General features: G+C 66.5%; 61 protein-coding genes (1 of these 61 cut by a window edge). 30 read left to right on the forward strand and 31 right to left on the reverse strand.

Annotated elements, in window-relative coordinates; all coding sequences use genetic code 11:
• Positions 1-92: 92 nt before the first annotated feature.
• On the forward strand, positions 93-1835 hold the full coding sequence (locus ACPVPU_RS04015; RefSeq protein ID WP_448659663.1) for a gamma-glutamyltransferase family protein: 1743 nt from the start codon (positions 93-95) through the stop codon (positions 1833-1835).
• On the opposite strand, the gene ACPVPU_RS04020 is transcribed toward ACPVPU_RS04015, so the two are convergent.
• Both ACPVPU_RS04020 and ACPVPU_RS04025 read right to left on the reverse strand, forming a co-directional pair.
• Complete coding sequence (locus tag ACPVPU_RS04020) at positions 1823-2059, reverse strand: DUF2061 domain-containing protein (protein ID WP_448659664.1); 237 nt, start codon at positions 2057-2059, stop codon at positions 1823-1825. The two genes, ACPVPU_RS04015 and ACPVPU_RS04020, sit on opposite strands and share 13 nt — an antisense overlap.
• Before the next feature lie 117 nt (positions 2060-2176).
• Positions 2177-3169 (reverse strand): quinone-dependent dihydroorotate dehydrogenase, encoded by a 993-nt coding sequence (locus tag ACPVPU_RS04025; RefSeq protein ID WP_448659665.1) that lies wholly within the window; start codon positions 3167-3169, stop codon positions 2177-2179.
• Between the two features lie 318 nt (positions 3170-3487).
• Between ACPVPU_RS04025 and ACPVPU_RS04030 the strand changes: the two genes are divergently transcribed.
• From ACPVPU_RS04030 to ACPVPU_RS04075, 10 genes are all read left to right on the forward strand, one after another.
• Entirely contained in the window at positions 3488-4333 is an 846-nt protein-coding gene (locus ACPVPU_RS04030) for a helix-turn-helix domain-containing protein (protein ID WP_448659666.1), read from the forward strand.
• Positions 4334-4400: 67 nt separating this feature from the next.
• Positions 4401-4832, forward strand: coding sequence for an RrF2 family transcriptional regulator (locus ACPVPU_RS04035; protein ID WP_448659668.1), 432 nt, complete (start codon positions 4401-4403; stop codon positions 4830-4832).
• Positions 4833-4834: 2 nt separating this feature from the next.
• On the forward strand, positions 4835-6307 hold the full coding sequence (gene sufB, locus ACPVPU_RS04040) for a Fe-S cluster assembly protein SufB (protein WP_448659669.1): 1473 nt from the start codon (positions 4835-4837) through the stop codon (positions 6305-6307).
• Positions 6304-6846: a hypothetical protein gene (locus tag ACPVPU_RS04045; protein ID WP_448659671.1), complete on the forward strand. Its 543-nt coding sequence runs from the start codon at positions 6304-6306 to the stop codon at positions 6844-6846. The genes sufB and ACPVPU_RS04045 overlap by 4 nt, the downstream gene beginning before the upstream one ends.
• Positions 6830-7573 (forward strand): Fe-S cluster assembly ATPase SufC, encoded by a 744-nt coding sequence (gene sufC / locus ACPVPU_RS04050; RefSeq protein ID WP_448659672.1) that lies wholly within the window; start codon positions 6830-6832, stop codon positions 7571-7573. The genes ACPVPU_RS04045 and sufC overlap by 17 nt, the downstream gene beginning before the upstream one ends.
• Positions 7570-8124 carry a DUF7010 family protein gene (locus ACPVPU_RS04055; protein ID WP_448659673.1) on the forward strand — a complete coding sequence of 185 codons (555 nt, stop codon included), beginning with the start codon at positions 7570-7572 and terminating at the stop codon, positions 8122-8124. Before sufC ends, ACPVPU_RS04055 begins: the two co-directional genes overlap by 4 nt.
• Positions 8121-8867 carry a SufB/SufD family protein gene (locus tag ACPVPU_RS04060; protein ID WP_448659675.1) on the forward strand — a complete coding sequence of 249 codons (747 nt, stop codon included), beginning with the start codon at positions 8121-8123 and terminating at the stop codon, positions 8865-8867. The genes ACPVPU_RS04055 and ACPVPU_RS04060 overlap by 4 nt, the downstream gene beginning before the upstream one ends.
• Entirely contained in the window at positions 8864-10075 is a 1212-nt protein-coding gene (locus ACPVPU_RS04065) for a cysteine desulfurase (RefSeq protein WP_448659676.1), read from the forward strand. Before ACPVPU_RS04060 ends, ACPVPU_RS04065 begins: the two co-directional genes overlap by 4 nt.
• 10 nt (positions 10076-10085) lie before the next feature.
• Positions 10086-10565 (forward strand): SUF system Fe-S cluster assembly protein, encoded by a 480-nt coding sequence (locus tag ACPVPU_RS04070; protein WP_448659677.1) that lies wholly within the window; start codon positions 10086-10088, stop codon positions 10563-10565.
• On the forward strand, positions 10565-10921 hold the full coding sequence (locus ACPVPU_RS04075; protein WP_448659678.1) for a HesB/IscA family protein: 357 nt from the start codon (positions 10565-10567) through the stop codon (positions 10919-10921). Before ACPVPU_RS04070 ends, ACPVPU_RS04075 begins: the two co-directional genes overlap by 1 nt.
• On the opposite strand, the gene ACPVPU_RS04080 is transcribed toward ACPVPU_RS04075, so the two are convergent.
• Positions 10911-11345 (reverse strand): SRPBCC family protein, encoded by a 435-nt coding sequence (locus tag ACPVPU_RS04080; RefSeq protein ID WP_448659680.1) that lies wholly within the window; start codon positions 11343-11345, stop codon positions 10911-10913. The two genes, ACPVPU_RS04075 and ACPVPU_RS04080, sit on opposite strands and share 11 nt — an antisense overlap.
• 536 nt (positions 11346-11881) lie before the next feature.
• Positions 11882-12445 carry a hypothetical protein gene (locus ACPVPU_RS04085; protein ID WP_448659682.1) on the reverse strand — a complete coding sequence of 188 codons (564 nt, stop codon included), beginning with the start codon at positions 12443-12445 and terminating at the stop codon, positions 11882-11884.
• A 182-nt stretch (positions 12446-12627) separates the two neighbouring features.
• Between ACPVPU_RS04085 and ACPVPU_RS04090 the strand changes: the two genes are divergently transcribed.
• Positions 12628-13380 (forward strand): NUDIX hydrolase, encoded by a 753-nt coding sequence (locus tag ACPVPU_RS04090; protein ID WP_448659683.1) that lies wholly within the window; start codon positions 12628-12630, stop codon positions 13378-13380.
• A complete protein-coding gene (locus tag ACPVPU_RS04095) occupies positions 13377-14111 on the forward strand; it encodes an extensin-like domain-containing protein (protein WP_448659684.1) in 735 nt (244 codons plus the stop codon). The genes ACPVPU_RS04090 and ACPVPU_RS04095 overlap by 4 nt, the downstream gene beginning before the upstream one ends.
• Before the next feature lie 44 nt (positions 14112-14155).
• On the opposite strand, the gene ACPVPU_RS04100 is transcribed toward ACPVPU_RS04095, so the two are convergent.
• Positions 14156-14707 (reverse strand): hypothetical protein, encoded by a 552-nt coding sequence (locus ACPVPU_RS04100; RefSeq protein WP_448659685.1) that lies wholly within the window; start codon positions 14705-14707, stop codon positions 14156-14158.
• Positions 14708-14981: 274 nt separating this feature from the next.
• On the opposite strand from ACPVPU_RS04100, the gene ACPVPU_RS04105 reads away from it, so the two are divergent.
• Positions 14982-16904 carry a M1 family metallopeptidase gene (locus ACPVPU_RS04105; protein ID WP_448659686.1) on the forward strand — a complete coding sequence of 641 codons (1923 nt, stop codon included), beginning with the start codon at positions 14982-14984 and terminating at the stop codon, positions 16902-16904.
• A gap of 141 nt (positions 16905-17045) precedes the next feature.
• Positions 17046-17579 carry a CHAP domain-containing protein gene (locus ACPVPU_RS04110; RefSeq protein ID WP_448659688.1) on the forward strand — a complete coding sequence of 178 codons (534 nt, stop codon included), beginning with the start codon at positions 17046-17048 and terminating at the stop codon, positions 17577-17579.
• 127 nt (positions 17580-17706) lie between these two features.
• Here ACPVPU_RS04110 and msrB read toward each other — a convergent pair whose 3' ends face one another.
• From msrB to ACPVPU_RS04130, 4 genes are all read right to left on the reverse strand, one after another.
• Positions 17707-18201 (reverse strand): peptide-methionine (R)-S-oxide reductase MsrB, encoded by a 495-nt coding sequence (gene msrB, locus ACPVPU_RS04115; protein WP_448659689.1) that lies wholly within the window; start codon positions 18199-18201, stop codon positions 17707-17709.
• A 74-nt stretch (positions 18202-18275) separates the two neighbouring features.
• Positions 18276-19508 carry a cytochrome P450 gene (locus ACPVPU_RS04120; protein ID WP_448659690.1) on the reverse strand — a complete coding sequence of 411 codons (1233 nt, stop codon included), beginning with the start codon at positions 19506-19508 and terminating at the stop codon, positions 18276-18278.
• Between the two features lie 191 nt (positions 19509-19699).
• Positions 19700-20947, reverse strand: coding sequence for an ABC transporter permease (locus ACPVPU_RS04125; protein WP_448659692.1), 1248 nt, complete (start codon positions 20945-20947; stop codon positions 19700-19702).
• A complete protein-coding gene (locus ACPVPU_RS04130; protein WP_448659693.1) occupies positions 20944-21906 on the reverse strand; it encodes an ABC transporter ATP-binding protein in 963 nt (320 codons plus the stop codon). The genes ACPVPU_RS04125 and ACPVPU_RS04130 overlap by 4 nt, the downstream gene beginning before the upstream one ends.
• A gap of 141 nt (positions 21907-22047) precedes the next feature.
• On the opposite strand from ACPVPU_RS04130, the gene queG reads away from it, so the two are divergent.
• Positions 22048-23118: a tRNA epoxyqueuosine(34) reductase QueG gene (queG, locus tag ACPVPU_RS04135; protein ID WP_448659695.1), complete on the forward strand. Its 1071-nt coding sequence runs from the start codon at positions 22048-22050 to the stop codon at positions 23116-23118.
• On the opposite strand, the gene ACPVPU_RS04140 is transcribed toward queG, so the two are convergent.
• Together ACPVPU_RS04140 and ACPVPU_RS04145 are read right to left on the reverse strand one after the other, a co-directional pair.
• Positions 23093-23479, reverse strand: a complete 387-nt coding sequence (locus tag ACPVPU_RS04140; protein ID WP_448659697.1) for a hypothetical protein — start codon at positions 23477-23479, stop codon at positions 23093-23095. The two genes, queG and ACPVPU_RS04140, sit on opposite strands and share 26 nt — an antisense overlap.
• Positions 23476-24243: an EI24 domain-containing protein gene (locus ACPVPU_RS04145; protein WP_448659698.1), complete on the reverse strand. Its 768-nt coding sequence runs from the start codon at positions 24241-24243 to the stop codon at positions 23476-23478. The genes ACPVPU_RS04140 and ACPVPU_RS04145 overlap by 4 nt, the downstream gene beginning before the upstream one ends.
• Before the next feature lie 6 nt (positions 24244-24249).
• Between ACPVPU_RS04145 and ACPVPU_RS04150 the strand changes: the two genes are divergently transcribed.
• The gene (locus tag ACPVPU_RS04150) at positions 24250-25263 is read left to right on the forward strand and encodes an adenosine kinase (RefSeq protein ID WP_448659699.1); all 1014 of its coding nucleotides are present in this window, start codon (positions 24250-24252) and stop codon (positions 25261-25263) included.
• A gap of 78 nt (positions 25264-25341) precedes the next feature.
• Here ACPVPU_RS04150 and ACPVPU_RS04155 read toward each other — a convergent pair whose 3' ends face one another.
• The 10 genes from ACPVPU_RS04155 to hisB all read right to left on the reverse strand — a co-directional run bounded on the left by ACPVPU_RS04155 (position 25342) and on the right by hisB (position 31497).
• On the reverse strand, positions 25342-26901 hold the full coding sequence (locus tag ACPVPU_RS04155; RefSeq protein WP_448659701.1) for an amino acid permease: 1560 nt from the start codon (positions 26899-26901) through the stop codon (positions 25342-25344).
• 91 nt (positions 26902-26992) lie between these two features.
• On the reverse strand, positions 26993-27370 hold the full coding sequence (locus ACPVPU_RS04160) for a histidine triad nucleotide-binding protein (protein ID WP_448659703.1): 378 nt from the start codon (positions 27368-27370) through the stop codon (positions 26993-26995).
• A gap of 4 nt (positions 27371-27374) precedes the next feature.
• Positions 27375-27695, reverse strand: a complete 321-nt coding sequence (locus tag ACPVPU_RS04165; RefSeq protein WP_448659704.1) for a phosphoribosyl-ATP diphosphatase — start codon at positions 27693-27695, stop codon at positions 27375-27377.
• Between the two features lie 32 nt (positions 27696-27727).
• On the reverse strand, positions 27728-27925 hold the full coding sequence (locus ACPVPU_RS04170) for a hypothetical protein (protein WP_448659705.1): 198 nt from the start codon (positions 27923-27925) through the stop codon (positions 27728-27730).
• A gap of 31 nt (positions 27926-27956) precedes the next feature.
• Entirely contained in the window at positions 27957-28202 is a 246-nt protein-coding gene (locus ACPVPU_RS04175; RefSeq protein ID WP_448659706.1) for a PEP-CTERM sorting domain-containing protein, read from the reverse strand.
• Between the two features lie 150 nt (positions 28203-28352).
• Positions 28353-29120, reverse strand: coding sequence for an imidazole glycerol phosphate synthase subunit HisF (hisF, locus tag ACPVPU_RS04180; RefSeq protein ID WP_448659707.1), 768 nt, complete (start codon positions 29118-29120; stop codon positions 28353-28355).
• Positions 29121-29304: 184 nt separating this feature from the next.
• A complete protein-coding gene (hisA, locus tag ACPVPU_RS04185) occupies positions 29305-30039 on the reverse strand; it encodes a 1-(5-phosphoribosyl)-5-[(5-phosphoribosylamino)methylideneamino]imidazole-4-carboxamide isomerase (protein ID WP_448659709.1) in 735 nt (244 codons plus the stop codon).
• Entirely contained in the window at positions 30027-30629 is a 603-nt protein-coding gene (hisH, locus tag ACPVPU_RS04190) for an imidazole glycerol phosphate synthase subunit HisH (RefSeq protein WP_448659711.1), read from the reverse strand. Before hisH ends, hisA begins: the two co-directional genes overlap by 13 nt.
• Entirely contained in the window at positions 30626-30910 is a 285-nt protein-coding gene (locus tag ACPVPU_RS04195) for a YciI family protein (RefSeq protein WP_448659713.1), read from the reverse strand. The genes hisH and ACPVPU_RS04195 overlap by 4 nt, the downstream gene beginning before the upstream one ends.
• Complete coding sequence (hisB, locus tag ACPVPU_RS04200) at positions 30910-31497, reverse strand: imidazoleglycerol-phosphate dehydratase HisB (RefSeq protein ID WP_448659714.1); 588 nt, start codon at positions 31495-31497, stop codon at positions 30910-30912. Before hisB ends, ACPVPU_RS04195 begins: the two co-directional genes overlap by 1 nt.
• A 74-nt stretch (positions 31498-31571) precedes the next feature.
• Here hisB and ACPVPU_RS04205 point away from each other — a divergent pair, with 74 nt between their 5' ends.
• The 6 genes from ACPVPU_RS04205 (at position 31572) to gmk (ending at position 35320) form a co-directional block, all read left to right on the forward strand.
• Positions 31572-32054 (forward strand): SspB family protein, encoded by a 483-nt coding sequence (locus tag ACPVPU_RS04205; protein WP_448659715.1) that lies wholly within the window; start codon positions 31572-31574, stop codon positions 32052-32054.
• Positions 32055-32196: 142 nt separating this feature from the next.
• Entirely contained in the window at positions 32197-32643 is a 447-nt protein-coding gene (locus tag ACPVPU_RS04210) for a MarR family winged helix-turn-helix transcriptional regulator (RefSeq protein ID WP_448659716.1), read from the forward strand.
• Between the two features lie 58 nt (positions 32644-32701).
• The gene (gene fumC, locus ACPVPU_RS04215) at positions 32702-34087 is read left to right on the forward strand and encodes a class II fumarate hydratase (RefSeq protein ID WP_448659717.1); all 1386 of its coding nucleotides are present in this window, start codon (positions 32702-32704) and stop codon (positions 34085-34087) included.
• A 66-nt stretch (positions 34088-34153) separates the two neighbouring features.
• Complete coding sequence (locus ACPVPU_RS04220) at positions 34154-34390, forward strand: hypothetical protein (protein ID WP_448659718.1); 237 nt, start codon at positions 34154-34156, stop codon at positions 34388-34390.
• Positions 34387-34596, forward strand: coding sequence for a hypothetical protein (locus ACPVPU_RS04225; protein WP_448659719.1), 210 nt, complete (start codon positions 34387-34389; stop codon positions 34594-34596). The genes ACPVPU_RS04220 and ACPVPU_RS04225 overlap by 4 nt, the downstream gene beginning before the upstream one ends.
• 67 nt (positions 34597-34663) lie before the next feature.
• A complete protein-coding gene (gene gmk / locus ACPVPU_RS04230; protein WP_448659721.1) occupies positions 34664-35320 on the forward strand; it encodes a guanylate kinase in 657 nt (218 codons plus the stop codon).
• 6 nt (positions 35321-35326) lie between these two features.
• On the opposite strand, the gene ACPVPU_RS04235 is transcribed toward gmk, so the two are convergent.
• The 5 genes from ACPVPU_RS04235 to crcB are packed head-to-tail and all read right to left on the reverse strand — an operon-like array spanning position 35327 to position 38376.
• Entirely contained in the window at positions 35327-36022 is a 696-nt protein-coding gene (locus tag ACPVPU_RS04235) for an ATP12 family chaperone protein (RefSeq protein ID WP_448659723.1), read from the reverse strand.
• Positions 36019-36246 carry a hypothetical protein gene (locus ACPVPU_RS04240; RefSeq protein ID WP_448659725.1) on the reverse strand — a complete coding sequence of 76 codons (228 nt, stop codon included), beginning with the start codon at positions 36244-36246 and terminating at the stop codon, positions 36019-36021. Before ACPVPU_RS04240 ends, ACPVPU_RS04235 begins: the two co-directional genes overlap by 4 nt.
• Positions 36243-36905 carry an HAD-IA family hydrolase gene (locus tag ACPVPU_RS04245; RefSeq protein WP_448659727.1) on the reverse strand — a complete coding sequence of 221 codons (663 nt, stop codon included), beginning with the start codon at positions 36903-36905 and terminating at the stop codon, positions 36243-36245. The genes ACPVPU_RS04240 and ACPVPU_RS04245 overlap by 4 nt, the downstream gene beginning before the upstream one ends.
• On the reverse strand, positions 36902-38005 hold the full coding sequence (locus ACPVPU_RS04250; protein ID WP_448659729.1) for an RluA family pseudouridine synthase: 1104 nt from the start codon (positions 38003-38005) through the stop codon (positions 36902-36904). Before ACPVPU_RS04250 ends, ACPVPU_RS04245 begins: the two co-directional genes overlap by 4 nt.
• Entirely contained in the window at positions 38002-38376 is a 375-nt protein-coding gene (crcB, locus tag ACPVPU_RS04255; protein WP_448659731.1) for a fluoride efflux transporter CrcB, read from the reverse strand. The genes ACPVPU_RS04250 and crcB overlap by 4 nt, the downstream gene beginning before the upstream one ends.
• A gap of 69 nt (positions 38377-38445) precedes the next feature.
• Here crcB and ACPVPU_RS04260 point away from each other — a divergent pair, with 69 nt between their 5' ends.
• Together ACPVPU_RS04260 and thiL are read left to right on the forward strand one after the other, a co-directional pair.
• Positions 38446-39030, forward strand: a complete 585-nt coding sequence (locus ACPVPU_RS04260; RefSeq protein ID WP_448659733.1) for an NADPH-dependent FMN reductase — start codon at positions 38446-38448, stop codon at positions 39028-39030.
• Between the two features lie 14 nt (positions 39031-39044).
• Entirely contained in the window at positions 39045-39950 is a 906-nt protein-coding gene (thiL, locus tag ACPVPU_RS04265) for a thiamine-phosphate kinase (RefSeq protein ID WP_448659735.1), read from the forward strand.
• On the opposite strand, the gene ACPVPU_RS04270 is transcribed toward thiL, so the two are convergent.
• From ACPVPU_RS04270 to ACPVPU_RS04285, 4 genes are all read right to left on the reverse strand, one after another.
• A complete protein-coding gene (locus ACPVPU_RS04270) occupies positions 39951-40718 on the reverse strand; it encodes a class I SAM-dependent methyltransferase (RefSeq protein ID WP_448659737.1) in 768 nt (255 codons plus the stop codon).
• Positions 40719-40720: 2 nt separating this feature from the next.
• Complete coding sequence (gene prfB, locus ACPVPU_RS04275; protein ID WP_448659739.1) at positions 40721-41848, reverse strand: peptide chain release factor 2; 1128 nt, start codon at positions 41846-41848, stop codon at positions 40721-40723.
• A 61-nt stretch (positions 41849-41909) separates the two neighbouring features.
• Complete coding sequence (locus ACPVPU_RS04280) at positions 41910-44435, reverse strand: penicillin-binding protein 1A (RefSeq protein ID WP_448659741.1); 2526 nt, start codon at positions 44433-44435, stop codon at positions 41910-41912.
• Positions 44436-44512: 77 nt separating this feature from the next.
• On the reverse strand, positions 44513-45706 hold the full coding sequence (locus ACPVPU_RS04285; RefSeq protein ID WP_448659743.1) for an N-acetylmuramoyl-L-alanine amidase: 1194 nt from the start codon (positions 45704-45706) through the stop codon (positions 44513-44515).
• 508 nt (positions 45707-46214) lie between these two features.
• On the opposite strand from ACPVPU_RS04285, the gene ACPVPU_RS04290 reads away from it, so the two are divergent.
• From ACPVPU_RS04290 to ACPVPU_RS04310, 5 genes are all read left to right on the forward strand, one after another.
• Complete coding sequence (locus tag ACPVPU_RS04290) at positions 46215-49046, forward strand: Rne/Rng family ribonuclease (protein ID WP_448659745.1); 2832 nt, start codon at positions 46215-46217, stop codon at positions 49044-49046.
• 111 nt (positions 49047-49157) lie between these two features.
• The gene (locus tag ACPVPU_RS04295; protein WP_448659746.1) at positions 49158-50516 is read left to right on the forward strand and encodes a M48 family metalloprotease; all 1359 of its coding nucleotides are present in this window, start codon (positions 49158-49160) and stop codon (positions 50514-50516) included.
• Positions 50517-50525: 9 nt separating this feature from the next.
• On the forward strand, positions 50526-51263 hold the full coding sequence (locus ACPVPU_RS04300; RefSeq protein ID WP_448659748.1) for a DsbA family protein: 738 nt from the start codon (positions 50526-50528) through the stop codon (positions 51261-51263).
• A gap of 72 nt (positions 51264-51335) precedes the next feature.
• A complete protein-coding gene (locus ACPVPU_RS04305; protein ID WP_448659750.1) occupies positions 51336-52265 on the forward strand; it encodes an ABC transporter ATP-binding protein in 930 nt (309 codons plus the stop codon).
• 1 nt (position 52266) lies between these two features.
• Positions 52267-53037, forward strand: coding sequence for an ABC transporter permease (locus ACPVPU_RS04310; protein WP_448659752.1), 771 nt, complete (start codon positions 52267-52269; stop codon positions 53035-53037).
• A gap of 101 nt (positions 53038-53138) precedes the next feature.
• Here ACPVPU_RS04310 and glpX read toward each other — a convergent pair whose 3' ends face one another.
• Positions 53139-53750 carry the 3' portion of a class II fructose-bisphosphatase gene (gene glpX / locus ACPVPU_RS04315; protein ID WP_448659754.1) on the reverse strand. It continues 357 nt past the right edge of the window, so the window shows 612 of its 969 coding nt (coding positions 358-969); the start codon falls outside the window, past its right edge; it ends in the stop codon at positions 53139-53141.

Here is a 53750-nt window from a genome sequence, read left to right on the forward strand (position 1 = left end):
CTCAATAACCGGGCGGTTGTAGGCAGGCATTGGGCGGGCGGCAACGGGCGATGCTGGTTGCGCTGCAGCATCGGGCGGCTAAGGTGGGACACATGACGCCGATCCGCACGGTCCTTGCCCGGACGTTCGCCGCCCTTGCCATTGCCGGCTGGGCAAGTTCCTGCGCTCCCGTCGCCGAACGGCCCGCCGCCACCGCCGACAAGCCAGCGGCAACGCAGGACGCCTTCGTCATCGCCGCCAATCCGATCGCAGCGGAGGCGGGCATGGCGGTGCTGAAGCGCGGGGGCAGCGCGGTCGATGCCGCCATCGCGGTGCAGGCGATGCTGAGCTTGGTCGAGCCGCAAAGCTCCGGCGTGGGCGGCGGGGCGTTCATGACCTATTTCAACGCGGGTACCGGCGGGGTCGAGATTTTCGACGGGCGCGAAGTCGCGCCCGCGGGCGCCGATCCGGCGATGTTCATGGGGACCGACGGCAAGCCGCTGGGATACCGGGATGCGGTGGTCAGCGGGCGGGCGACGGGCGTGCCGGGCGCGGTGGCGATGCTGGCGATGGCGCATGGCGAGCATGGGCGGCTGCCCTGGGGCACGCTGTTCGGCGATGCCGAGCGGGTGGCGACCGATGGGTTCACGGTGACGCCGCGGCTTGGCCGGTTCCTGGGCGCGAGCTTTCCGCAGCTTCAGGGGCCGGATGCGCAGGCTTATTTCGGGGAAAGCGATGGGACGCTGGTCGATGTCGGCGACAGGCTGAAGAACCCGGCCTATGCAGCGTTTCTGAAGCGCCTGGCGGCGGAGGGACCGAGCGCGCTTTATGCCGGGCCGACGGCGGAGCGGATCGTGGCGCGCACCACTGCCGCGCCGCTGGCGGGCACGATGACGCTGGCCGACCTGGCCGCATACCGCCCGGTCAAGCGCGGGGCGCTGTGCCGCCCCTACCGCGTCTGGAAAATCTGCGTCCCGCCGCCGCCGTCGAGCGGGGTGGGACTGCTTCAGCTGTTCGCCATGCTGGAGCGGACGGATATCGCCGCGCGCGGGCCCGCCGATGCGCAGGCCTGGTTCCTGTTCGCCGAGGCGAGCCGCCTGATGTATGCCGACCGCGACCGCTATGTCGGCGATGTCCCCGACGTGCCCGTCGCCGGGCTGCTCGATCCGGCCTATGTCGCGTCGCGCGCCGCTTTGATCGAGGAACGGGCCGGGCCAGCCCCGGAGGCGGGGACGCCGCCGGGCGCGCCGAAACTGGCGATGGACAGGACGCTGGAACCGGCGGGCACGTCGCATTTCATCGTCGGCGATGCCGCTGGCAATGTCGTGTCGATGACCACGACGGTCGAGAGCATTTTCGGCACCGGGCGGATGGTCGACGGATTTTTCCTGAACAACCAGCTTACGGATTTCAGCTTTTCGCCGGTCGATGGCGACGGTCGGCGGGTCGCCAATGCGGTGGCGCCGGGCAAGCGGCCCCGGTCGTCGATGACGCCGCTGGTGATGATCGATGCCGAGGGCAAGTTTGCGGGCGCGCTGGGATCGGCGGGGGGCAATGCCATCCTGGCCTATGTCGGCAAGTCGTTGATCGGGGCAGCCGATTGGCGGTTGCCGATGCAGGATGCGCTGGCGCTGCCCAACCTGGTCGCGCGCGGCGGCAGCTTCAACGGCGAGGTGACCAAGTTCTCACCCGAATTGCTGGCGGCGTTGCGGGCGAAGGGTGTCGAGGTGAAGCCAGGGCAGGGGGAGGATTCGGGCCTGCACGGCGTGATGATCCGCGATGGTCGTGTGGATGGCGGCTTCGACCCCCGACGCGAAGGCGTAGTGCTGGTGCTGCCAGCAGATCAGGCGCGATAGGTGTCGTCGTGCTGATGGGCGAACGCCTTCAGCATCGAAAAATTGCTCCAGTCCTTTGCCCAGGCCTTTTCATGGAAGAAATAGGCGATGGCGTTGCAGCAAGGTTCGATCAGCGCGATGCCGCCCGCAATGGCGAGCGAGCCGGTAAAGGCATAGGCAACCGAAAAGCCGATCGCGAGGTGGATGACCAGATAGGTCAGCGTTTTCATCAGATCGCGCGACATCACCATTCCCTTTTTCATCCCGGACCAACGGTCCAGCGACCGCTTCGATCCGCAATTAGGGTGCGCGAATTGATCGTTCAAAACGATTGATGTGGCGATAGTAATCGTGCGCGGCGATCAGTCGAGGCCGCGAACGATGCGGGCGGCAAGGCCGGGTCCGTGGAACAGCAGTGCCGAATAGAGCTGGACCAGCGATGCCCCCGCATCCAGCCGCCGCTGCGCCTCGTCCGCCGAATCGATGCCGCCAACGGCGATCAGCGGGAGCGCGCCGCCCGTCGCCTGATGCACTTCGGCCAGTTTCTGCCGCGCCAGATCGCGCAGCGGGGCACCGGAAAGGCCGCCCGCCTGGTCGGCACCGGCCGATGTCAGGCCGTCGGGCCGGCTGACAGTCGTATTGCCGACGATCAGCGCGTCGATGCCGCCGTCGATCGCGGCACGGGCGATGCCGTCGATCTGCGTGCGCGAGCAATCCGGTGCGATCTTCAGGAACAGGGGGCGCCGGATGCCGCCCGGCAGCTGGCGGGCGACATCGCAGCGCGCGATCAGCTCGCCCAGCATCGGTTGTTCCTGAAGGTCGCGCAGCCCCGGGGTGTTCGGCGAACTGATGTTGATCGTCACATAATCGGCCTGGGGCGCGGCGCGGGCGACACCCCAGCCATAATCGGCGATGCGATCGTCCGAATCCTTGTTCGCGCCGACATTGATGCCGACGATCCCCCTGCGTCGGGCAGCCGACAGGCGCAGCAGCGCCGCGTCGAGGCCGTGATTGTTGAAGCCCATGCGATTGATGACGCCGCGATCCTCGACCAGCCGGAACAGGCGGGGCCGGGGATTGCCGGCCTGAAGCCGGGGGGTCAGCGTCCCGACCTCGACATGGCCGAAGCCGAGCGCGAGCAGGCCGTCGACGGCCTCTGCGTCCTTGTCCACCCCTGCGGCCAGGCCGAGCGCGTTTGGAAAGGTCAGCCCGGCGAGCTGCACCGGGCGACCGGCGATCCTGGGGGCCAGCGGCGCACCGAGCCCGCCCCACAGAGCCAGGCCGGCAATGGTCAGCCGGTGGGCCCGTTCGGGGTCGAGGCGGAACAGGGCGCGTTGCACGGCAGGGTAGATCATGGCCTGGCGATGGCATTGCCGATCGGCATCGTCAAACCGGGATGGTCAAATCGTCGCGAAATGGCCGCAGCGGCTGCACCCTGTCGCTTTTGTCCAATACGTATTGTTGCTTAGGCGCTAAGGGGCAATTGCGACCCGAGGCGGCCCTTTCAACAGGGCGGCCTGAACTTGAATGGCCCGGCCCCTTTTTGGTGTGCCGGGCCTTTTTTTCATCCGTTTCGGATCGTTCCGCGAAACATTCTGACAAAAACCGTCAGATGCTGGCAAAGACCAATCGAACCGACTAGGTTAATGTCCAAAAGTGGGGAACTCGGGTCGATGCAACTGGAGTTTGCGCTGCCTTCGGCAGAAGTGGCGCCGTATGTATCTGTCTTTTACCTGTTCAGGGACAATTCCCCGGTATTCGAGGGCATCGAGCGCGCGGATGTGGGTCAGATCCGGTTCATGCTCAGCGGACAGGGTGCGCTTTCCTTTCCCGGCGGATATGTCGAACAATCTACGCCGATCATGGTCAACGGGCCGGGCACGGGGGCCGCATCCTACCGGGTCGACGGACCCTTTCACTGTTTTGGGGCATCGTTGCGGGCGATCGGATGGGGCGCAGTGATCGGCCTGTCGGCGGCCGACCGCGCCGACCATGTGACCGATGGCAGCCTGTTGTTCGGCGAAGAGGGGCTGGCACTGCTGGAGCGGTGCCGAACCCTGGACACGCTGGCCGAGATGGTGGCGCTGGCCGAGCCGTTCATCCTGCGCCGGGCCAAGCTGCACCCGGTGCCCGACGACCACCGGCATGTGTGCGAGGTGGTGCGCCAGTGGCTGACCCAGCCGGGCCAGATCCGCGTCGCCGACCTGTTCGCGGCATTGCCGATGTCGGAGCGACAGGTGACGCGGCTGGTGAACCGATATTATGGCGGCCCGCCCAAGTTCCTGGAGCGCAAGTTCCGCACCCTGCGCGCGGCGACCGAAATCGCGACCGGGCGTCCCCCGTCGGAGGTTGCCGTCCATTTCTACGACCAGCCGCACATGATCAACGAGATCCGCCATTTCACCGGACACACGCCGGGCACGCTTGGCGCACAGATGGATCCCGTGCTGGCGATGACCCTGCGCGAGGAGCGATTCGGCGAACTGGCCCCGCTGGTGTTCCCCAACGGCACGGGTTGACGGACAGGGGGCAAAGGGCCATCTGCCTAATCGGAACAAATTGATCCGATTTGAGAATAGCTCGCAAATGCGCCTGTCTGCCCAAGCCGATTATGCCGTCGTCATGCTGAGTGCCGCCGCCCGGCATTGCGGCGTGTCGGGCCGCTTGAATGCCACCATCCTGAGCGACGAAACCGGACTGCCCCTGCCGACGGTGCAGAAACTGGTCAGCCGGTTGTCGGCGGCCGGGCTGATCGAGAGCAGTAGGGGCACCGGCGGCGGTTTCCGCCTGTCGCGCCCGCCGGCCGCCATCACGCTGGCCGACATCATCGAGGCGATCGAGGGGCCGATCGCCATGACTGCGTGCGTCGAACATGGCCGCAGCGATTGCGCGGTCGAGGCGGAATGCCGGGTGAAACCGCACTGGCCCCGGGTCAACGGCGCGGTGCGCGGTGCGCTTGCGGGCATCAGCCTTGCCGCCCTGTCCTCCACTCCTGCGCTTGAAGCGAACGGAATCTGATCATGGCTACCAAGAACGCAGAGGCGATCGCCGCCGCCAACAAGAAGTACGAGTGGGGCTTTTCGTCCGACATCGAACAGGAATTCGCGCCCAAGGGATTGAGCGAGGATACGGTCCGCTTCATTTCGGCCAAGAAGAACGAGCCCGAGTGGATGCTGGAATGGCGGTTAAAGGCCTATCGCCACTGGCTGACCATGACGCCGCCCGACTGGGCCAAGCTGAACGTCCCGCCGATCGATTACCAGGACGCCTATTATTACGCGGAGCCTAAGGCGAAGCCCAAGCTGGGTTCGCTGGACGAGGTCGATCCCGAGATCCTGCGCGTCTATGAAAAGCTGGGCATTCCGATCGAGGAGCAGAAGCTGCTGGCCGGGGTCGAGGGCGGCACGCCGCCGCGCCGGGTCGCGGTGGATGCGGTGTTCGACAGCGTGTCCGTCGCCACCACCTTTCGCAAGGAGCTGGAGGCGGCGGGGGTCATCTTCCGGTCGATCAGCGAGGCGATCCGGGAATATCCAGACCTGGTCCGCAAATGGCTGGGCAAGATCGTGCCGATGCACGACAATTACTTCGCGGCGCTGAATTGCGCGGTCTTTTCCGACGGAACGTTCGTGTACATTCCCGAGGGCGTGCGCTGCCCGATGGAGCTTTCGACCTATTTCCGGATCAATGCCGAGAATACCGGCCAGTTCGAACGCACGCTGATCGTCGCCGACAAGGGTGCGTACGTCTCCTATCTGGAGGGCTGCACCGCGCCGATGCGCGACGAGAATCAGCTGCATGCCGCCGTGGTCGAACTGGTCGCGCTGGACGATGCCGAGATCAAATATTCGACGGTGCAGAACTGGTATCCCGGTGACGAGAACGGCGTCGGCGGGATCTATAACTTCGTCACCAAGCGGGCGCTGTGCCAGGGGCGCAACAGCAAGGTCAGCTGGACGCAGGTGGAAACCGGCAGCGCGATCACCTGGAAATATCCCAGCTGCGTGCTGAACGGCGAGAACAGCGTCGGCGAATTCTATTCGGTCGCGGTGACCAATGGCCGGCAACAGGCCGATACCGGCACCAAGATGATCCACAACGGCAAGGGGACGCGGTCGACGATCGTGTCCAAGGGGATCAGCGCGGGGCGGAGCGACAACACCTATCGCGGGCTGGTGCGCGTGGCACCGGGCGCGGAGGGCGTGCGCAACTTCACCCAGTGCGATTCGCTGCTGCTGGGCGACCAGTGCGGCGCGCATACCGTGCCCTATATCGAGGTGCGGAACCCCAGCGCGCAGATTGAGCATGAGGCGACGACCAGCAAGATCAGCGAGGATCAGCTGTTCTATGCCATGCAGCGGGGACTGGATCAGGAGGCGGCGGTTGCCCTGATCGTCAACGGCTTTGCGCGCGAGGTGTTGCAGCAATTGCCGATGGAATTCGCGGTCGAGGCGCAGAAGCTCTTGGGCATCAGCCTTGAGGGGAGCGTGGGGTGATTTCGCCCTTGCTGGCCTTGACCTTGTTTACGGTTCAGGACGCTGCGCCGCCCGTTGATACGGGCGAAGACATCGTCGTGAGTGCGACGGTGGGCAAGATCGCGCTGGTGTTCGACAAGGGCAGCGACGGGCGGCTGCATAATTGTCGCGTGCTGCTGTCGTCGGGCGTGCGGCGGCTGGATGACCGGGCGTGCAACAATCTGCCCGATTGCGTGACCGTCGAGGGCGGCGAGACGTTTTGCGGCGACCGGATCGATGGCCGGGTGGCGGCATTGCCCAAGCCTGTCACTTTGCCCCCGCCCGGCGTTGCCATCGGCGCGATCCTGAAGCCCGAGCCAAAGGCGGTGCCCGCCACCGGCCCCGCCCTGCGCGAGGGCGAGACGCAATCGGCGGACCGCCTGGGACGGCTGCCCCCGCCGCCGCGCGACACAAGCGGGGGGCCGGGCATCCAGATCGGGCCGGTCACCACCAATCAACGGCCGGACGACCGGCTCAATCCCCTTGGACGAAGCGAGATTCCCAGTGCTGACGATCGATAACCTCTCCGCCGAAATTGACGGCAAGACCATCCTTAAGGGCCTGTCCCTGACCGTGAATGCGGGCGAGGTTCATGCGATCATGGGCCCGAACGGCGCGGGCAAGTCCACGCTCGGATATGTGCTAGGCGGGCGGCCCGGATATGAGGTGACGGGCGGTTCCGTGACGTTCGGGGGTACCGACCTGCTGGAACTTGAGCCGCATGAGCGGGCCGCGGCGGGGCTGTTCCTGGGGTTCCAGTATCCGGTCGAGGTGCCGGGCGTATCCAACCTGCAATTCGTGCGCGAGGCGCTGAACGCTCAGCGCAAGGGACGGGACGAGGCGCCGTTGTCGGGCGCGGAGTTCATCAAGCTGGCCCGCGCACAGGCACAGGCGATCGGCATGGACCCGGAAATGCTGAAGCGGCCGGTGAATGTCGGCTTTTCCGGCGGCGAGAAGAAGCGGAACGAGATGGTGCAGATGGGCATCATCGACCCGCGCCTGGCCATTCTGGACGAGACGGACAGCGGGCTCGACATCGACGCGCTGAAGGCGGTGGGCGACGGGATCAACCGGATCATGCGCGCGCCCGACAAGGCGGTCATCCTGATCACCCATTATCAGCGGCTGCTGGATTATGTGCGGCCGGATTTCGTGCATGTGCTGGCCGATGGCCGCATCGTACGCACCGGCGGGCCGGAACTGGCGCTGGAACTGGAGCGCGAAGGCTATGCCGGGGTGGCGGCATGAGGCTGGACGCGACCCATCGCCTGGCTGATTTGCAAGCCAATTTCCGGGCGAACAGCTCGACGTCGATGCCGATTGCGGGGACGGTCTACTGGCTGATCGTCGGTGCAGCTTCGCTGGTGCTCGACTCGAATACGGTGGCGTTCATCGTGCTGATCGGCAGCGGGATGATCCTGCCCGCTGGCCTGATCTTCGACAGGGCGCGCGGGCTGGCAAAGCATCGGCCGGATGCGACGGGCAATCCGCTGACCCCGATGTTCCTTAAGGGTACGGCGGTGGTGGTGCTGATGTGGCCGCTGGTCATCCTGGCGGCCCAGGCGGCGCAGGAGCCGAACCTGATCGTGCTGGGCGGCGCGGTGCTGATGGCGCTGGTGTGGATTCCCTATGGTTCGGCGGCGGACGATCCGGTCGGGATGCACCATGCGGTCGGGCGGCCGGTCGCGGCCTATGCCGCCTATCTGCTTGCGCCCGAACCCTATGTCGCCACCGCGATCAGCGCGGTCGTTGTACTGAGCTATGCCTATACCTTCCTGTTCATGAAACGGCCGTCATGACCCTGACCCTTCCCACAAAGCGTGATGAAGCGTGGCGCTATGCCAATCTGGATGCGCTTGCGCGGGTGTGGCCGAAACTGGATGCGCCGGAGCATATCGTGGTCCCGGCGGGCGAGGCGCGAACGGTGCTGATCCCGGCGCTGGAGCCGGTGGACGGGGTGGCGGTGCGCGCGATCCAGGCGGAACTGGGCGAAGGCGCATCGTTGAACGTCCAGGCGCTGGTGGCTGGGTGCGATTACGCCCGCTTGTCGGTCAACGTCCGCCTCTCGCGTGGCAGCCATTTCGAGCTGGGCGGCGCGATCCTGGGGTCGGGCGAGCAGACGCTGGAGATCGTGACCGACGTCCATCATGTCGAGCCGGAAGCGACAAGCAACCAGGTGGTGCGCTCCGTCCTGTCGGGTCGTGCGACCGGCAGCTATATCGGCGCGGTTCGGGTGGCGCGCCATGCGCAGAAGACCGATGGCAACCAGTCGGTCAAATCGATGCTGCTCGACCGGACGGCGACTGCCAATGCCGTGCCGCAGCTCGAGATCTTCGCCGATGACGTGAAGTGCGCGCATGGTGCGACCGTGGGCGAATTGGACAAGTCCGGCCTGTTCTACATGGCGGCGCGCGGTATCCCGCCGGAGATCGCCAAGCGGCTGATGCTGCAGGCGTTCCTGGCCGAGGCGTTCGCGGCGGCGGGCGAGGCGGGCGAGGCGCTGGAACAGGCGGCGCAGGCGCGGCTTGAGGCGATGCTGTGAGCACGCTGATCGCGCCGGAAACGCTGGCTTTGCGGGGGGATTTCCCGGGTGTCGGTGACTGGCATTATCTGGATACCGCCGCGACGGCGCAGAAGCCGCAGGCGGTGATCGATGCCATCGCGCGCGCCTATGGTCCCGATTATGCGACGGTGCATCGCGGCGTGTACAAGCGCTCGGCGGATATGACGATCGCCTATGAGGCAGCGCGGACGCGGGTGGCGCGGTTCATCGGGGCGGCCTCCCCGGACGAATGCGTTTTCGTCCGCGGTGCGACCGAGGGGATCAACCTGGTCGCCCATGGCTGGGCCGCGAATGTGCTGAAGCCCGGCGACCGCATCCTGTTGTCCGCACTGGAGCATCACAGCAACATCGTGCCGTGGCAGATGGTGGCAGAGCGGACGGGCGCTGCGGTCGACGTGGTGCCGCTGACCCCCGATCATGCCATCGATCTGGATGCGATGGCGGCGATGATCCGGCCGGAGCACCGGATCGTTGCGCTGGCGCATGTGTCCAACGTGACCGGTGCCGTGCTGGACGGCGCCCGTGCGGCGGAGATCGCCCATGGCGTGGGCGCGAAGTTGTTGCTGGACGGGTGCCAGGCCGCGCCTCGGCTGGCGCTCGACATGCAGGCGCTGGATTGCGATTTCTACGTGCTGTCGGGCCACAAGCTCTATGGCCCGACCGGCATCGGCGTGCTGTGGGGCCGGGCCGAGCTGCTCGATGCGATGCAGCCGATGCAGGGCGGCGGCGCGATGATCGACCGGGTGACCTTCGAGGGGACGACCTATGCCCCGCCGCCGGGCCGGTTCGAGGCGGGGACGCCGCATATCGTCGGGGTCGCCGGGCTGCACGCGGCGATCGATTATGTCGATGCCATCGGGCTGGACCGCATCCATGCGCATGAGGCCGCACTGGTGACGGCGACGCGGAGCGCGCTTGGCCAGCTCAATTCTGTCCGGCTGATCGGGCCGGACGATGCCGCCGGGATCGTCAGTTTCGAGGTGAAGGACGTGCATCCGCACGATGTCGGCACCATATTGGACGAGGAAGGCGTGGCGATCCGTGCCGGGCACCACTGCGCCCAGCCTCTGATGGACCTGCTGAAGGTGCCGGCGACGGCCCGGGCGAGCTTTGGCATTTACAATGACATGGACGATGTGGCGGCCCTGATCCGCGGCATCGAGCGAGTGACGAGGATTTTTTCGTGAGGATTGGCGGATGAACGAGCAGCGACCGATCGCCATCGAGGAAGTGGATGCGGTGGCATCGCCGCCCAAGGCGCGCGTGGACGATATGCCCATGGGAAGCCCGCGCGAGACGGTGGAGCGCAAGCGCGATTATCTGGACGGGTTCCTGAAGCAGGCGCCGGCTGGGGTCAGCGAAACCGAGCCGGGCGGGGCGCTGTACGAAGCGGTGATCGAGGCGCTGAAGGAAATCTATGACCCCGAAATTCCGGTCAATATCTATGACCTGGGCCTGATCTATAATGTCGAGGTTGCGGATGGCGGCCATGTCGTCGTGACGATGACGTTGACGACGCCGCACTGCCCGGTCGCCGAATCGATGCCGGGCGAGGTGGAACTGCGCGTCTGTGCCGTCCCGGGCGTGTCGATGGCGGATGTGAACCTGGTCTGGGACCCGGCATGGGATCCGGGCAAGATGAGCGACGATGCGCGGCTCGAACTGGGGATGTTGTGATGACGACGAGTACGACGCGCCAGCGGCCCAGCGCCGTGATCCTGACCGAGCGGGCGGAGGCGCGGATCGCCGACCTGATGTCGCGCGCACCGGAAGGATCGATCGGCGTCAAGCTGTCCACCCCGCGCCGGGGCTGTTCGGGCCTGGCCTATTCGGTGGATTATGTGACGGCCGCCAATCCGATGGACGAACGGATCGAGACGCCGGGCGGCACGTTCTTCGTCGATGGCGCGTCCGTCCTGTATTTGATCGGATCGACCATGGACTGGGTGGAGGATGATTTCACCGCCGGGTTCGTGTTCGCCAATCCGAACGCCAAGGGTGCGTGCGGATGCGGGGAGAGCTTTACGGTCTGAACTTCGGGTTTTCGACCAGCAGCCTGAGCCGTTCCAGCCCGGCCACCCATGCCCGTTCGCGGGCATCCCGGCCGGACGGATCGGCAAAGGGCCGTTCGGTCAGCGTCAGTTCCACTTCGTCCCCCTCCGCCCAGAATTGCAGCGTCAGCGTTCGCGGCGGAACCCCGTCCAGGTCGATGATCAACGCATCGCGCGCCACCACGTCGCGGAACCGGCCGCGATCGACCCGCTCGCCCTCGGCCTGACTGAACGTCACGATCAGGAAGGCGCCGCCGGGCCGCCCGACAATCTCGGTCATCAGGACCCGCTGTTCCGGCGTGGTCCACCACTGTGCCAGCATGACGGCATTGGTCCAGGCCGCCATGATCGTGTCGATATCGGTCTTGAAGCGCCGCAACAGCGTGATGCGGAGCGCCGGTGGCATCGTCAGGCCCAAAAGCCCAGGGGATCAAGGGGGAACGGAATACAGGGGCCAGCGACAAGCATCGCCCTTTATCCCTTCGCATTTGCACAAATGCAAGGGTGCGGCGCAGCATTTTTGGAGACAGGGCTGGGTTGCCGACCGACCGGCAAGGCTGCGGAGAATCGCCCAAAACTTTCCCGAATACAAGACTTGTTCTGCGACTCGCGGTGATTCACTGTCTGTCCTGCACCAGGCAGGTGCATCTAGGCTTCAACTAGCGAAAGGAGGTGATCCGATGTCTCATGGTTCAGCAATGGGGTCGGTTCAGTTCGTTCGGGAGACGCGCCGCTAAGCATCGGACACGGACGGAAGCCCTCCGTCCGTGGTGGCATCCGGGGGGTATCCTCCCCCAATCAACGGTTGCCGGTCCGATGAAGCGGTCCGCATGGTCTCCCGGGCTGGAGCTCTCCGGCCGCTGACCATGTCGGAGGTCGCCGGATGCCCTTGGTGGGGCTCCGGCGGCCTCTTTCATTTTGGGGCAGGTGCCGTACCCCCCGTCACAACAACATGCTGACCAGATAGCGCGCGACGAGCAGCAGCAGCACGATCCGGGACGCCCGTTCCCCCCGGACCGCCATCGCCGCGCCGATCAGCAGGATCAGCACGCCGGTCATCGCCAGCACCACCGGCCGCTGGAACGCGGCATCGAGCGGCGGCGTGATCCAGTAGAACAGGATCTGCGCGGCCAGCAGCATCAGCAAGCCGCCAAGCACGATCCGCCGCACCCGGAAATAATGCTCGTCCAGATCCGCCAGCTGCTCCGGTTCGCGGGGAAAGACCAGATGCGCCGCCAGATAATAGGCCCCGGCAAAGAAGGTGACGAACATCAGGCTGTCGCCGGACACGGTGATGACCGACCGGGCATACCAAGCCGCCGACCAGAAGGAGAGCAGATCGATCAGCACGAAGATGCCGAGCAGCGGGGTAAGCCAGCCGATCCGGATGGCATTGCCGGGGCGCAGCCGCACCTCGATCACCCGGGCAAGGCCGCCGAGCAGCTCGGCGAGCGACAGGCCGAGAAGCAGCCCGTAAAGGGAAAAGACAAACTCGAAATCGCTCATGCGGCAGCCCCGGTTTCTGTCCCTATTCCCCATCCGGTCGCCCGGTGCAAAGATCAATGGCCCAGCCGATATCGATCGACGGGGCGCGGGGGGTGTCGGCGGATCAAGCGAACAAAAGCATCGACGCCGCCGGAACCGGAACGGTCCTGTTCCGGTTGTGCTGGGCAAGCATAAAGGATCCCATGTCCCAGGCCGTCATTCCCGCCGCAACGTTGATCCTGTTCCGCGCCGTGGCGGGCGGGGCGCCCGAATTGCTGTTCGTCGAACGGTCTGCCGCAATGGCCTTTGCCGGCGGGGCGCTGGTCTTTCCAGGCGGGCGGGTGGACGGGGCCGACCGGACGCTGGCCGGCATTACGGGCGATGCGGATGACTGGGAGGAGGCGGCTCGGATTGCCGCCATCCGCGAGACGATCGAGGAAGCGGGCGTGGCGTCGGGCATCGACCGGACCGATCCGGCGACGGTCGCGGCGATCCGCGCGGCACTGGCGGACGGAGCGACGCTGGCGACGGCGCTGGCCGATTCGGGCGCGGCGCTGCGGCTGGAGGCGCTGACGCCCTATGCCCGCTGGCGGCCGGATTTCGAGCATTCGCGGGTGTTCGACACCCGGTTCTATATCGCGCGGTTGCCGGACGATGCGCCGGAACCGGTGGTGGATGGCACGGAGAATGTGCGCCTGTTCTGGGCCAGCGCGGCATCGGTACTGGGACAGGCCAAGCGGGGCGTGGTGCGGCTGATCTTTCCGACGCGATGCAAGCTGGAGCGACTGGCCACTCATGCGGATTTCGATGCCGCCGTGGCAGCGGCGCGGCGCTGGCCGATCCGGACCATCACGCCGTGGATGGAACAAGAGGCGGGTGGCGACTGGATCGCCATTCCCGATGACCTTGGCTATCCCGTCACCCGGATGCCCGCAGCCACGGCGTTGCGGGCATGAGGGCGGTGCGGCGGACCATCACGCTGATCGTCGTCTTGGCGCTGCTGGCGGCAGGCGGCCTGTTGCTGTTCGCAGCGGCAAGAGAGCGCCCGCAGGACATACCATGGACCGAATTGAGCCTGGCCCAGCCGGTGGGCATGTTTACCGGGCGCAAGCTGACCGCCCTGGGCGAGGATTTCCCGCAATGCCAGGTGCTGATGGACCGGGCCGGGGTGCGGATCGAGCCGTTGCCGCCGGTCAGCGACGGGCAGTGCGGCTATGACGACGCCGTTCAGCTGATCGAGGGCGGGGCGCGCACGACGGCGCTGCGCCCGGCGCGGGTGGGCATGGCCTGTCCCGTCGCCGCTGCGCTGGTGGTGTGGGAATGGCAGGTGCTGCAACCCGCAGCGCGCCGCCATTTCGGGGCCGATGTCCGGGTGGCGCGCATCGACCATCTGGGCAGTTACAGCTGCCGGCGCATGTATGGGCGGAGCGAAGGCGCGTTCAGCGAACATGCCACCGCCAATGCGCTGGACGTTGCCGGGTTCGGCCTGTCCGACGGCACGCGGGTCCGTCTGATCGCGGACTGGGACGATCCGGGGGCGAAAGGCGCCTTCCTGCGCGAGGTACGGGACGGGGCGTGCGACCTGTTCGCAACCGTCCTGTCGCCCGATTACAATGCCGCCCATGCCGATCATTTCCACCTGGATCAGGCAGCGCGCGGCGGCATGGGCTGGCGGGCGTGCAGGTGAATGATTGCCCCGGTTGCTGGGCGCCAGACCGGCGTTAGGATGGGTCAGTTCGGCAGGGCGTTGTGATCCACCTTTTCCACCCACGCGGGGAAAAATGCCGGCTGCCGGGTCGACCAGCCGCTGGCGGTCGCTGCCGCCTCGCTGATCGATTGCAGTAGCTTGCGCCGCAGATCCGGGTGAAGCTGGGGCAGGGCCGCCGCCGAGCAGAAGGCGGCGGGCAGCCATGGCCGGGATTCGGCACCGATCAACCGTTCATACAGGAAGCGATAGGCAGAAAAGCTCTGCAACCGTCCCTGACCCAGATCGAAGGCGGACATGGAAATCAGCGGTCCCATGAACGGTTCGACCGCATCGAGGCCGCTGTCGTCGGGCACTACGGCGCGCAGGTCGGGCAGCCGGTCGTAGATGCGGGCCTGGGCACGGATGCTGGCCGCCTCCACCACATCGCGAGACCAGCGGGACAGGGCATCGTCGCGGTCCAGCCCGATATCCAGCGATCGCCGGATATAACGCTGCGTCGCGGCGGTGAACCCCGCAAACTCTTTCATTTCCGCCAGCGTCATCGCACCTTGTGCCGGCTTCGACCTGCTTGCCATCTCCCAGCTCCTACCCGTCATGGGTTCATCGACCCGTGCATCCTGCGCCCGGATGGTTAACGGATTGCTTAACCCTCCGTTTGCCGATGTTCATTCAGTCGAACACAATCCTTGCCGCATTGCAACAAAGGTTGCGACGAACCGCGCAGCCCCGATTTTTAGCCCGTCGAACAGTCGGAAGCTGGCAGGGGGAGCCGTGATTGGAAAGCGCGGGGCTTTGCGTAGCAGCGTCAGCCGGGCTAGCCTGCCGCGCAACCCCATTCCCCCGGAGTAGATGATGGTGCGTTTTGTCCTGCCAGCGATGCTGGCCCTGCTGGCTGCCTGTTCGGCGGGCGATCCGTCCAGCCCGGCTGCGGCCGACCGGACGGTCGCCCCCGTGCTGCTGACGCCGGAGGCGCGCGACGTCCACAGCTATGCCCGCCCCGCCGAGGCGCGGGTGACGCATGTCGCGCTCGACCTGAACGTCGATTTCGATGCCCGGCGGCTGAACGGTACCGCGACCCTGGATATTCAGGCGGCGGACGATGCCAAGGTGGTGGTCCTGGATACCCGCGACCTGGCGATCGAGGCTGTGACCGACCCCGAGGGCAAGGCACTGAACTGGACCATGGGCGCGGCGGACAAGGTGCACGGCGCGCCCATGACCGTCGACATGGGCAAGGCGCGGCGCATCAGCATCCGCTATGCCACCACCCCGGGCGCCGCGGCGTTGCAATGGCTGACGCCTGCGCAGACGGCAGGCAAGCAGCATCCGTTCCTGTTCAGCCAGGGGCAGGCCATCCTGAATCGCAGCTGGATTCCGACCCAGGACAGCCCCGGCATCCGCCAGACATGGGAAGCGCGCATCACCGTGCCCGACCCGCTGGTCGCGGTGATGAGCGCCGACGGCAATGTCGCGGGCGACGCGATGGTGCAGGGCGAGGGTGCGGGTGAGGGCAAGCGCGCTTTCAGCTTCGTCATGGACAAGCCCGTCGCCCCCTATCTGATCGCGATTGCCGTGGGCGACATCGCGTTCCAATCCACGGGACCGCGCACCGGCGTGTTTGCCGAACCGGCGACGCTCAAGGCATCGGCGGCCGAGTTCGCCGATCTGGAAAAGTTCGTCGATGCGGCCGAGGGGTTGTACGGTCCCTATCGCTGGGGCCGGTACGACGTGATCGTCCTGCCGCCCAGCTTTCCCTTTGGCGGCATGGAAAACCCGTTGCTGACCTTTGCCACGCCGACGGTGATCGCGGGCGACAAGTCGCTGGTCAGCCTGATCGCGCACGAACTGGCGCACAGCTGGTCGGGCAACCTGGTCACCAACGCGACCTGGGACGATTTCTGGTTGAACGAAGGCTTCACCAGCTATTTCGAGAACCGGATCATGGAGGCGATGTACGGCAAGCGGCGCGCCGACATGGAGGCCGACCTGGCGTGGACGGCGATGCAGGAGGCGCTGGAGGCGGCGGGCGGCACGGGGCCGGACACGCAGCTGCACCTGAACCTGACCGCCGAACGCGATCCGGACGACGGCATGACCCAGGTCGCCTATGACAAGGGCGCGACGTTCCTGCGCACGCTGGAACAGGCAGTGGGCCGGGAACGCTGGGACAGCTATCTGCGCGGCTATTTCGACCGGCACGCGTTTCAGCCGCAGACGAGCAAGGGGTTTCTGGCGGACCTGCGCACCAACCTGATCAAGGACGATGCGGCGCTGGAACAGAAGCTTCAGCTCGACCGCTGGGTCTATCAGCCCGGCCTTCCCGACAATGCCGTGCATATCGTGTCGGACGCGTTTCCCGCGATCGACAAGGCAGCGCTCGCCTTTGCCAATGGCGTGCCCGTCGGCGACGAGCTGGGGCAGGTGACGACGTGGGAAAAGGTCCGGTTCCTGGACGCATTGCCCCGCACCCTGTCGCGCGAGCGGCTGGAGACGCTGGACCGGCAGTTCGATTTTTCGAACAGCGGCAACAGCGAGGTCCGCTTTGCCTGGCTGAAGCTTGCCATCGCCAACCGGTATGACCCGGCGCTGGCGTCGGCCGAGCAGTTCCTGATGAGCCAAGGGCGGCGCAAGTTCGTGCTGCCCCTGTTCACGGTGCTGATGGAACAGGGCGAATGGGGGAGGGGATTCGCCCGGCGGCTCTATGCACGCGCGCGGCCGGGCTATCATTCGGTGACCGCCAACAGCGTGGATGCGGTGGTCGGGCGGCCATAATCGGCGACATCGACACCAGTCGTCGCCACCGAAACACCGTTCGTCGGAAAAGGTTCCGACGAACGGTTCGGCCCCCTTTCCTTCGCAAGCGCGGGATGCTTGTTAGGCTTCACAAAGTCCGGGGTCGCACTGGGGGTTTTAATGAAGCTGGTCGCTGCAACAGCGCGTTTTGCGCTGCTGGTAAGCTGTTGCCTGATGATGGCGACGCCCGCACAGGCGCGGTTCTGGCAGTGCGTGACCTTTGCCCGCGAAGTTTCCGCCGTTCAGCTGTTCGGCAATGCCCATACCTGGTGGGCGCAGGCCGCCGGCACCTATGAGCGCGGCAACACCCCCGCGGTCGGCGCGGTCATGTCGTTCAAGTCGCATGGCAAGATGCGGCTGGGCCATGTCGCCATGGTGTCCCGGATCGTCAGCGACCGCGAAGTACTGCTGACCCATGCCAACTGGTCGCGGCGCGGCGGCGTCGAGCGCGATGTGCGCGCGGTGGACGTATCGGCAGCGGGCGACTGGAGCCAGGTGAAGGTGTGGTACGGCCCGATCGGCGGCTTGGGCACCAGCAGCTATCCCGTCAACGGCTTCATCTATCCCAAGGGCATGACCGAGGCCGATGCCATCGCGCCGGTGACCACCGCCGGCAATGGCGGGCGCGATACGATCGTCGCGGTCAACGACTGAACCCTGCCGACATTACACGAACTCCGGCACTCCGGCATTGAGTCGGGGTAAAGCTGCCTTGATCTCGAAAGAAGCCTAGCCCCGGCTCAAGGCCGGGGCGACGAAAGAGGGAAGCGGTTTGAACCCGCTACGCCGCCCTGCCGGGCACGAACGCCAGCGACAGGCCGTTGATGCAGTGCCGCTTGCCCGTCGGTTTCGGGCCGTCGTCGAAGATATGGCCCAGATGCCCGCCGCACCGCCTGCAATGCACCTCGGTACGGATCATGCCATAGCTCAGATCGCGTTCGGTGCCGACCGCATTGGGCAGCGCCTGCCAGAAACTGGGCCAGCCGGTGCCGCTGTCGAACTTGGTCCGCGACGAATAAAGCGGCAGCTTGCACCCCGCACAGGCAAAGGTGCCGCTGCGCTTTTCGGTATTCAGCGGGCTGGTGAACGCCCGTTCGGTCCCCTGTTCGCGCAGGATGCGATACCGGTCGGGGCCGAGTCGCTTCTTCCATTCGGCATCGCTCAGCGTTACCTCGAACGGGCCGCGCGCGGCGACGCTTTCGCTGGGCGAACAGCCGATGGTCAGCGCGACGCCGCCGATGGCGGCACTGGTCAGGAACTGGCGGCGACTGGTCATGCGGACAATCCTTGCTGCGATACCGTGCATATAGGTTCGTTCCGGCCACCCGAAAGGTTGCGTCCGCCGCGCGATCAATAGCGGCTGAGCTCGACCGGCAGGCTGCGATAGCCATGGACGAAACAGCCAGCGACGCGCTCGGCATCGCCGGTGACGTTCACCCGCAGCCGCCGTTTGGCCATTTCCTCCATCAGCACGCTGATCTGCAATTCCGCCAGCCGCGCGCCGACGCAGCGATGGATGCCCCAGCCGAACGCCAGGTGCCGCCGGGCGTTTTCCCGGTCGACGCGGATCGCATCGGCGTCCGGCCCGAAGACGGTTTCGTCGCGATTGGCGGAAATATACCACAGCGCCAGCTTGTCCCCGGCGCGGATTTGCTGACCCATCAGTTCGGCATCGGCGGTGGCGGTCCGGCGCATATGGGCGAGCGGCGTCTGCCAGCGGATGATTTCCTGAGTCGCGTTGGGGATCAGTGCCGGGTTCGCCTCCAGCTTTTCACGCTCAACCGGAAACTGGTCGAGGCCCCAGGCATAGGCGGACATGGAATTGCGGGTGGTATCGTTGCCGCCGACGATCAGCAGGATCAGGTTTCCCAGAAACTCGTACTGGTCCATGTGGCTCATCGCGTCGGAATGGATCATCATGCTGATCAGGTCGGGCGTCGGATCTTTGCCGACGCGGGACTGCCACAGCCGCTGGAAATAGGCGCCGCATTCGAACAGATGCGCCAGCCGCTGCTGTTTCAGCTCGGCGCTCTTGGTCAGTTCGATGTCGCCGGCCCAGTCGGACCAGAAGGTCAGCTTGCGCCGCTCCTCCCACGGAAAATCGAACAGGATCGCCAGCATCTGCGTCGACAATTCGATCGACACCCGGTCCACCCAGTCGAATCCCTGACCCACCGGCAGGCTGTCGAGCAGCTCGGCCGTCCGGCGGCGGACATCGACGCTCATCCGCTGCATTTCGGATGGCGTGAAGGCGGGGGCGACGGTCCGCCGCTGATCGGTGTGCCGTGGCCGGTCCATGGCGATGAACATCGGCAGGCGGATGTCGGTGCCCGGTTCCAGATCGGCGACCACGATCCCCTCTGCCGATGAATAGAGGTCGGGCAGCGATTCGACCTCGACAATGCCCTGATGCGTACTGACCGACCAATAGGCGCCGAAATCGGATCGTTCGCAGCGATGGACCGGTGCCTCGGCCCGCAGCCGGGCAAAGGGTACGTGCCAAGTGTCGTCGCGGTACAGTTCGGCGCGGGTGACATCGAGTGGATCGACGTCCGTCGTCGCCGCGTCGGCCAATGTCGCCATGCTGCCTCTCCCTTATCGGGGGAGGATGGCCAGTCATTGACACGAATGTCAATAAGGGTTGGCCTATCTCAGCCGCTCGCCCTGAGCTTGTCGAAGGGCTGTCCTTCTTCGTGCGGCAAAACCCGTTGCCCGAAGAAAAGACAGTGCTTCGACAAGCTCAACACGAACGGCTTGAATGAACGTCAGCGCATCTAGGCCGTCGCCCGCTTGCCAAAGAAGCGCAGTTTCGGCCCCGCCGATTGCAGCACGCCGCGCCGGAACAGCCGGGCGCCCAGCGCGATGAACAAGCTGACCCAGAGCAGTTGCCAGGCGATGGCAGCCAGATGCGGCCAGACGGCGGGATCGTTCGCCGCCCGCGCGATCATCGCAAAGGGCGAGCTGAACGGAAACACCTCCGCAAATGTCGCCACCATGCTGCCGGGGGCACCAGCCGCAGCGGCGGACAGACCGAACATCCCGACCTGAACGACGGTAATCGGCAGCGACATCATCTGCAGTTCGCGCTGCGTCGAAGCGAGCGCACCGATGCCCAGGAACACCGATCCGAGGATCAGATAGGCGAGCAGGAAATAGGCAAGGAACAGCGCGGCATAGAGCGGCACGCCGATAGCGGGGCGGATTTCGCCGAGCGCAGCTGCTGCTTCGGGGGGTAGCGCCTGCATCGGCACCAGCAGCCCCAGCCCGCCAAAAATGGTGGCCCAAAACCCGATGAACAGCACCGCCACGCCCAGCATCCCGACCAGCTTGCCCAGGAACACGCTTTCCAGCGGCACGGCGGCGGCCAGCACCTCGATCACCTTGTTCGACCGTTCCTCCGCCATTGTCCCGACGGCCTGCCCGGCCAGCATGAGCGAGAGGAGGAACAGACCGAAAACTCCGAGGAACGCGGAAGCATTGCGGCCGCTGTTCGACGCTGTCTGTGGGCGGATGCGCTGAAATTCCGGGCGGCTGACGGCGGTTTCGATGCCCGCCTGCCGGTCGCGCATCGTGCGTTCCGCCAGATAGGCCAGATAGCGCGACATGGATGAGGTGGCATTGCGGTGGATGATCCGGGGCGCCGCCAGCGAGCCATAAAGCACGGCGGGCACGTCGCGGTCTTCCTGCAACAGCAGCTCGCGGGCCTGGCGCGCCGGATCGCTGCCCGGGGCGACCGTGACGAGTGGCGGCGTATCGTCCCGGCGCGAAAACAACGTGCGCGCCTGTTTGTCGGCAGCGGCAAATGCACGGGCATCCTCCGGCGGCAGCACGGCATAGATGCGCTGCTTTTCCTCCGAACTCTTGCCGACCGTTGCCGCAGCGCCGCCGCCGATCGCCCCGAAACCGAGCATGAACAGTGGGGCAAGCAGAAACAGGATGAAGGTGGGCGTGGCGACGGTGGCGACGAAATCGCGGCGTGCAACGGTCATCGCATCGCGGATCAGGCGGGACAGGCCGTTCATGCGCCGGTCTCCTCGGTGACGGGTTCTTCGGGTGCGGTCTCGGCAATGCCCTCCATCGCCTGCGCACCGACGATGCGGACGAACGCTTCGTGCAGGGTCGGGCGTTCGATGGCCAGGCCGGAAATGCCGTGCCCTTCGGACAAAAGCCGGGTGAGAATCGGTTCGATGCCGTCATCCGGCAGGGTGAAGCGCCAGCCGCCATCGGCGCGCATCGCATCCGCAGGCAGCAGGGCGGCGATCCCGGCATGTTCGGTGCGCGGTTCGTAAAAGGCGCGATAGGGCAGGGTGGCACGGGCATCGGCCACCGTCCCCTCGAACTTGCGTTCGCCGCCCGCAATGATCGCCAGCCGGTCGCACAGTCGTTCGGCATGGGCCATGACATGGGTGGAGAACAGCACGGTCGCGCCGCGATCCCGCTCTGCCAGGATCAGCCGTTCCAGCCGTTCCTGATTGACCGGATCCAGGCCCGAAAACGGTTCGTCGAGCACGATGAAATCGGGCCGGTGGACGACGGAGCCGAGCAGCTGGACCAGCTGCGCCATGCCCTTTGACAGCTTGCGGATCTTCAGGCCGACGGCATGGCCAAGCCCCGCCCCCTCCATCATTTCCGCCGCCCGCGCCCGGCCCGTTTTCCAGTCCAGACCGCGAAGCGCGCCCATGAAGGCAATGGCCTCGCGCGCGGTCATGCCGGGGTAGAGGCCGCGCTCCTCCGGCAGATACCCGACCTGATCGCTGGCTTCGCGCGGGGCGGCATGGCCGAGCAGGCGGCGATGCCCCTCGTCCGGTTCGATGATGCCGAGCAGCATCCGGAGCGTCGTCGTCTTGCCGGCGCCGTTGGGGCCAAGCACACCGTAGATGCTGCCCGTCGGCACCGCGAGGTCGATGCCCTTTACCACGCGGCGCGCCCCGAAATATTTGACCAGGCCGTGCGCTTCGAGGGCGTATTGCGAACTCTGCAAGCGATCTACTCCTCATCCACCGTTCGCTCCGGACCATTCGATGCGCTGCATTTTCCGTGGAGGAAAAGGGGCAGGGCCTGGACAGGTGCGGCCCGAACGGTTCGGGTTATGGTTTCCTGCCTGCTGTGCTAGCGCGCGGTGATGCAGCCGCACAAGGCACTTGAAGACCGTATCCGGGAAAAGGCCGCCGAGCTGGGCTTTGCCGCGTGCGGCATCGCCCCCGCCGATGCCGCGCCGCGCGCGGGCGAGCGGCTGCACCAATGGCTGGCCGAGGGGCGGCACGGCACGATGATCTGGATGGAGGAACGCGCCGGGCAGCGTGCATCGCCCAAAGGATTGTGGCCGGAAGTCCGGTCGGTGATCGCGCTGGGCATGAGCTATGCGCCCGCGACCGATCCGCTGGCCTTGGCCGACCGCGCCGATGTGGGGCGGATCAGCGTCTATGCGCAGGGCAAGGATTATCACGATGTCGTGAAGCGCGCGTTGAAGGCGCTTGGCCGGTGGCTGGCGGCAGAGGCCGGGTGCGAGCTGAAGGTGTTCGTCGACACGGCCCCGGTGATGGAAAAGCCGCTGGCGGAGGCGGCGGGGCTTGGCTGGCAGGGCAAGCACAGCAACCTGGTCAGCCGGGCGCATGGCAGCTGGCTGTTCCTGGGGGCGATCTATACCACGCTGACGCTGGCCCCCGACGTGCCTGGACGGGACCGATGCGGAACGTGCGACGCGTGCCAGCGTGCCTGCCCCACCGATGCCTTTCCCGCCCCCTATGTCGTCGATGCGCGGCGCTGCGTCAGTTACCTGACCATCGAGCATAAGGGGCCGATCCCGGAGGAGCTGCGCGCAGGCATCGGCAACCGCATCTATGGCTGCGACGATTGCCTGGCAGTGTGCCCGTGGAACAAGTTCGCCGATGCCGCGCGTGCCAATATCGCCTTTGCCGCGAGGGAGGGGATGGCCGCCCCGTCGCTTGCCGAGCTGCTGGCGCTGGACGATGCGGCGTTCCGGGCGCGCTTTGCGGGAAGCCCGATCAAGCGGATCGGGCGGAACCGCATGGTGCGCAACGCCCTGATCGCGGCCGGCAATGGCGGGGACGAAGGGTTGCGCCCACAGATCGAGGCGCTGACCCGAGATCCCGATCCGGTGGTGGCAGAGGCGGCCGGATGGGCGCTGGGCCGGTTGCGGATTCCCGCTATTTCCCCCCGGTTCGGCGGGTAAGGGCGGCGACGCAGCTCGCTTGATCGATCGGCGCACCGTTCCGCTGGCGGGTATCGACATGGGTGACGACCGGGGCCGCGCCGTCGCGCGGCGCATAGAGATAGGCGTCGAGCACGCAGATGGGGCTGGCGAATTGCAGCTTGCGCCCGGTCCCCTCGGTCAGTTCCGCATCGGGCCGGCCGAGCACGGCGAGCAGGCCGCGTTCCTCCGCGCCGATCACCTGGGTCATGCCCGGTGCTACGACCCGAGGCGGCACGGGCCGGGTCGGTGCCGCCCCGGCACTAGTCGGACGGGGGATCGCCGGGCCGCCACAGGCGGAAAGGGCCGATGCGACGGGCAAGACGAGCAGGATGGCTTTCATCGGGAAGTCCTTGTGTGAAACAGGTGCGTTGCCATCGCGGCACCCAGGATCGGGCCGAGCAGTCCGGCGACGGGTACGATCAGGATCGCGGTACCGATGGCCCCCAGCGCCATGCGCGACGCCCATGTCTGCCGCCGCCAGGTCCGCATCGCGAAATCGTCCATATGCCTTGCGGCGACCATATCGCCCAGATCGCGGCCGAGCAGCCAGCTATTGGCGATGAAGAACAGCGCCGCCGAGCCGATGCCCGTGGCAAGTAGCAGCAGATAGGCCGGCAGCAGTGCTGCATTGACCAGGACCGAGCGCGCCACCGAACCGGATGCCATCCGCAGCGACCGGGCGACTCCCAGCGGCATGGCCCGGTCGCGGTTTTGCGGGAAATGACGCGCCTCCACCGCCTCTACCACGCCGTCGGCGAACAGGCCGATCACTGCGATCGCCAGGGTGCGGAACACCAGCCAGCCGCCCAGCACCGCCGCCACTCCGGCCAGCGCAGCGCCAAGTGTGCCCCAGCGTTCGTCGAGCGCCAGCCCTTCGATCAGTGCGCTCCGGGCGCCCCAGATGATCGCCGCAGCGACCAGCACCAGCAGCAAAAGCGTCACCGCCAGCGACCGGACGAGGATGCGCAGGATCGGCGGATCGCCCAGTTGGGCAACGGACAGGGCAAGCGCGCGCAGCATCGTATCCGTCGATAGCCGGAGCATGGCCCGCGTCAACGCAGTTGCGCCGGGCAGGCCGCAGCGATAGGCGCGCTGGAGCATCATCCCCCTATGACGGAGCCTGTCTTGAGCGATCCCCGTTTTCATATCGTTGCGATCGGCAACGCCATCGTCGACATCCTGGCCCAGGCGGATGACGCCTTCATCGTGGAACAGGGCATGACCAAGGGGTCGATGCAGCTGATCTTTTCCCCCGAAGACGCCGATGCCCTCTATGCCAAGATGGGGCCGGGGCGCGAGGTTTCGGGCGGATCGGCGGCCAACACCATCGCGGCGATGGCGGCACTGGGCGACAGCTGCGCATTTATCGGCCAAGTGGCCGACGACCAGCTGGGCGAGGTTTTCGCGCACGATATCCGTGCAGCGGGCATCCATTTCGATACGGCGGTGCGCGCGGGCGATCCGACGACGGCGCGCTGCCTGATCTTCGTCACGCCGGATGGGCAGCGGACGATGAACACATTCCTGGGCGCGTCGCAGTTCCTGCCGGAAGCGGCGCTGGACCGGGCGCTGATCGAGGATTCGGCGATCCTGTATCTGGAAGGGTATCTGTGGGATCCCGAAGAGCCGCGTGCGGCGATGCGCGCCGCCATCGACATTGCGCGGGGCGCGGGGCGCAAGGTCGCCTTCACCCTGTCCGACACCTTCTGCATCAGCCGGCATGGCGGCGATTTCCGCGCGCTGATCGCCGACGGGCTGGTCGACATCCTGTTCGCCAATGAAAACGAGCTGCTGGCGCTGGCCGAGACGCAGGATTTCGATGCGGCGGTGACCAGCGTGTCGGCGCAGGTGCCGACGCTGGTCGTGACGCGCAGCGAAAAGGGTGCGATTGCAGTGTCGGGCGGTGCGAAGGTGTCGGTGCCCGCCGAGCCGATCGAGCGCGTGGTGGACACCACGGGTGCGGGCGACCTGTTCGCCGCCGGGTTCCTGCACGGGCAGGCCCAGGGACTGGGGCTGGATGCGTCGCTGCGCATCGGCGCGCTTTGTGCCGCCGAGATCATCAGCCATTACGGCGCGCGGCCAGAGGCGGATCTGAAGGCGCTGGTCGCCGAAAAGCTGGGCTGAGGCTAACCCGCTGACGGTAAACGAAAGAGGCCGGAGGATCGCTCCTCCGGCCTCTTTGTTTTGGCTTCGCGACACCCGTCAGGGCTTGTCGACACCGACCATGTCGCTGTCCAGGTCGTCGACGACCTCGACGATCCCGCGCCCAAGATGGCTGCGCGAATAGCTGTAGCCGAAATAGATCAGCAGGCCGAGCACACCCCAAGCCGGTAGCACCAGCATCGCCTCGATCGGCAAGTTGATGAACAGAAAGATGCAGCCGGCGATGGTCAGCGGCCCTACCAGCCAGAGGGCGGGCGTTCGGAAATCGCGCTTCACATCGGGCGCAGTCCTTCGAAGGATCATTACCGCGATCGCTACCATCATGAATGCGTAGAGGGTCCCGGCATTGGCAATGTCAGCCAGCTGGCCAACCGGCAGAAATGCTGCGCCGACGGCGACGGCCGCACCCGTGATTGCCGTGATGACATAGGGAGTGCCCCATTTCGGGTGAACCTTGGACCAGCTTTCGGGAAGCAGCCCGTCGCGGCTCATCACAAAGCCGATGCGCGTCTGGCCGAACATCAGGATCAGAATGACCGACGGAAGGGCGACAAAGGCGGCAATGCCGAGCATGCTGCCGATGGCGCTGAAGCCGATTTCGCGCAGAACATGTGCCAGTGCTTCATTCGAACAGACAAGCTTGGCCGAATGCTCGGCCATGGCGCATTGCCGTGCCAATTCTTCTGAGCCAGCGGGGAACGGTATACCATTCGGGCCCATGATGGGCTGACCGCCAATGGTGCCGATAGCGCCGGCAGCCACGAGAATGTAGAACACCGTGCAGAAGAGCAGCGATCCGATCAGACCGATCGGCACGTTGCGCTGCGGATTCTTGGTCTCCTCTGCCGCCGTCGAGACAGCGTCGAATCCGACATAGGCGAAGAAGATGGTTGCGGCCGCGCCGACGGCGCCTACTCCGGTGCCCAATCCGCCGAAGACGCCTGCAGGCAGGAACGGGTTGAAGTTCTGAAGCTCGACGGCAGGGAGGGTCAGGAAGATGAATGCGGTCAGCGCCGTCACCTTGATTGCCACCAGAATGGCGTTCACCCGGGCGCTTTCGGTCGTGCCGATGATCAGCAGCCAGGTGACAAGCAGTGCGATGATCAATGCGGGCAGATTGATAAAGCCACCCGGCGCTCCGCCCAGTGCAAGCGGTCCGGCGCTGAGCCAGGCGGGCAATTCTATGCCCATAAACTGGTTCAGGATGGTTCCGGTGAAATAGCCGGACCACCCGACCGAAACCGCGCTGGCCGCCACGGCATATTCCAGCACCAACGCCCAGCCGACCGTCCATGCAAGGAATTCGCCCATGGTGGCGTAGGTATAGGTGTAGGCGGACCCGGCCACCGGCACCATCGCAGCGATTTCAGCGTAACAAAGCGCGGCAACGATGCAGATCGCCCCGGCAATGGCAAAGGCCAGCATCAGACCAGGACCGGCCTTTTGGGCACCGGCCGAGGTCAGCACGAAGATGCCGGTTCCGATCACGCAGCCAATGCCGAACAGCATCAACTGGAAGGCGCCGAGCGTTCTGGTAAGCGATTTTTTCTGGGCGGTCGCCAAAATGGCATCGAGCGGCTTGATACGGCCAAGAATCATGAACGATTTTTCCCCTTTGCCGGTCGGTCAAGACCGCCCGGAACTCGCGATTGTGCCGGAGCCTAGCCGCTAAATGGCCCCGCGCAATCCCTTATCGCGCCAGCATCGGGCCAAGCGGTGCGCCGCCGAACAGGTGGACGTGCAGATGGGGCACTTCCTGTCCGCCATCGCCGCCAATATTGGCGAGCAGGCGATAGCCTGGTTCGACGAGGCCCAGCTGCCGCGCGACCGTGCCGATCGCGCGGACAAATCCCGCAATCTCGGCTTCGCTGGCGTGCGCGCTGAAATCGTCCCAGCTGACATAGCGCCCGCGCGGGATCACCAGCACATGGACCGGGGCCTGGGGCGCGATGTCGTGAAAGGCGATGGCCCAGTCATCCTCGTAAATCCGCTTCGACGGGATTTCCCCGCGCAGGATGCGGGCAAAGATGTTGGTGTCGTCATAAGGCAGGGTGGCATCGATTGGCATGGGATCACTCCGTCCGGGCCGCTTTTTCGGCCAGACCCGACAGGCCCTCTCGCCGGGCAAGTTCGGTACGGACATCGTCCAGGGTGACGCCGCTGTCGGCCAGCAGGACCATCAGGTGAAAGACCAGGTCGGCCGCTTCGCCGACCAGCCCCGCCTTGTCGCCCGCCAGCGCGGCGATGACGGTTTCCACCGCCTCTTCGCCCAGCTTTTGCGCGATCTTGGCCCGGCCCTTGGCATGAAGCCGGGCGACATAGGAGGTTTCGGGATCGGCGGTCAGCCGCTGGCGGATGGTCGCCTCCAGCGTGTCGAGCGTATCGCGGTTCATGGGCATTCGCATCGGCGGGGCCGCCGGGCGTGTCAATCCCGCTTGCGGGCAAAGCGCGCGCGTAGCGCGCGGCGGGCGATCAGCAGGCCGGCGACGACCACGGCGAACATGACCGCATCGGCCAGTTCGAACCCGTCGCGGACGACGACGCCGGAATGGGCCGCATTGGCCGGGACGGCGATCAGGCCGGACAGGACAGACAGGAGGATCGGAACACGCGACATGGCCATGCGCGGTAGCATGGCACGTCCAACCAATGTCTTAACCGCGGCGGCGCTTGGCCATCACGCGGCCGACGGCCAGTCCGGCAACCCCAAGGGCGAACAGGGCGAATTGTTCTGGCTCGGGAATGGAAACGGGGCCGCTGGACGGTGCGTCGGCGACCGGCGTCTTGCCCGACGATTGCGCGGGGGGCGATTGCGGGGGCGTGTCATAGGCCAGTGCCATGCTGGCCCCAGAAAGCAGGCCGAAAAACAGGAGCGCACGAACGCTGGCGACAACTGGCATGAGTAACCCCTGGACTGACCGGACACGCTGCCTGCATTGAAGCAATGTTCATGCCCGACGGCGTGATTGTTCGATTCCCGGTGGTCCGGCTGGTTAACGGTGATCGGCCGACCATGGTTAATGTCAAATCAACCGACTCCCGGCCCCCGGTCAGGGGTGGGGGATGCGGGCGGGGATGCCAGCGCCCCGCAGGGCGGCATGGGCATCGGCAATGGTGGCCTCGCCGAAATGAAAGATGCTGGCGGCCAGCACGGCGCTGGCATGGCCGTCGCGGATACCCGTCACCAGATCGTCGAGCGTGCCGACCCCGCCCGATGCCACCACCGGCACGGTCACGGCATCGGCGATGGTGCGGATGAGGTCCAGGTCATAGCCGCTGCGCGTGCCGTCCCGGTCCATCGAGGTGACGAGCAGTTCGCCAGCGCCCAGCCGGACCAGGTTGAGGGCATGGTCCAGCGCGTCGATGCCGGTCGCGCGCCTGCCGCCATGGGTGAAGATTTCCCAGCGGTCGCCGGAGCGGCGCGCGTCGATGCTGGCGACGACGCACTGGCTGCCGAAGCGGTCGGCGATGTCGGCGACGACTTCCGGCCGGGCGACGGCGGCGCTGTTGACCGCCACCTTGTCCGCCCCCGCCAGCAACAGCGCGCGGGCATCGTCCGCCGTGCGGACCCCGCCGCCCACGGTGACGGGCATGAAGCAGACCTCAGCGGTCCGCCGCACGACGTCGATGATCGTGCCGCGCGCCTCATGGCTGGCAGTGATGTCCAGGAAGCACAGTTCGTCCGCGCCGCCCGCGTCATAGACCCGCGCCTGCTCGACGGGATCGCCCGCATCGCGCAGGTCGACGAAGTTGACACCCTTGACCACCCGGCCACCGGCGACGTCGAGACAGGGAATGACGCGCGCCCGGACAGTCATGGCAAAAGCCCCTCCCCTTCAGGGGCGTCGGGTGAATCGCGCCCCGCGCGGTTCAGGTCAGTCTGGAAGACTGACCGACCCGACGCCGGGTTGGGGTGGGGTGGAGGGAAGGACAGGGGGTCGCCTGGCCATCCCCCACCCCCGACCCCTCCCCTGAAGGGGAGGGGAGTGTGCTCGCCCACCCTCATGCCCGCGCCGCCCGGATCGCCTCGGCAAGGTCGAGGCGGCCGTCATAGAGCGCACGGCCGGTAATGACGCCTTCGATCCCGTCGGCGGCATGGGGCTTCAGCGCGTGGATGTCCTCGATTCCCGCGACGCCGCCCGAGGCGATGACCGGAATGCTGACCGCGCGGGCGAGCGCCGCCGTCGCCTCGACATTGCATCCTTTCAGCAGGCCGTCGCGGCCGACATCGGTGAAGAGCAGCGCGCCGACGCCCGCATCCTCGAACCGGCGGGCGAGATCGGTGACGCCGACGTCCGATACATCGGCCCAGCCATGGGTGGCCACCATGCCGTCGCGCGCATCGACGCCGACGACGACGCGACCGGGATGGGCGCGGGCGGCGGCGCGGACCAGATCGGGGTCGGTCAGCGCGGCGGTGCCGATCACCACCCGCTCGACGCCCAGGCCGATCCACCGCTCGACCGCCTCGATCGTGCGGATACCGCCGCCCAGCTGGACCTTGCCCGGAAAAGCGGCGATCACGCTGGCCACCGCATCGCCATTGACCGATCGCCCCGCAAAGGCGCCGTCCAGATCAACCATGTGCAGCCAGTCGGCACCGGCATCGGCAAACAGGAGCGCCTGTGCCGCCGGATCGTCGCCATAGACGGTGGCACGCGCCATATCCCCCTCGGCAAGACGCACCACCTGTCCGCCCTTCAGGTCGATGGCGGGAAAGACGGTCAGGGACGCCATTCGAGGAACCTTTCGAGCAACGCGATGCCGTAGCGCTGGCTTTTTTCGGGGTGGAACTGAACGCCCAGCAGGTTGTCGCGGCCGATGGCGGCGGTCACCGGGCCGCCATGATCGGTGGTCGCCACGATATCGCTGCCCGAAAAGGCGAAGCTGTGCAGGAAATAGGCCTCGCCCGGCTGAATGAGTGGATGGGGCCGGGTGGGGACGACATCGTTCCAGCCCATGTGCGGCACGCGCACGGTGTCGCTGGCGGGCAACGGGCCGACCTCGCCGGTCATCCAGCCAAGGCCCGGATGCGTGCCGAATTCAAGCCCGCGCGTGGCCATCAACTGCATCCCGACGCATACCCCCAGAAAGGGAACGCCGCCGTTCAGTGCCCGTGCCTCCATCGCCTCGATCATGCCGGGCAGGGCGGCCAGCCCGTCCCAGCAGGCGCGGAATGCGCCGACGCCGGGCAGGACGATGCGGTCGGCGCGCAACACGGCTTCGGCATCGGCGGTGACGATCACATCATCCGCGCCGGCCGCCCTCAACGCGTTGTGAACCGAATGAAGATTGCCCGCGCCGTAATCGATGAGCGCGACGCTCACGATTGCAGCGCCTCCAGCCCCGGGGCGGCCAGGCTGGTCGTCACCTCGATGAACTGCGGATCGGCGATGCCCTGGACCACATAGGGATCACCGAGCGCCCATGCCTCGACCTCTTCGCGGCTGCCCCGCGCGATCAGCACGCCGCCGCTCGGCGGATTCTGTCGCCCGGCGGCGAGCAGGCGACCATCGGCCAGCGCCTGTTTCAGAAAGGCGACATGATCCGGCCGTACCGCGTCCACTTGGTCGAGCGAAACCTTGTAGCTGAGCAGCACCAGGATCATCACAGCACTCCCTTGGTCGACGGGATCGCATCGGCCTTGCGCGGGTCGATCTCGATCGCGCCGCGCAGCGCCCGGGCCAGCCCCTTGAACACGCTTTCCGCGATATGATGGTTGTTCTGTCCATAAAGCGTTTCGATGTGCAGCGTGACGCCGGCGGTATGGGTAAAGCTGTGGAAGAAATGCTCGAACATTTCCGTGTCCATCTCGCCCAGTCGCTTCTGCGAAAACTCCGTCTTGAACACCAGCCAGGGGCGGCCGGAGATGTCGATGGCCACACGGCTCAGCGTTTCGTCCATCGGCGACAGCGCGTCCGCATAGCGGCGGATGCCGCGCTTGTCGCCCAGCGCCTTTGCCACCGCCTGGCCGATGGCGAGCGCGGTATCCTCGACCGTATGGTGCTGGTCGATATGCAGGTCGCCCACTGTGGTCACGTCCAGGTCAATGAGCGAATGGCGGGACAATTGTTCCAGCATATGGTCGAAAAAGCCGATGCCGGTGCTGATCCGATAGGCACCGGTGCCGTCCAGATTGACGGTCACGTCGATGCTGGTTTCGCTCGTCTTGCGCTGGATGGTGGCGGTCCGCATGATGCGCCCCACATAGCGTGCTTCGCCGGTCATGCAATCTTGACCCCGCCGCCTGAGCGTTTAGCAACGGGCGCATGAGTGACAGCGTTGCCGACAGCCTGATTCCCTATGACGATATCGTGCAGGAGGCACTGCGCGCGGTCGTCGGCCGGGTGCTGGGGCAGGTGTCCGACATGGGCGGCCTGCCGGGCGCGCATCATTTCTACATCACGTTCAAGACACAGGCGGCGGGCGTCGATATTCCGGCGCGGCTGATCGAACGGTTTCCCGATGAAATGACGATTGTGCTGCAGAACCGGTACTGGGACCTGCGCGTCGACGACGAACGCTTTTCGGTGGGGCTGAGCTTCAACCAGATCCCGTCGACTCTGGTCATCCCGTTCAGCGCGATCACCGGTTTCCACGATCCGGCGGTCAATTTCGAACTGCGGTTCCACGTCGCCGACGGTCCCGAAGGACCGGAGCCGCATGAGGAAGCCGAAAATGACGGCGAGGGCAGCGCCGGTTCCGAAGACGGATCGAATGTCGTCGCGGTGGATTTCAAACGAAAGAAGTAGTTGCCCGGCCTTCTAAATATCCGTTGACGCATGAAGGCGGTCGATTCATCCTCGGCAAATGCTTCGGGAATGGGCGGATAAAGGCGGCGAATGCGGGCGTCCTGATGGGCGGGCGACGGCTTTGTTCGCCGAATTGGATCGGTTGAATAAGCGAGTCGCTGCGATCGAGGGGGAATTGAAGCAGTTGACCGGCGGGCAAGGGCATGCGGTCAACCTGCCCGCTCAGACCGCCGGATTACTCAAGAAGTTCCGGGAGCGGCGCAACCGGCTCTTCCCCCGGCTATTCGGCGAGCCCGCCTGGGATATGATGCTGGCGCTGATGGCCCAGCCGGACAATCGTCAGGCGATGTCGGTGACATCGGTTGGCCATGCGGCCGATATTCCGCAGACGACCGCGCTTCGCCATATCGCCCTGCTCGAAGCGGCTGGACTGATCGAACGGCGTCGCCATCCGACCGACAATCGCAGCACGCTCGTCTGCCTGACCGCGACGGGTCGGGAGCGGATGGAGACGCTGGTCGAGCGGTGGCCGCTGGCGCTGATCCTGGTCGCCATTCCCATATTGATGATATTGAACAATGTTGCCTGAACGATCGCGCTGTTGATCCCTATTATGGCAGCCGCCATCTGGCAGTCCGGAGGTTGCTGTGACTCACATTCGCACTGAAACCGACAGCATCGGCTCGATCGACGTGCCTGCCACCGCCTATTGGGGCGCGCAGACGCAGCGGAGCATCGACAATTTCCCGTTCGGCCAGCGCGAGCGGATGCCGATCGAGATCGTCCATGCCCTCGCCATCGTGAAGCAGGCGGCTGCGCGGGTGAACCGGGCGCATGGCCTTTCCGCCGAGGTCGCGGACGCGATCGAGTCGGCGGCGGCCGAGGTGGCGTCGGGCGCGCTGGACGACCAGTTCCCGCTGGTCATCTGGCAGACGGGCAGCGGCACCCAGACCAACATGAACGTCAACGAGGTGATTGCCGGACGCGCCAACGAGATGTTGACCGGCACGCGCGGGGGCAAGGCGCCGGTGCACCCCAACGATCACGTCAACATGAGCCAGTCGTCCAACGACAGTTTTCCGACGGCGCTGCATATTGCCGCGACGCTGATGGCCGAGCGCCGCCTGATGCCCGCGGCCGACCGGCTGTTCGCTGCGCTGGATGCCAGGGCAAGGGCATGGGCGGGGATCGTCAAGATCGGGCGCACCCACCTGCAGGACGCGACGCCGGTGACGCTGGGGCAGGAATTTTCGGGCTATGCCAATCAGGTCTATCGCGCCCGCCGCCGGATCGAACCGGCGATCCAGCACGGCACCGGGCGGCTGGCTCAGGGCGGGACGGCGGTCGGCACCGGGATCAATGCGCCCAAGGGCTTTGCCGCAGAGGTGTGCCGGGCGATTGCCGACATCACCGGATATCCCTTTTCCCCGGCGGAAAACCCCTTCGAGGCGCTGGCGTCCAACGATCCGCTGGTCCACCTGTCGGGCACGATGAACACGCTGGCCGTCGCGCTGACCAAGATCGCGAACGACATCCGCCTGCTGGGCAGCGGCCCGCGATCGGGGCTGGGCGAGCTGGACCTGCCCGCCAACGAGCCGGGCAGTTCGATCATGCCGGGCAAGGTGAACCCCACTCAGTGCGAGATGCTGACCATGGTCGCGGCGCAGGTGATGGGCAATCATGTCGCAATCACGGTCGGCGGATTGCAGGGGCATTTGGAACTGAACGTGTTCAAGCCCATGATCGGCGCGGCAGTGCTGCGATCCATCGACCTGCTGGCGACCGGCATGGAGAGTTTCGCCGCGCGCTGCGTCGAGGGATTGCAGGCGAACGAGGGGCGCATCTCGGAACTGCGCGACCGGTCGCTGATGCTGGTCACCGCGCTCGCCCCGGAAATCGGTTATGACCATGCCGCAAAAATCGCCAAGCATGCCCACGAACAGGGCCTGACGCTGAAAGAAGCCGGGCTGGTGCTGGGACTGGTGGACGAGGCGACCTTCGACCGGCTCGTGCGGCCGGAAACCATGGTCTAGGCAGGCGCCGGGAACCGCTTCGCCTCTGGTCGGTTCTACCCCCGACTCATCATGAGGGGAGATTCCATGAGCCTCACCACAATTCTGGGCGCCGCCATCGGCAGTGCCATCGACGGGGCCGAAGGCGAGGACAGCGCCGTCGACGGCATGGTCATCGGCGTCGTCGTCGCCCACACGCTGCGCATCGTCGTGCCGGCGGCCATCGTCGGTACGGTCGGCTGGCTGGCATGGCGCAAAGCCAAGGCCACCTATGCCGGGCTGACTGCCCGCCGGTCCACGCCCGCCACCGGGGTGGCGGCATGATCGGCCGGATCGTCGGCGCGCTGGTGGGGCGCGAGATCGACCGGCGCGATGGCGCTGGCGGCGTGAAGGGTGCAGCGATCGGCTGGGCTGCAGGCAGCATGCTGCGCCGGATGGGACCGTTCGGGCTGGTGCTGGGCGGCGGCTATGTCGCCAAAAAGGCCTATGACCGGCACCGGGCGCGCAAGGGCAACAGCGCCGCCCGCTGAAAAACCCTACCACAGAGAACCATGTTCCCGGCTTGACCGGACGGCCTTGCCCGCGCCACTAGCGGGCATGGCTGACCATCCAGAACCCGATCCCCATGGTTTTCAACGGCGCGGCGTGCTGTTCGTGCTGTCATCCCCGTCGGGTGCCGGGAAATCGACCATTGCCCGCCGCCTGCTGAAGGATGAGGGCGACCGGTTGCGCATGTCCGTGTCGGCGACGACCCGGCCGATGCGACCGGGCGAGGTCGATGGGCGCGATTATCATTTCATCGATACCGAAACCTTCAAGGCGATGGTAGCCCGGCACGAGTTTCTGGAATGGGCGCATGTGTTCGACCACCGGTACGGCACGCCGCGCGCCCTGATCGATCAGATGCTGGACGCGGGCAAGGACGTGCTGTTCGACATCGACTGGCAGGGCGCGCAGCAACTGTTCCAGCTGAAGGGCGGCGATGTCGTCCGCGTCTTCATCCTGCCGCCATCGATGCCCGAGCTGCGCCGCCGGCTGGAATCGCGCGGCACCGATTCGCAGGACGTTATCAATCGCCGCATGGACCGTGCCGACCGCGAGGCGAGCCATTGGGACAGCTATGACTATGTGCTGGTCAATGACGATGTCGATGCGTGTTTCGAACAGGTGCGGACCATCCTGCATGCCGAACGGCTGAAACGGTCGCGCCAGCCTGGCCTGATCGGCTTCATCCGCGAACTTGGCCGGGGCTGACCGGCCTCAGTCCGCCAGCAGGGACAGCATCCGCACCCCCGCGTCGAAATCGGCGTGGCGGGCGGCAAGTGCCTGTTCGGCCAGCGAATCGCTGCCCCAGCGTTCGGTCTGCCACGCTTCGTCGACGGTGGCGGCCGCCCAGACGGTGTCGGCATCCGCGCCCCCCTTCGCCAGCCACAATGCAAGGACCAGCGATCCCGTGGTGGTGACGACCGGGGACAGGCCCGCCAGCCGGAAGGGGTCCATGCCGACGACCGCCGCGCCCATCCGGATGACGGTGGCGGGGGGCTGATCGACGTGCATCACACCCTGCGTCACCCGGAACTGCACATCATATTCGGCCCGCGCCCAGGCGAGCGCCGGGTCCCAGGCTTCCTCCTGACGGTCGATCAGCGCGGCGGGATCGGTCGCACGGTAACAGGTCAGGTCGCTGACGACATAGGCGGACAGCCCGGCGGCAAACCCCTCTGCATTGGGGGCGATCCGGTCGATGGCTGCATTGGCCAGGCCGGTGAGCGGCATGGCGCGCGGGTCGATCGTGTCCCCACTCGCGTTCCACTCGTCAGCGACGGCGCGGGCCAGCGCTTCGTTCGGCAGCTTCAGCGGGGCACGCCCCGGCGTGTTCACCGGCCGCCGGTCCAGCGTCACGCCCCAGCCGCCGGGGCCGCGCACGGCGTCCGCGCGGGTCCAGAACCGCTTCATTCCGAACGGCTCCGCCACCGGCGCGCCAGCGCGCGGGGGACGACCGCAATCCAGTAGAGCGCGGCCAGCACCAATGCGCCGCCGATCAGCCGGCTTGGCGTGTCGGCCGCCCGGCCGATCAGCAACAGCCCGAATACCGCGCCGGCAACGCCGACCAGGTTCGCCCCGATCATCAGGAAGTATCGGTTGCGCGCAACGGTTGCGGCTTCATCGTCCGGGGTCATGCCAGTGCTTCCTCCAGCGCGCGCAGATCGCGGGCATGATGCGCCACCCGCGATGCACCGGCCGCCATCAGTTCAGCCGGATCATGATAGCCCCAGGCGACGCCGATGGCGTGGGCTCCGGCGGCGCGGGCCATCGCCATGTCGAAACTGGTATCGCCGATGACCACGGTGGAATCGGGCGATGCACCCGCTTCGGCCATCGCCTGCATCGCCATCGACGGATGCGGCTTCGACGGATGTCGGTCGGCGGTCTGCAACGTCACAAAATGTCGGTCGATCCCGTGATGCGCCAAGATAAGGCCCAGGCCGCGATCCGATTTGCCAGTGGCGACACCCAGCAGCCAGCCCGATTCGTCGAGTGCAACGAGCAGTTCGGCAATTCCGTCATACAGCGGTTCCGCCAGCATCCCGCCGCTGGCCCTTAGCTGAAAGAACGCCGCCTTGTAGCTGGCGGCCAGGGTTTCGTGGAACGCGGCATCGGCATCGGGCAGTAATGCCGCCATCGCCTGGGGCAGGCTCAGTCCGACGATGCGTCGGATCTCGGGCCGCGGCGGCGCGACCAGCCCGGCCTCGTCGAACGCCGCCTCCATCGCCACACAGATATTCGCCTGGCTGTCGACCAAGGTCCCGTCGCAATCGAACAGAGCGAGGCGGTTCACGCCCGGCTGCCCCGTCCGCGGCGTTCGCCCCGCCGTTCCTTGCGCACCTGCTTGGCGTGCTGCTTGGCTTGTTGCTTCAGCACCGCGCGGCTGGGCGGCGGGGGCGTATCGTCGATCATCGTGCGCTCGCCCAGCGACAGGTCGAACGCGAGCAAGTCCATGCTGGCCGCCAGATGGGCGGGCAGTTCGGCCGTCACGTCCAGCGCGCCGCCATCGGGATGATCGATGCGGATGCGGCGGGCATGCAGGTGCATCTTGCGGCTGATCCCCCCGGACAGGAACGCCTCCGGCCCGCCATATTTGCCGTCGCCGACGATCGGGTGGCCGATGGCGGCCATGTGGACGCGCAGCTGATGCGTGCGCCCGGTCATCGGTTGCAATTCGACCCAGGCGGCGCGGTTGCCCGCGCGCTCGATCATCCGGTAGCGGGTGCGGGCGGGCTGGCCGTTTTCCTCGTCCACATGCATTTTTTCGCCGCCCGTGCCCGGCTGCTTGCCGATGGGCAGTTCGATGAACCCGTCCTCGATGCTGGGCACGCCGACGACCAGCGCCCAATAGACCTTGCGCGCGGTGCGGCTGGAAAAGCTCTTGGCGAAATAGGCCGCGGCACGGGCGGACCGGGCGATCAGCAGGGCGCCGGACGTATCCTTGTCCAGTCGGTGGACCAGTTTCGGCCGCCCCTCATGGTCGAATTGCAGCGCGTCGAGCAGGCCGTCGACATGATCGAACGTCTTGGTGCCGCCCTGGGTCGCCAGGCCGGGCGGCTTGTTCAGCACGATGGCCGACGCATCCTGATGGATGACCAGCGAGCGGGCGAACTCGATCTGTTCGGGCGACAGCGGCGCGCGTTGGCGCACCGGGCGGGCGGGCTTGTCGGGCTTCGGCGCCTCGGCGGGGGGCACGCGGATCACCTGACCCGCCGCGATACGGTCCCCCGGCGTCGCGCGCGCGCCATCGAGCCGCAGCTGGCCGGTGCGCGCCCAGCGCGAGACGATGTTGAAACTGGCATCGGGCAGGTGCCGCTTGAACCAGCGATCCAGCCGGATGCCGTCATCGTCGTCGGCGACGGTGAACTGGCGGACCTGTGCCTCGTCGCTCATGCCAGCCCCCGTGCAAGCGTCGCGCCCAGCGCCAGCGCCGCGACCGACCCAATCACCGATGCCAGCGCATAGCCGATGGCCACCGTCCAGTCGCCCCGTTCGATCATGTTAACCACCTCGAGCGAAAAGGCGGAAAAGGTCGTGAAGCCCCCCAGCACGCCGACGCCCAGAAAGATGCGCCATTGTTCGCCGGCACCCATCCGCATGACGCTGGCGGCAAGCACCCCCATCAACAGGCCACCGACCACATTCACGATCAGCGTGCCCCAGGGAAAGAAAGGGCCGAACAACAGGATGGCGGCGCGCCCGACCAGATAGCGCAGGCCCGCCCCGATCGCGCCACCCGCCATGGCGAGGAAAAGATGGATCATGCGCAATCGCCTAGCCGGAAAGACCGTCGCCCGCTAGCGTCCCCCGACAGCTTCATGACGGAGTAGCCCATGCGTATCCTTGTTCTGTACGGCTCTTATCGTTCCGACCGGATGGGTATCCGGCTGGCCGACTGGCTGGTCGGCGCCCTGGCCGACCGCGCCCATGCGGTCGAACTGATCGATGCCAAGGCCATCGGCCTGCCCATGCTGGACCGGATGTACAAGGAATATCCCGGCGATACCGCACCGGCGGCGATGGCCGATCTGGCCGCCCGCATCCGGTCTGCGGACGGTTTCGTGTTCGTCACCGGGGAATATAACTGGGGCATGCAGCCGGGGTTGAAGAACCTGACCGACCATTTCCTGGAGGAATGGTTCTGGCGGCCAGCCGCGATCGCCAGCTATTCCGCCGGCCGGCTGGGCGGCGCGCGGGCCAACAGCGCCTGGCACCCGACCCTGAGCGAGATGGGCATGGCGGTGATCCCGTCCACCCTGACGGTGGGTCAGATCGGTCAGGCGCTGGACGAGGATGCCCGGCCGCAGGGCGATGGCGGCCATGCCCTGGAAAAGGCGTTTCCGCGATTTGCCGCCGATCTGGAATGGTGGATGGAAGCGGCCAAGTCGCAGCGCGAGCGCGCCACGCCGCCCTATTGATCGCGGACGGCATCGTGATCGAATCCGACTTCATCGCCGCGCTGCGCCGATTGCCGCTGCATCCCGGCGCGCGCGACCTGCGCGACGATGCGGCGGTGCTGGACATTGGCGGCGAGACGCTGGTGCTGACGCATGACGCGATGGCGGCGGGCGTTCATTTCCTGCCCGATGCCGATCCGGCCGATGTCGCGTGGAAGCTGGTGGCGACGAACCTGTCCGACCTGGCGGCAAAGGGTGCCGCGCCACTGGGCGTGCTGGTCGGGGCCATGCTGACCGAGGGGTCGGCGCGGTTCGTCGATGGACTGGACCAGGCGCTGCGGGCTTTTTCGGTGCCGTTGCTGGGCGGCGACACCATCGCGCCGGCCGGTCGCGGTGGCGGCGCGGTTCACGGGCTGACCGCGATCGGGCGGGCGACCCACCGGCCGGTCCCATCGCGCAGCGGGGCGGGGGCGGGCGACGGGCTGTTCGTCGTCGGCACGATCGGCGCGGCGATGCTGGGCCATGCGCTGCTGAGCACTCGCCGCCCCTGTCCCGACGATCTGGCTCAAGCCTATCTGCGGCCCGTACCGCTGCTGGCCGAGGGTCAGGCGCTTGCCCCCCGGGTCAGCGCGATGATGGATGTGTCGGACGGGTTGCTGATCGATGCGGCGCGCATGGCGCAGGCCAGCGGCCTCAGCGTTTCGATCGACAGTGCCGCCGTGCCCTTTGCCGACGCCCTGCGCGGTGCCGACCCGCTGATGCAGGCAGAGGCGCTACGCTGGGGCGACGATTATGCCCTGCTGTTCGCGGCTGCCGAGGGCGCGGCACTGCCGCCGGGCTTGCACCGGATCGGGCGGTTCGCTGAAAGGGGCAGCGACACGGTGCTGCTGGATGGGCGGGCGGTCGACGGGCCGCTGGGATACCAGCACCGCGCCGATTAGCTATTTTCGGTCAGGGTTCGGTTTGCGCAACCGGCACGGCACGATGTCCTTCGGCTCCGGGCGGGGGCCGGTGGCGCGGAACGTCGCCAGATAGCCGCCTGCGCTTGCCATCGGTTCGATATCGACCAGCGAATAGCCGACCGCCGCGAATTCGCAGCGCAGCAGATTGGGCGGCGTGCCGTGATTCTGGGTCGCGCGGTCGGCATCGACTACCACGACCAGCCCGTCCGGTTTCAGTGAAGGCCGCATCCGCCACAGAAAGGCGTAGGGCTGCTCGATCTCATGGTACATGTGCACCATGAAGATCCGGTCGAAACTGTTCTGCGGCAGCTTGGGATCGGCTGCCTCGCCCAGGCGAACCGACACGTTGGACAGCCGTTCGCGCGTGACCCGCTCGGCAAGTGCTGCATGGATGGACGGAATGATATCCTCGGCCAGCACGCGTCCGCGCGGGCCGACGCGCTCGGCCAGGCGGGTGGTGTAATAGCCTTCGCCGGCGCCGATATCGGCGACGGTCATGCCCGGCTTGATCTCTGCCTTGTCCATCACCGTATCCGCTTCGCGCAGCCGGTCGCGCGCTTCTTCGGTGGACCAGCGGCTGGACACGATTTCGGCGACGGGGCGGTCGGCGGCGGGGAAATCCTCCAGGTCCGACTGCACATTGCCGTTGGCCTGGCCCGGTGCCGCTTCGCAACCGCCAAGCACCAGCAGCGCCGCAACCCCGCCAGCCGCAGCGGACAGTCGGGCGCGGGCAGCGACGGAACCCATGGCTATTCGACGTCCTCGACCTGGACGGTTTCGCCGGTCACCCGCTGGGCCAGCGCGGCGGCCATGAAGGCATCGAGATCGCCGTCCAGCACGTCGGACGGCGCGGTGGAGGTTACCCCGGTGCGCAGATCCTTCACCAGCTGATAGGGCTGGAGCACATAGGACCGGATCTGGTGGCCCCAGCCGATATCGGTCTTGGTGGCGTTCTGGGCATTGGCCGCCGCCTCGCGCTCCGCAAGTTCGCGTTCGTACAAACGGGCGCGCAACTGGTTATAGGCCTCTGCCTTGTTCTTGTGCTGGCTGCGCTGGTTCTGGCACTGCACCACGATGCCGGTCGGAATGTGCGTGATGCGGACCGCCGAATCGGTCGTGTTGATGTGCTGACCACCGGCACCCGACGCGCGATAGGTATCGATGCGCAGTTCGCTTTCGTTGATCTCGACTTCGATATTGTCGTCGATCACTGGATATACCCAGACGCTAGAAAAGCTGGTGTGCCGCCGGGCAGACGAGTCGTAGGGGCTGATGCGGACCAGCCGGTGCACCCCGCTTTCGGTCTTGGCATAGCCATAGGCGTTTTCGCCTTTGAGCAGGAGCGTGGCCGATTTGATGCCCGCCTGTTCGCCGGCATGGTAATCGATCATCTCGACCTTGTAGCCATGCTTTTCGGCCCAGCGGGTGTACATCCGCTGGAGCATTTCGGCCCAGTCGTTCGATTCGGTGCCGCCCGCGCCCGAATTGATTTCGATATAGGTGTCGTTGGCGTCCGCCTCTCCGGCCAGCAGCGCCTTGACCTTGTCCCGTTCGGCGCGCTCGGCCAGTTCGGCCAGGGCCACGACGCCCTCGTCCGCCATGGCGGCATCGCCCTCTGCTTCCGCCATTTCGATCAGTTCGGCGGTGTCGGCCAGCTCGGTCTCGATCGCGCGGGTGGCGCTGATCGCCTCGTCCAGGCGGCGGCGCTCGCGCATCACGTCCTGCGCCTGTTTGGGATTGTTCCACAGCGCCTGATCCTCGACCCGGGCGTTGAGTTCGTCCAGGCGGCGCAGGGCGCGGTCCCAGTCCAGCGAGCGGCGCAGCAGCGCCAGCGCATCGTTGATCTGGTTGATATGGGCTTGCGCTTCGGCGCGCATCGGAACTCTCCAGCAATTCGGTCAGGGGGCGGGGCGGCCCGGCATCGTGCGAGCGAGCGCGCTAGTAGATTCCGCCCTCCCTTTGCAAGAAGTCGCTGTCGGACTGGGTCTGGCGGCGCGTGGTCGTTGCCTGCTTGTCGACCGCCTTTGTCGCGACGGCGCGCTCGTTCTCGGCGCGGGCACGGGCGGCGCGGCGCGGCTCGCTCTCGGGCTTGAACGCTTCCCAGATCACCGATGCCTTTGGATCGGTTCCGGGCCAGCCGCCGAATACCGGTCGGCCGCTCATCCGATCGATCCGCACCATGCGCACCCCTTGCGGTGCGGCAAAGGGCAGGACCGGCACGTCCTTGTACACGGCCTGGGCAAAGCTCTTGTAGATCGGCGCGGCCAGCGTGCCGCCCTGGGCATAGCCGCCCAGGCTGCGGGGCGTATCATACCCGATGTACAGGCCGGCGATCATCTGCGGCGTGCCGCCGACGAACCACACATCGGTCGGGCCAGTCGAGGTGCCGGTCTTGCCCATGATCGGCCGGTTCAGGTCGCGCAGGGTGGTCGCGGTGCCGCGCTGGATCACCCCTTCGGTGATGTGCACCATCTGATAGGCGCTGACCGGATCGACGATCTGGCGCGAACGGACGCTGGGGCGCGGCATCGGCTTGCCGTCCCAGTCGGGCGCGTTGCAGCGGTCGCAGGCGCGCCATGCTTCTGGCCAGATCACCTTGCCGCGCCGGTCCTGGACATAATCGATCAGCGACGGGGTGAGCGCGCGACCGTGATTGACCAGGATCGAATAGGCGTTGACCATGCGCAGCACGGTCGTCTCGCCAGCGCCCAGCGCATAGGACAGATAGGGCGGAAAGCGGTTTTCGCTGACGCCCATGTCCTGGATCAGCTTCACCACCTTGTCCATGCCGGTCTGGGTGGCGGTGCGGACGGTCATCAGGTTGCGCGACTGTTCGATGCCCCAGCGCATCGTGCGCGGCCCCGCCGATCCGCCGCCGAAATTGCGGAAGCATTTGCGGCCCAGCCGAGCGCCCTGTTCGACGCAGAGCGGGCCATCGACGATGATGCTGGCGGGCGACATCCCGGCTTCGAGTGCGGCGGTATAGACGATGGGCTTGATCGTCGATCCGGGCTGGCGATTGGCCTGGGTCGCGCGGTTGAACGACTGAAGCCGCGAATCGAAGCCGCCCTGCATGGCCAGCACCCGGCCGGTGCGCGGTTCCTCGACCACCATGCCGCCCGATACGCGCGGCACGGATTTCAGGACGAAGCCGTCGCCCTGCGGCGCGACCGCGATGATGTCGCCGGGTTTCAGCGCGGAAAAGGCGGGGGTGCCGGTGCCCCTAACCGGCATCTGTGCGCCGGAGCGCCGCAAGAGCCCGGTCCGCCCGTCGGTCAGGCCGATGCGCGCTGCATCGCCGTCGCGGTCGATCACGATGGCGGCGCGCCAGTCGGCATGGCTGAGTTCGATATTCGTGTTGATCAGCGCGCCCAGCCAGTTGTCGCCGCGAATGGCCTCGTTCCGGATCGGACCGGACCAGCCGCGACCGCCTTCATACCGGATCAGCCCTTCGCGCAGTGCCTTGGCGGCGGCTTCCTGAACCTTGGGGTCGAGCGAGGTGCGCACCCACAGGCCGCCGCCATAGACGCTGAACGGCCCGTCCTCGGAATTCTCGCCATATTTGTCGAGCAGCTGGCGGCGGACTTCCTCGACGAAATAGCCGCCGACGCGTTCGAACCGCGGGGTCCGGCGCGGTGCCGCGCCCAGCGGTGCGGCGATGGCGGCATCATGCTGCGCGCTGGTGATGAAGCCGTTGCGCAGCATTTCGCCCAGAACCCAGTTGCGCCGTTCGACCGCCCGGTCGTTGTGCCGGACGGGGTCGTAATTGGCCGGCCCCTTAGGCAGCACAGCCAGATAGGCCATTTCAGGCAGCGTCAGTTGCGCCAGCGACTTGTCGAAATAGGCGTTGGCCGCGGCCTCGACCCCGAAGGCGTTCCGGCCCAGCGCGATCTGGTTGAGATACAGCTCCAGGATCTGCGGCTTGGTCAGCGTATCTTCGATCCGCCATGCCAGCACCGCTTCCTTTGCCTTGCGGACATAGCTGACCTCGTTCGTCAACAGCAGGTTCTTGGCCACCTGCTGCGTGATGGTGGAGGTGCCGCGCGGCGTTTCCCCGCGCACCGCACCCTGGAATGCGGCGCGGACCAGGCCGGGATAGTCGAGCCCGCCATGTTCGAAGAAGGTCCGGTCCTCCGCCGCCAGAAAGGCGCGGACGAGCAGGGGGGGATATTCCGAATAATCCAGTTCGATGCGCCGGTCGCGCGCATAGCTGTGCACCGGTTCGCCGTCGATTCCGCGAACATAGGTCGGCAGGGGCGGTTCATAGGTTTTCAGCGCATCGACCGAGGGCAGATCGCGGGCGACCAGCGCCCAGAGCAGCACGGCGAACAGGCCAGCAAGCAGGGCCGCCCAGGCAGGCAGACGTACCCACCAGCGCCGGCGGATCGACGCCCACCGCGCCCAGATGCCAGTGGCCTGGCGCTGCAGCCGGAAATTGATGCTGGACGCGTCGGTTGGTTCCATAATGCGCGAGGTTTAGCAAAACCCGCCTGCATTGCCAGCGCCGACCGCGTAACGTCCGGCACGGGCCGATCGCGGGGTCAGCCCGCCGGGATGGCTTCGCGCGAAACCAGACGGCGGGCGAAGTGCACCTCCACCGCCCGGGCGACGCTTTCCGCCAGCCGGCGCCGGCCATCGGCCGATGCCAGGAAGCGCGCATCCTTTTCATTGGTCAGATACCCGGCTTCCAGCAGGATGGAGGGCATGTCCGGCGCCTTCAGCACCACCAGCGACGCCATGCGGTGGAAATTGGGTTTGACGGGGATCAGGTCCTGGGCCTCGCGACCCAGCAGCCGCGCGAAATTGGCCGACAGGTTCATCGTTTCCCGCTGAGTGAGGTCGATCAGGATCGACCGCACGTCGGATTCCGCCCCGCCCAGATCGATGCCGGCGATGATATCCGCCTTGTTCTCGCGCGCGGCCAGCCGGGCGGCTTCCTTGTCCGACGCGATTTCGGACAGGGTATAGGCGGTCGCCCCCGACGCCTCGGCATGGGGCGCGCTGTCGCAATGGACCGAAATGAACAGGTCCGCGCCCAGGCGCCGGGCGATGCCATAGCGGTCCTGCAACAGCAGATAGCGGTCGTCGTCCCGCGTCAGCGCCACCCGCACCTTGCCGGTTGCCAGCAGCCGGTCGCGGATCGCGCGGGCCAGCCGCAGCGTCATGTCCTTTTCATTGGTCCTGTCAAAGGGCGAGATGGTGCCGGGATCGCGGCCGCCATGCCCCGCATCGATCACCACCAGAGGCCGGGCGGCATCATCGCCCAGGATTTCGGGCAGCGGCGGCGCGGCGCGGGCGGCGGGGACGGCGGCGGTCGCGCGCGGCGCACTGCCCGCGATGGTCAGCCGACCCCCGGCCGCAGCCCGGGCAAAGGCCGCGTCATCGGCAGGCGCCAGGTTCAGGACCAGCGTGCGGCGGGCGGCATCGAACCGGCCGCCGGACAGCAGGGCCGGACGGTCGAGATCGAACACGATCCGGGCACCCGCGCCGTCGCGCCAGCCCTGGCGGACCTGCAGCACCGGCCCGGCTGCGACGGCATCCCCGCCGGGCCGCGCGCCATCGACATCGACCGCGATCCGGCGCGGGCCATCCAGCAGAAACGCGCTGGCAGCGGCAACGGTGCCATCGAACCGGATGGTGATGCGGTCGTCATCGATGCGTACCGCCTCGACCGTGCCGGCCCAGGCCGACGGCCCGGCAAGAAAGGCCGCGAAAAAGGCAATGATGAAACCCACGGTAACGCTATGCCGCGCAACCGCCCGGCCGGTCCAGTCCATTTGCATGGAACACTCGCCCCTGAAACTCCCTGATGACGCTGGTTTAGAAACGGGGTTTCAAGACAGGGTGAAATCATGCGGTTAACGCGGCGTCAGCCATGTTCGGGCGCTCGTCCATCCTTTTACTGCCACGGTGTTGCCGACACGTCGGGGCGGTGCTACGTGTTTGCGCGGAACCATTCTGGTTCGTATTTTGCTGCGGGGACGGCGCTTTTTTCGAGATCCTTTCCGCAGCACTTCAGGTTGACGTTCCCTATGCCGCATTTTCCCTGCCAGTTGCCCGATACCGCCCCGGCGGCGACGGGCTGCGCGGCGAGGGGCGCGCCGGTCCACCGGACCGGCCATGCGCTGGGCAACACGACTCACAGCGTGATTTCCAATGCCGCGCCGACACCAGTTCGCGCGGCCTGTTTTGACATCTGCGCGCCACGCCCCCCATGCGGCGGGCGCGCCCGGAGAATTATCAATGACCATGCGTATGTTGATCGACGCACGGCACCGGGAGGAAACCCGCGTCGCCGTCGTCAAAGGCAATCGAATCGAGGAGTTTGATTTCGAGTCCGCCGAGCGCAAGCAGCTCAAGGGCAATATCTATCTGGCGAAAGTGACCCGCGTCGAACCGTCGCTTCAGGCGGCGTTCGTCGATTATGGCGGCAATCGCCACGGGTTCCTGGCGTTCAGCGAAATCCACCCCGATTATTATCAGATCCCCAAGGAAGACCGCGAGGCCCTGCTCCGCGAAGAGGCCGAGCATGCCGCCGAAGAGGCCGCACTGCGCGACGATGCCGGGGACGATGACGACCATCACGACGATGGCGACGGCCATGACGGCGCTGTCGAGGTGCTGGAGCGCCCCGCCGGGGACGATAGCGAAGACGGCGGCGATGAAGGCGGCGTCGATGCCGCGTCCGAAACGGGCGGCGGCGACGACAGCCGGCCGCGCCGCAAGGGTCGCGGCAATGGCGACGATGCGGTAGAGGCGCTGCGCCAGCGCCGCATGAACCTGCGCCGCCGCTACAAGATCCAGGATGTGATCAAGCGGCGGCAGGTGATGCTGGTGCAGGTCGTCAAGGAAGAGCGCGGCAACAAGGGCGCGGCGCTGACCACTTATTTGTCGCTGGCTGGCCGCTACTGCGTGCTGATGCCCAACACGGCGCATGGCGGCGGCATTTCGCGCAAGATTTCGTCCGCCGCCGATCGCAAGCGGCTGAAGCAGATCATGGCCGATCTGGCGCTGCCGCCCAGCATGGGCTGTATCGTGCGCACCGCAGGGCTTCAGCGCACCAAGGTCGAGATCAAGCGCGATTTCGACTATCTGGCCCGGCTGTGGGACGGCATCCGCGAAACGACGCTGCAATCGACCGCGCCCGCGCTGGTTTACGGCGACAGCGACCTGATCAAGCGCGCCATCCGCGACATCTATAACCGCGACATCGACGAGATCATCGTCGAGGGCGAGGACGGATACCGGCAGGCCAAGGATTTCATGAAGCTGCTGATGCCGAGCCACGCCCGGCGCGTGCGGCATTATGCGGACAGCGTGCCGCTGTTCCAGCGATTCGGCGTCGAGGATCAGCTGGCGGCGATGTACCATCCCGTCGTCCAGCTGAAATCCGGCGGCTATCTGGTCATCAATCCGACCGAGGCGCTGGTGTCGATCGACATCAACTCGGGCCGGTCGACCCGCGAGCATAATATCGAGCAGACGGCGACCGCCACCAACCTGGAGGCGGCACAGGAAATCGCCCGCCAGCTCCGCCTGCGCGACATGGCCGGGCTGGTCGTCATCGATTTCATCGACATGGATCATTCGTCCAACGTCCGTAAGGTCGAAAAGGCGATGAAGGAGGCGCTGAAAAACGATCGCGCCCGCATCCAGGTCGGCCGGATCAGTGCGTTCGGACTGATGGAAATGAGCCGCCAGCGCCTGCGCACCGGCGTGCTGGAAGCGTCCACCCGGCCATGCCCGCATTGCGAGGGCACGGGCCTTGTGCGCACCGCATCGTCGGCGGGCCTGTCGGCGCTGCGCCTGATCGAGGACGAGGCCGGACGGGGTCGCGGATCGAACCTGTTGCTGCGCGCCAGCCAGGAAGCCGCGCTCTATGTGCTCAACAAGAAGCGCGCCGAGCTGGCCGAGATCGAGGATCGCTATGGCGTGACGATCGAGGTCGCGTCCGACGGCGAGCGCGAGGGCGCGCGCATGTCGGTGGAAGCGTCCGGCCCGCCGCCCGCGTTCACGCCGCGCCTGCCGGTGCTGATCGAAGAGCCGGAAGATGACCTGCCCTTCGACGAAGAGGACGAGATCGAGGCGATCGAAGCGGATGCGGATGCGGAAGCCGATTCGTCCGAGGGACGCCGTCGTGCCGGCGAAGGCGATGACGACGCCGAAGGCGAGGGGGGACGCAAGCGTCGCCGCCGTCGTCGCGGACGCCGTGGTCGGCAGCGCGACGATGAGCAGGGCGCTGGCGAGGCCACGGAATCGGACGGTGCCGAAGACGGCTCCGGCGACGATGCTGATGACGGCGAAGAGGCGTCGGCGAGCGAAGGCGGCAGTGCCGGCGACGAAGCCGGTGAAGAAGGGCGGCCGCGCAAGCGCCGTCGCCGGGGTCGGCGCAGCGGCCGTCGCGGCCGTGAGGGTGGCGAAGCGCTGGACGGCAGCGAAGCCGGCGACGACGAAGCCGAAGACGCGGGCGAGGCGGATGCTCCGGCCGCAGACGATGCCGAGCCGGTTGTTGCCGATCCTGCCCCGGCGGACGAAGCCGAGCCGGCCGAAGCCGCAGTGGAAGCCAAGCCGAAGCGTACCCGGCGCCGCCCCAAGGCAGAGGCCGCCGTCGCTGACGTTGCCGAAGCGGCGGTGACCGCCGCCGAACCGGTCGAAGCTCCGGCCGAGGCAGAAGCCGAAGCCGAGGCGCCCAAGCCGAAGCGCAGCCGCAGCCGCAAGCCCAAGCTGGAGGATGCCGCACAGGCTGCCCCGGCTGAAAGCGTCACCGAGGCCGTGGCGGAGCCGGCGGTCGAAGACGCCCCTGCCGCCAAGCCCAAGCGGACGCGCCGGAAAAAGGCGGACGCCGACGGTGCCGAAGCGCCCAAGGCAGCCGAGGTTGCGGCCGATCCGGTCGCCGATGGGGCCGAGACCGAGGCCGATGCCGAGGCCGTGCCGTCGGAAACCGTGGTTGAAACCGCGGCAAGCGACACGGGCACGAACAGCGGCACCGACGGCAACGCCAATGCCAATGGCGACGCGGATGCTGGGGCATCCCCGCCACGTCGGGGCTGGTGGCAGCGCACCTTCGGTGCGTGAAGCCGGACGGGTGAAGCGCGGCATTGCACGCCGCGCTTCACCCCCGGTTCAGCCCGGCGCGACCAAAGGGCGGCGGCGCGCCCCTTGCCGTTGCGGAGAAAAACCGGTCCAATGACCGTCATGCACCGACTGATCACCCTGGTTGCGCTGCTTGGCCTGTTCCTGGCGTTGCCCGCGCGTGCGCAATCGATCCTGCGCGATGCGGAGACGGAGGCGCTGCTGAACGAAATGTCGCGGCCGCTGGTCGAAAAGGCCGGGCTGGATCCGCGCAATTTCCAGATCGTGCTGATCAACGATCCGTCGATCAACGCCTTTGTCGCGGGTGGCCAGGCGGTCTATGTCCATACAGGCCTGATCGACAAGGCGGAAAGCGCCAACGAGGTGCAGGGCGTCATCGCCCATGAAATCGGCCATATCATCGGCGGGCACGTTCCGCTGCGCGATCGCGGTGCGGCACCCGCCACGGGCATTTCGATCCTGAGCCTGGTGCTGGGCATCGCGGCGATGGCGGCGGGGGCGGGCGAGGCGGGGGCGGGCATCCTGGCCGCCGGGCAGCAGGCGGCGATGAGCAGCTATCTGGGGTTCAGCCGCACGCAGGAAAGCTCTGCCGATGCCGCCGGTGCCCGGTTGCTGCGCGATGCGAACATCAGCGGCAAGGGGTTCCTGTCCTTTTTCAAGAAGCTGCAGAATACCGAGTACCGGCTCGCGATCCCGCAGGACAACAGCTACAACCGGACGCACCCGCTGTCGGGCGAGCGCATCGCCAATCTGACGGCGGATGTGGAAGCATCGCCCGCTTTCGCCCGACCGCCGAACAGCGACATGGAGCGGCGGTTCAAGCTGGTGCAGGCGAAACTGCGCGGTTACGTCAACCTGCCCGAAGACACGCTGCGCGCCTATCCGACCAGCAACCGGACCGAGATTGCGGATTATGCCCGCGCCTATGCCTGGCACAAATCGGGTTATCCGCAACAGGCGCGCGATGCGACCCAGGCCCTGGTCGGACGGGAACCGGACAATGCCTATTTCCTTGAATTGCAGGGGCAGATCCTGCTGGAATCTGGCAAGCCGCAAGAGGCGCTCGCTCCGCTGCGGCGGGCGGTTCAGCTGACCAACAGCCAGCCGCTGATCGCAACCACACTGGGCCATGCGCTGATCGCGACCGAGGACCGGGACAATCTGGACGAGGCGGAGCGGGTGCTGCGCGCCGCCGTCAATCGGGATCGTCAAAACCCCTTTGCCTGGTTTCAGCTGGGGACGGTGTATGAGCGCAAGGGCGACCGGGCACGCACCGCGCTGGCAACGGCGGAACGCGCGCTGATGATGCGCGAACCGGGGCTGGCGCTGGCTAGCGCCCAGACCGCGCTTGGCCTGTTGCCCCAGGGATCGGGCGAATGGCTGCGTGCGCAGGATATCGTCATGGTATCCCAGAACCTTATGGCCGAGGATCGCGGCCGCAGGCGGAATTGAGGACAGGCAATGGCGAATGAACGGGGCGGCGCTCCGATGTGGCTGGTGGCGCTGGTCGGGCTGGGCTCGGCAATCGTCGGGGGCGGGGTCGTTGCCGGTGCCGACCGGATGATCGGCGGCGGCAGCGGCGGCGGGGATGCGATCCGCGATTACCTGTACGCCAATCCCGAAGTGCTGCCCGAAGCGATGGACCGGCTGCGCTCGCGGGAAACGGCGAAGATCGTCGATGCCAATGCGGACAAGCTGACCAAGCCGTTCGACGGGGCATGGGCGGGCAATCCGCAGGGCGACGTAACCGTCGTTGCATTCATGGATTATGCCTGTGGCTATTGCCGGGCCAGCCTGCCCTCGGTCGAGCGGCTGCTCGCCGAGGACAAGGGCGTCCGCATCGTCTACCGCGAACTGCCGATCCTGTCGGACACCAGCCGCGCCGCGGCCGGATGGTCGCTTGCCGCCGCCGAGCAGGGCAAGTTCAAGGCGTTTCACGACCGGCTGTTCGCCGCCGGGCAGCTCTCGCCCGCGACGCTTGAGGCAACGATCGCCGCCACCGGCCTCGACCGGGCACGTGCCGAAAGCGTCATGGCATCCCAGCGGATCGACCGGGAGATCGCCGGGAACCTCGATCTGATCCGCGACCTTGGCGCCAACGGCACGCCGACCTGGGTGATCGGGAACCAGGTGATCAACGGCGCCGTCCCCTATGAGGCGATGAAGGCCGCAGTCGACAAGGCGCGCCAGAAAAGCTGACCCTTCGCCATTGCGGCACGGATGGGCAGGCCCCATGTTTCGGTGCACGGGACAAGGGGCAATAGCAGCATAATGGATTCCATCCTGTCGTTGCGCGGGGTCGGCAAAACCTATGCCGGCGGGTTCACCGCGCTGAAATCGGTCGATCTGGACATCCGGCGGGGCGAGATATTCGCGCTGCTCGGCCCCAATGGCGCGGGCAAGACGACGCTGATTTCGATGATCTGCGGCATCGTCACGCCCAGCGGCGGGACCATCCTGGTCGATGGCAGGGACGCGATCCGCGACTGGCGCGCCGCGCGCGAACGCATCGGACTGGTGCCGCAGGAATTGTCGGTCGACATGTTCGAAAAGGTGGAGGCGACCGTCCGGTTCAGCCGCGGCCTGTTCGGCAAGGCACCGGACGAGGCCTATATCAGCGAAATCCTGGCCGATCTGTCGCTGGCCGACAAACGCAAGTCGAAGATCATGGAACTGTCCGGCGGCATGAAGCGCCGCGTGCTGATCGCCAAGGCGCTGGCCCATGAACCGGACATCCTGTTCCTGGACGAACCCACGGCCGGGGTCGATGTCTCGCTGCGCAAGGATATGTGGCGGCTGATCGGAAGGCTGCGCGAGCGCGGCACGACCATCATCCTGACGACCCACTATATCGAAGAGGCCGAGGAGATGGCCGACCGGGTGGGGGTCATCAACAAGGGCGAATTGCTGCTGGTCGAGGAAAAGTCAGCGCTGATGCAGAAGCTGGGCAAGCGCGAACTGGCGGTGACCCTGGCCGAGCCGTTGGCGGCGATCCCCGGCGAACTGGCCGATTGGCCCCTTGAACTGGCCGAGGAGGGCAGCTTGCTCAGATACAGGTTCGATGGGCAGGCGGAACGCACGGGCGTGCCGTCGCTGCTTCGGGCGATGACCGATGCCGGCATCGGCTTTACCGATCTGGAAACCAGCAAATCATCGCTGGAGGATATTTTCGTCGATCTGGTCGAACAGGGGAAGCACTGACATGGCGATCGCCAATCCGCGCGGCGTGCTTGCCATCTACCGCTTCGAGATGAACCGGGCGCTGCGCACGCTCTGGCAGAGCCTGGTCACGCCGGTGCTGACCACGTCGCTGTATTTCATCGTGTTCGGCGGCGCGATCGGCAGCCGGATGAACGGTGTGGGCGGCGTCGATTACGGCGCGTTCATCGTGCCCGGCCTCATCATGCTGACCCTGTTGACGCAGAGCATCCTGAATGCGTCGTTCGGCATCTATTTCCCGAAGTTCACCGGCACCGTCTATGAACTGTTGTCGGCGCCGGTATCGGCGGTGGAACTGGTGATCGGATATGTCGGCGCAGCGGCAACCAAGTCGGTGGCGATCGGGCTGATCATCCTGGTGACATCGACCCTGTTCGTCGATCTGCGAATCGAACATCCGGTAGCGATGATCGCGTTCCTGCTGCTGACGGCGATCAGTTTTTCGATGTTCGGGTTCATCATCGGCATCTGGGCCAAGAATTTCGAGCAGCTGAATTTCGTACCCGCGCTGCTGGTCACGCCGCTGACCTTCCTTGGCGGTGCGTTCTATTCGATCGACATGCTGCCCCAGCCATGGCGGACGGTCAGCCTGTTCAACCCGGTCGTCTATCTGGTCAGCGGGTTCCGCTGGAGCTTTTTCGGGCAGGGGGACGTGCCGATCGTCGCCAGCCTGGGCTTCACCGCCGCGTTCCTGGCGCTTTGCCTGGGAATCATCGCCTGGATGTTCCGGACGGGATACCGGCTGAAGAACTGATTGCGTCGGGTCGTGCTCCTGCGAAAGCAGGAGCCCAGAGTGATGCAGGACATGGCATGGTGCTCTGGGTTCCCGCTTGCGCGGGAACAAGGGGGTAATCCTCACCCCATCCGGTGTTCGCCCTTGACCCAGCGGACGGTGCCGCTGCTGGCCCGCATCACCACGCTTTCCGTGACCAGCTTGCCATTGATCCGCTTGACCCCGTCCAGAAGCGACCCGTCCGTCACGCCGGTCGCAGCAAAGATGCAATCGCCCTTTGCCAGGTCCTTCAGGTCATAGACCTTGTCCAGATCGGTGATGCCCCATTTGCGGGCGCGTGCCCGTTCGTCCTCGGTGCGGAACACCAGCCGTCCCTTGAACTGGCCGCCGACGCAGCGGAGCGCCGCCGCCGCCAGCACGCCCTCCGGCGCGCCGCCCTGGCCCATATACAGGTCGATATTGGTTTCGGGATCCGCCACCGCGATCACCGCCGCCACATCGCCATCGGGGATCAGCATGACCCCGCATCCGCAGGCGCGAAGCTCGGCGATCAGCTTTTCATGGCGCGGTCGATCGAGCACGCAGATGTTGAGGTCGCCGGGCTTCACCCCGCGCGCGGCGGCGACTGCGTTCACATTCTCGGTCGGCGATTTCGCCAGGTCGATGGTGCCGGGCGGCAGTCCGGGGCCGCACGCGATCTTGTCCATATAGACGTCGGGCGCGTTGAGCAGGCC

Source organism: Sphingomonas paludis (genome assembly GCF_053502515.1).

Excerpts from the sequence above, each read along its gene's own strand:
- ACPVPU_RS04015 (WP_448659663.1), top strand. The coding sequence starts at position 93 with ATGACGCCGATCCGCACGGTCCTTGCCCGGACGTTCGCCGCCCTTGCC.
- ACPVPU_RS04020 (WP_448659664.1), bottom strand. The coding sequence starts at position 2,059 with ATGTCGCGCGATCTGATGAAAACGCTGACCTATCTGGTCATCCACCTC.
- ACPVPU_RS04025 (WP_448659665.1), bottom strand. The coding sequence starts at position 3,169 with ATGATCTACCCTGCCGTGCAACGCGCCCTGTTCCGCCTCGACCCCGAA.
- ACPVPU_RS04030 (WP_448659666.1), top strand. The coding sequence starts at position 3,488 with ATGCAACTGGAGTTTGCGCTGCCTTCGGCAGAAGTGGCGCCGTATGTA.
- ACPVPU_RS04035 (WP_448659668.1), top strand. The coding sequence starts at position 4,401 with ATGCGCCTGTCTGCCCAAGCCGATTATGCCGTCGTCATGCTGAGTGCC.
- sufB (WP_448659669.1), top strand. The coding sequence starts at position 4,835 with ATGGCTACCAAGAACGCAGAGGCGATCGCCGCCGCCAACAAGAAGTAC.
- ACPVPU_RS04055 (WP_448659673.1), top strand. The coding sequence starts at position 7,570 with ATGAGGCTGGACGCGACCCATCGCCTGGCTGATTTGCAAGCCAATTTC.
- ACPVPU_RS04060 (WP_448659675.1), top strand. The coding sequence starts at position 8,121 with ATGACCCTGACCCTTCCCACAAAGCGTGATGAAGCGTGGCGCTATGCC.
- ACPVPU_RS04070 (WP_448659677.1), top strand. The coding sequence starts at position 10,086 with ATGAACGAGCAGCGACCGATCGCCATCGAGGAAGTGGATGCGGTGGCA.
- ACPVPU_RS04075 (WP_448659678.1), top strand. The coding sequence starts at position 10,565 with ATGACGACGAGTACGACGCGCCAGCGGCCCAGCGCCGTGATCCTGACC.
- ACPVPU_RS04080 (WP_448659680.1), bottom strand. The coding sequence starts at position 11,345 with ATGCCACCGGCGCTCCGCATCACGCTGTTGCGGCGCTTCAAGACCGAT.
- ACPVPU_RS04085 (WP_448659682.1), bottom strand. The coding sequence starts at position 12,445 with ATGAGCGATTTCGAGTTTGTCTTTTCCCTTTACGGGCTGCTTCTCGGC.
- ACPVPU_RS04090 (WP_448659683.1), top strand. The coding sequence starts at position 12,628 with ATGTCCCAGGCCGTCATTCCCGCCGCAACGTTGATCCTGTTCCGCGCC.
- ACPVPU_RS04095 (WP_448659684.1), top strand. The coding sequence starts at position 13,377 with ATGAGGGCGGTGCGGCGGACCATCACGCTGATCGTCGTCTTGGCGCTG.
- ACPVPU_RS04100 (WP_448659685.1), bottom strand. The coding sequence starts at position 14,707 with ATGGCAAGCAGGTCGAAGCCGGCACAAGGTGCGATGACGCTGGCGGAA.
- ACPVPU_RS04105 (WP_448659686.1), top strand. The coding sequence starts at position 14,982 with ATGATGGTGCGTTTTGTCCTGCCAGCGATGCTGGCCCTGCTGGCTGCC.
- ACPVPU_RS04110 (WP_448659688.1), top strand. The coding sequence starts at position 17,046 with ATGAAGCTGGTCGCTGCAACAGCGCGTTTTGCGCTGCTGGTAAGCTGT.
- msrB (WP_448659689.1), bottom strand. The coding sequence starts at position 18,201 with ATGACCAGTCGCCGCCAGTTCCTGACCAGTGCCGCCATCGGCGGCGTC.
- ACPVPU_RS04120 (WP_448659690.1), bottom strand. The coding sequence starts at position 19,508 with ATGGCGACATTGGCCGACGCGGCGACGACGGACGTCGATCCACTCGAT.
- ACPVPU_RS04125 (WP_448659692.1), bottom strand. The coding sequence starts at position 20,947 with ATGAACGGCCTGTCCCGCCTGATCCGCGATGCGATGACCGTTGCACGC.
- queG (WP_448659695.1), top strand. The coding sequence starts at position 22,048 with ATGCAGCCGCACAAGGCACTTGAAGACCGTATCCGGGAAAAGGCCGCC.
- ACPVPU_RS04140 (WP_448659697.1), bottom strand. The coding sequence starts at position 23,479 with ATGAAAGCCATCCTGCTCGTCTTGCCCGTCGCATCGGCCCTTTCCGCC.
- ACPVPU_RS04145 (WP_448659698.1), bottom strand. The coding sequence starts at position 24,243 with ATGATGCTCCAGCGCGCCTATCGCTGCGGCCTGCCCGGCGCAACTGCG.
- ACPVPU_RS04150 (WP_448659699.1), top strand. The coding sequence starts at position 24,250 with ATGACGGAGCCTGTCTTGAGCGATCCCCGTTTTCATATCGTTGCGATC.
- ACPVPU_RS04155 (WP_448659701.1), bottom strand. The coding sequence starts at position 26,901 with ATGATTCTTGGCCGTATCAAGCCGCTCGATGCCATTTTGGCGACCGCC.
- ACPVPU_RS04160 (WP_448659703.1), bottom strand. The coding sequence starts at position 27,370 with ATGCCAATCGATGCCACCCTGCCTTATGACGACACCAACATCTTTGCC.
- ACPVPU_RS04165 (WP_448659704.1), bottom strand. The coding sequence starts at position 27,695 with ATGAACCGCGATACGCTCGACACGCTGGAGGCGACCATCCGCCAGCGG.
- ACPVPU_RS04170 (WP_448659705.1), bottom strand. The coding sequence starts at position 27,925 with ATGGCCATGTCGCGTGTTCCGATCCTCCTGTCTGTCCTGTCCGGCCTG.
- ACPVPU_RS04175 (WP_448659706.1), bottom strand. The coding sequence starts at position 28,202 with ATGCCAGTTGTCGCCAGCGTTCGTGCGCTCCTGTTTTTCGGCCTGCTT.
- hisF (WP_448659707.1), bottom strand. The coding sequence starts at position 29,120 with ATGACTGTCCGGGCGCGCGTCATTCCCTGTCTCGACGTCGCCGGTGGC.
- hisA (WP_448659709.1), bottom strand. The coding sequence starts at position 30,039 with ATGGCGTCCCTGACCGTCTTTCCCGCCATCGACCTGAAGGGCGGACAG.
- ACPVPU_RS04195 (WP_448659713.1), bottom strand. The coding sequence starts at position 30,910 with ATGATCCTGGTGCTGCTCAGCTACAAGGTTTCGCTCGACCAAGTGGAC.
- hisB (WP_448659714.1), bottom strand. The coding sequence starts at position 31,497 with ATGCGGACCGCCACCATCCAGCGCAAGACGAGCGAAACCAGCATCGAC.
- ACPVPU_RS04205 (WP_448659715.1), top strand. The coding sequence starts at position 31,572 with ATGAGTGACAGCGTTGCCGACAGCCTGATTCCCTATGACGATATCGTG.
- ACPVPU_RS04220 (WP_448659718.1), top strand. The coding sequence starts at position 34,154 with ATGAGCCTCACCACAATTCTGGGCGCCGCCATCGGCAGTGCCATCGAC.
- ACPVPU_RS04225 (WP_448659719.1), top strand. The coding sequence starts at position 34,387 with ATGATCGGCCGGATCGTCGGCGCGCTGGTGGGGCGCGAGATCGACCGG.
- gmk (WP_448659721.1), top strand. The coding sequence starts at position 34,664 with ATGGCTGACCATCCAGAACCCGATCCCCATGGTTTTCAACGGCGCGGC.
- ACPVPU_RS04235 (WP_448659723.1), bottom strand. The coding sequence starts at position 36,022 with ATGAAGCGGTTCTGGACCCGCGCGGACGCCGTGCGCGGCCCCGGCGGC.
- ACPVPU_RS04240 (WP_448659725.1), bottom strand. The coding sequence starts at position 36,246 with ATGACCCCGGACGATGAAGCCGCAACCGTTGCGCGCAACCGATACTTC.
- ACPVPU_RS04250 (WP_448659729.1), bottom strand. The coding sequence starts at position 38,005 with ATGAGCGACGAGGCACAGGTCCGCCAGTTCACCGTCGCCGACGACGAT.
- crcB (WP_448659731.1), bottom strand. The coding sequence starts at position 38,376 with ATGATCCATCTTTTCCTCGCCATGGCGGGTGGCGCGATCGGGGCGGGC.
- ACPVPU_RS04260 (WP_448659733.1), top strand. The coding sequence starts at position 38,446 with ATGCGTATCCTTGTTCTGTACGGCTCTTATCGTTCCGACCGGATGGGT.
- ACPVPU_RS04270 (WP_448659737.1), bottom strand. The coding sequence starts at position 40,718 with ATGGGTTCCGTCGCTGCCCGCGCCCGACTGTCCGCTGCGGCTGGCGGG.
- prfB (WP_448659739.1), bottom strand. The coding sequence starts at position 41,848 with ATGCGCGCCGAAGCGCAAGCCCATATCAACCAGATCAACGATGCGCTG.
- ACPVPU_RS04280 (WP_448659741.1), bottom strand. The coding sequence starts at position 44,435 with ATGGAACCAACCGACGCGTCCAGCATCAATTTCCGGCTGCAGCGCCAG.
- ACPVPU_RS04290 (WP_448659745.1), top strand. The coding sequence starts at position 46,215 with ATGACCATGCGTATGTTGATCGACGCACGGCACCGGGAGGAAACCCGC.
- ACPVPU_RS04295 (WP_448659746.1), top strand. The coding sequence starts at position 49,158 with ATGACCGTCATGCACCGACTGATCACCCTGGTTGCGCTGCTTGGCCTG.
- ACPVPU_RS04300 (WP_448659748.1), top strand. The coding sequence starts at position 50,526 with ATGGCGAATGAACGGGGCGGCGCTCCGATGTGGCTGGTGGCGCTGGTC.
- ACPVPU_RS04305 (WP_448659750.1), top strand. The coding sequence starts at position 51,336 with ATGGATTCCATCCTGTCGTTGCGCGGGGTCGGCAAAACCTATGCCGGC.
- ACPVPU_RS04310 (WP_448659752.1), top strand. The coding sequence starts at position 52,267 with ATGGCGATCGCCAATCCGCGCGGCGTGCTTGCCATCTACCGCTTCGAG.